This is a genomic window from Pseudomonas sp. Arb-4-2C (genome assembly GCF_055755015.1).
In genome coordinates this window covers 173,015-230,685 of sequence record NZ_CM146899.1, presented here as the reverse complement: position 1 = coordinate 230,685, position 57,671 = coordinate 173,015, and the positions used below count along the sequence as shown (strand labels likewise).

51 protein-coding genes, 2 tRNA genes, 1 pseudogene and 1 riboswitch (2 of these 55 running past the window's edge) are annotated in these 57,671 nt (G+C 61.3%); of the genes and pseudogenes, 18 read left to right on the top strand and 36 right to left on the bottom strand.

Going from position 1 to position 57,671, the window contains the following annotated elements; genetic code table 11:
- The 7 genes from dnaB to rnr form a co-directional block, all read right to left on the bottom strand.
- A protein-coding gene (gene dnaB, locus AC0J41_RS00975; protein ID WP_025111844.1) for a replicative DNA helicase crosses the window boundary here: on the bottom strand, positions 1-1,043 show its 5' portion. The gene continues 355 nt to the left of window position 1, outside the view; only the first 1,043 of its 1,398 coding nucleotides appear in the window; its start codon is at positions 1,041-1,043; the stop codon falls past the left edge of the window.
- A 120-nt stretch (positions 1,044-1,163) separates the two neighbouring features.
- Positions 1,164-1,610, bottom strand: a complete 447-nt coding sequence (gene rplI, locus AC0J41_RS00970; RefSeq protein ID WP_003221136.1) for a 50S ribosomal protein L9 — start codon at positions 1,608-1,610, stop codon at positions 1,164-1,166.
- A gap of 19 nt (positions 1,611-1,629) precedes the next feature.
- Positions 1,630-2,523: a hypothetical protein gene (locus tag AC0J41_RS00965; protein ID WP_025111845.1), complete on the bottom strand. Its 894-nt coding sequence runs from the start codon at positions 2,521-2,523 to the stop codon at positions 1,630-1,632.
- Between the two features lie 36 nt (positions 2,524-2,559).
- Positions 2,560-2,790: a 30S ribosomal protein S18 gene (rpsR, locus tag AC0J41_RS00960; RefSeq protein ID WP_002551829.1), complete on the bottom strand. Its 231-nt coding sequence runs from the start codon at positions 2,788-2,790 to the stop codon at positions 2,560-2,562.
- A gap of 28 nt (positions 2,791-2,818) precedes the next feature.
- Positions 2,819-3,241, bottom strand: a complete 423-nt coding sequence (rpsF, locus tag AC0J41_RS00955; protein WP_025111846.1) for a 30S ribosomal protein S6 — start codon at positions 3,239-3,241, stop codon at positions 2,819-2,821.
- 293 nt (positions 3,242-3,534) lie between these two features.
- Entirely contained in the window at positions 3,535-4,299 is a 765-nt protein-coding gene (gene rlmB, locus AC0J41_RS00950; protein ID WP_025111847.1) for a 23S rRNA (guanosine(2251)-2'-O)-methyltransferase RlmB, read from the bottom strand.
- The gene (gene rnr / locus AC0J41_RS00945; protein WP_473014317.1) at positions 4,296-6,926 is read right to left on the bottom strand and encodes a ribonuclease R; all 2,631 of its coding nucleotides are present in this window, start codon (positions 6,924-6,926) and stop codon (positions 4,296-4,298) included. Before rnr ends, rlmB begins: the two co-directional genes overlap by 4 nt.
- A 226-nt stretch (positions 6,927-7,152) precedes the next feature.
- Between rnr and AC0J41_RS00940 the strand changes: the two genes are divergently transcribed.
- The 6 genes and pseudogenes from AC0J41_RS00940 to AC0J41_RS00915 all read left to right on the top strand — a co-directional run.
- Positions 7,153-7,239 (top strand) — tRNA-Leu (locus AC0J41_RS00940).
- Positions 7,240-7,420: 181 nt separating this feature from the next.
- A tRNA-Leu gene (locus AC0J41_RS00935) sits at positions 7,421-7,507 on the top strand.
- Positions 7,478-7,687, top strand: coding sequence for a hypothetical protein (locus tag AC0J41_RS00930; protein ID WP_157836078.1), 210 nt, complete (start codon positions 7,478-7,480; stop codon positions 7,685-7,687). The genes AC0J41_RS00935 and AC0J41_RS00930 overlap by 30 nt, the downstream gene beginning before the upstream one ends.
- A gap of 12 nt (positions 7,688-7,699) precedes the next feature.
- The gene (locus AC0J41_RS00925; RefSeq protein ID WP_025111849.1) at positions 7,700-8,710 is read left to right on the top strand and encodes an extracellular solute-binding protein; all 1,011 of its coding nucleotides are present in this window, start codon (positions 7,700-7,702) and stop codon (positions 8,708-8,710) included.
- Complete coding sequence (locus AC0J41_RS00920) at positions 8,710-10,275, top strand: ABC transporter permease (RefSeq protein WP_473014316.1); 1,566 nt, start codon at positions 8,710-8,712, stop codon at positions 10,273-10,275. The genes AC0J41_RS00925 and AC0J41_RS00920 overlap by 1 nt, the downstream gene beginning before the upstream one ends.
- A 75-nt stretch (positions 10,276-10,350) precedes the next feature.
- Positions 10,351-10,500, top strand: a pseudogene (locus tag AC0J41_RS00915) (hypothetical protein); the annotation flags it as partial.
- A 109-nt stretch (positions 10,501-10,609) separates the two neighbouring features.
- Here AC0J41_RS00915 and AC0J41_RS00910 read toward each other — a convergent pair.
- The 12 genes from AC0J41_RS00910 to AC0J41_RS00855 form a co-directional block, all read right to left on the bottom strand.
- Entirely contained in the window at positions 10,610-12,544 is a 1,935-nt protein-coding gene (locus AC0J41_RS00910; RefSeq protein ID WP_473014315.1) for a methyl-accepting chemotaxis protein, read from the bottom strand.
- A gap of 139 nt (positions 12,545-12,683) precedes the next feature.
- Positions 12,684-13,973: an adenylosuccinate synthase gene (locus AC0J41_RS00905; RefSeq protein ID WP_003221122.1), complete on the bottom strand. Its 1,290-nt coding sequence runs from the start codon at positions 13,971-13,973 to the stop codon at positions 12,684-12,686.
- A 54-nt stretch (positions 13,974-14,027) separates the two neighbouring features.
- Positions 14,028-15,215: an ATP phosphoribosyltransferase regulatory subunit gene (locus AC0J41_RS00900; RefSeq protein ID WP_102358186.1), complete on the bottom strand. Its 1,188-nt coding sequence runs from the start codon at positions 15,213-15,215 to the stop codon at positions 14,028-14,030.
- A 313-nt stretch (positions 15,216-15,528) separates the two neighbouring features.
- Positions 15,529-16,398, bottom strand: a complete 870-nt coding sequence (gene hflC / locus AC0J41_RS00895; RefSeq protein WP_025110148.1) for a protease modulator HflC — start codon at positions 16,396-16,398, stop codon at positions 15,529-15,531.
- Positions 16,398-17,576, bottom strand: a complete 1,179-nt coding sequence (hflK, locus tag AC0J41_RS00890; RefSeq protein WP_025110149.1) for an FtsH protease activity modulator HflK — start codon at positions 17,574-17,576, stop codon at positions 16,398-16,400. The genes hflC and hflK overlap by 1 nt, the downstream gene beginning before the upstream one ends.
- 96 nt (positions 17,577-17,672) lie before the next feature.
- Positions 17,673-18,974, bottom strand: a complete 1,302-nt coding sequence (hflX, locus tag AC0J41_RS00885) for a ribosome rescue GTPase HflX (RefSeq protein WP_025110150.1) — start codon at positions 18,972-18,974, stop codon at positions 17,673-17,675.
- 12 nt (positions 18,975-18,986) lie between these two features.
- A complete protein-coding gene (gene hfq, locus AC0J41_RS00880; protein WP_003221112.1) occupies positions 18,987-19,247 on the bottom strand; it encodes an RNA chaperone Hfq in 261 nt (86 codons plus the stop codon).
- Between the two features lie 94 nt (positions 19,248-19,341).
- Positions 19,342-20,313, bottom strand: coding sequence for a tRNA (adenosine(37)-N6)-dimethylallyltransferase MiaA (miaA, locus tag AC0J41_RS00875; RefSeq protein ID WP_025110151.1), 972 nt, complete (start codon positions 20,311-20,313; stop codon positions 19,342-19,344).
- Positions 20,313-22,214 carry a DNA mismatch repair endonuclease MutL gene (mutL, locus tag AC0J41_RS00870; protein ID WP_473015961.1) on the bottom strand — a complete coding sequence of 634 codons (1,902 nt, stop codon included), beginning with the start codon at positions 22,212-22,214 and terminating at the stop codon, positions 20,313-20,315. The genes miaA and mutL overlap by 1 nt, the downstream gene beginning before the upstream one ends.
- Before the next feature lie 5 nt (positions 22,215-22,219).
- The gene (locus tag AC0J41_RS00865) at positions 22,220-23,599 is read right to left on the bottom strand and encodes an N-acetylmuramoyl-L-alanine amidase (protein ID WP_473015960.1); all 1,380 of its coding nucleotides are present in this window, start codon (positions 23,597-23,599) and stop codon (positions 22,220-22,222) included.
- 51 nt (positions 23,600-23,650) lie between these two features.
- On the bottom strand, positions 23,651-24,121 hold the full coding sequence (gene tsaE / locus AC0J41_RS00860; RefSeq protein WP_025110154.1) for a tRNA (adenosine(37)-N6)-threonylcarbamoyltransferase complex ATPase subunit type 1 TsaE: 471 nt from the start codon (positions 24,119-24,121) through the stop codon (positions 23,651-23,653).
- Positions 24,109-25,608, bottom strand: a complete 1,500-nt coding sequence (locus AC0J41_RS00855; RefSeq protein ID WP_473014314.1) for an NAD(P)H-hydrate dehydratase — start codon at positions 25,606-25,608, stop codon at positions 24,109-24,111. Before AC0J41_RS00855 ends, tsaE begins: the two co-directional genes overlap by 13 nt.
- A 63-nt stretch (positions 25,609-25,671) precedes the next feature.
- Between AC0J41_RS00855 and queG the strand changes: the two genes are divergently transcribed.
- Positions 25,672-26,751, top strand: coding sequence for a tRNA epoxyqueuosine(34) reductase QueG (gene queG, locus AC0J41_RS00850; protein WP_473014313.1), 1,080 nt, complete (start codon positions 25,672-25,674; stop codon positions 26,749-26,751).
- Here queG and AC0J41_RS00845 read toward each other — a convergent pair.
- Together AC0J41_RS00845 and orn are read right to left on the bottom strand one after the other, a co-directional pair.
- Positions 26,733-27,344, bottom strand: coding sequence for a trimeric intracellular cation channel family protein (locus AC0J41_RS00845; RefSeq protein ID WP_003221099.1), 612 nt, complete (start codon positions 27,342-27,344; stop codon positions 26,733-26,735). The genes queG and AC0J41_RS00845 overlap by 19 nt on opposite strands.
- Positions 27,345-27,549: 205 nt before the next feature.
- On the bottom strand, positions 27,550-28,092 hold the full coding sequence (orn, locus tag AC0J41_RS00840) for an oligoribonuclease (RefSeq protein ID WP_025110157.1): 543 nt from the start codon (positions 28,090-28,092) through the stop codon (positions 27,550-27,552).
- Positions 28,093-28,199: 107 nt separating this feature from the next.
- On the opposite strand from orn, the gene rsgA reads away from it, so the two are divergent.
- The 4 genes from rsgA to AC0J41_RS00820 all read left to right on the top strand — a co-directional run bounded on the left by rsgA (position 28,200) and on the right by AC0J41_RS00820 (position 31,298).
- Positions 28,200-29,231, top strand: a complete 1,032-nt coding sequence (gene rsgA / locus AC0J41_RS00835; protein WP_025110158.1) for a small ribosomal subunit biogenesis GTPase RsgA — start codon at positions 28,200-28,202, stop codon at positions 29,229-29,231.
- 212 nt (positions 29,232-29,443) lie between these two features.
- Positions 29,444-29,851 carry a TIR domain-containing protein gene (locus AC0J41_RS00830; protein ID WP_102358172.1) on the top strand — a complete coding sequence of 136 codons (408 nt, stop codon included), beginning with the start codon at positions 29,444-29,446 and terminating at the stop codon, positions 29,849-29,851.
- A gap of 2 nt (positions 29,852-29,853) precedes the next feature.
- On the top strand, positions 29,854-30,813 hold the full coding sequence (locus tag AC0J41_RS00825; RefSeq protein WP_025110160.1) for a caspase family protein: 960 nt from the start codon (positions 29,854-29,856) through the stop codon (positions 30,811-30,813).
- Positions 30,813-31,298: a toll/interleukin-1 receptor domain-containing protein gene (locus tag AC0J41_RS00820; protein ID WP_473014312.1), complete on the top strand. Its 486-nt coding sequence runs from the start codon at positions 30,813-30,815 to the stop codon at positions 31,296-31,298. The genes AC0J41_RS00825 and AC0J41_RS00820 overlap by 1 nt, the downstream gene beginning before the upstream one ends.
- Positions 31,299-31,350: 52 nt before the next feature.
- Here AC0J41_RS00820 and motB read toward each other — a convergent pair whose 3' ends face one another.
- Together motB and motA are read right to left on the bottom strand one after the other, a co-directional pair.
- Complete coding sequence (gene motB / locus AC0J41_RS00815; protein WP_473014311.1) at positions 31,351-32,427, bottom strand: flagellar motor protein MotB; 1,077 nt, start codon at positions 32,425-32,427, stop codon at positions 31,351-31,353.
- 3 nt (positions 32,428-32,430) lie between these two features.
- A complete protein-coding gene (gene motA, locus AC0J41_RS00810; RefSeq protein ID WP_007952169.1) occupies positions 32,431-33,282 on the bottom strand; it encodes a flagellar motor stator protein MotA in 852 nt (283 codons plus the stop codon).
- A 165-nt stretch (positions 33,283-33,447) separates the two neighbouring features.
- On the opposite strand from motA, the gene AC0J41_RS00805 reads away from it, so the two are divergent.
- From AC0J41_RS00805 to AC0J41_RS00790, 4 genes are all read left to right on the top strand, one after another.
- Positions 33,448-34,986 (top strand): HDOD domain-containing protein, encoded by a 1,539-nt coding sequence (locus AC0J41_RS00805; RefSeq protein WP_473014310.1) that lies wholly within the window; start codon positions 33,448-33,450, stop codon positions 34,984-34,986.
- A 42-nt stretch (positions 34,987-35,028) separates the two neighbouring features.
- Positions 35,029-35,844: a thiosulfate sulfurtransferase gene (gene rhdA / locus AC0J41_RS00800; protein WP_473014309.1), complete on the top strand. Its 816-nt coding sequence runs from the start codon at positions 35,029-35,031 to the stop codon at positions 35,842-35,844.
- Between the two features lie 18 nt (positions 35,845-35,862).
- The gene (asd, locus tag AC0J41_RS00795) at positions 35,863-36,723 is read left to right on the top strand and encodes an archaetidylserine decarboxylase (RefSeq protein ID WP_025110165.1); all 861 of its coding nucleotides are present in this window, start codon (positions 35,863-35,865) and stop codon (positions 36,721-36,723) included.
- 68 nt (positions 36,724-36,791) lie between these two features.
- Positions 36,792-38,546, top strand: a complete 1,755-nt coding sequence (locus AC0J41_RS00790; RefSeq protein ID WP_473014308.1) for a molecular chaperone — start codon at positions 36,792-36,794, stop codon at positions 38,544-38,546.
- Between the two features lie 103 nt (positions 38,547-38,649).
- On the opposite strand, the gene serB is transcribed toward AC0J41_RS00790, so the two are convergent.
- Positions 38,650-39,864: a phosphoserine phosphatase SerB gene (serB, locus tag AC0J41_RS00785; RefSeq protein WP_025110167.1), complete on the bottom strand. Its 1,215-nt coding sequence runs from the start codon at positions 39,862-39,864 to the stop codon at positions 38,650-38,652.
- Positions 39,865-39,998: 134 nt separating this feature from the next.
- Between serB and AC0J41_RS00780 the strand changes: the two genes are divergently transcribed.
- Entirely contained in the window at positions 39,999-41,513 is a 1,515-nt protein-coding gene (locus tag AC0J41_RS00780) for an AhpA/YtjB family protein (RefSeq protein WP_473014307.1), read from the top strand.
- A 235-nt stretch (positions 41,514-41,748) separates the two neighbouring features.
- Here the strand turns inward: AC0J41_RS00780 and AC0J41_RS00775 are convergent, their stop codons facing one another.
- From AC0J41_RS00775 to AC0J41_RS00735, 9 genes are all read right to left on the bottom strand, one after another.
- Positions 41,749-42,459: a PqiC family protein gene (locus AC0J41_RS00775; protein ID WP_025110169.1), complete on the bottom strand. Its 711-nt coding sequence runs from the start codon at positions 42,457-42,459 to the stop codon at positions 41,749-41,751.
- Between the two features lie 177 nt (positions 42,460-42,636).
- On the bottom strand, positions 42,637-44,901 hold the full coding sequence (gene parC, locus AC0J41_RS00770; protein ID WP_473014306.1) for a DNA topoisomerase IV subunit A: 2,265 nt from the start codon (positions 44,899-44,901) through the stop codon (positions 42,637-42,639).
- Between the two features lie 7 nt (positions 44,902-44,908).
- Entirely contained in the window at positions 44,909-45,433 is a 525-nt protein-coding gene (locus AC0J41_RS00765) for a retropepsin-like aspartic protease family protein (RefSeq protein ID WP_025110171.1), read from the bottom strand.
- Positions 45,430-46,419 carry an esterase-like activity of phytase family protein gene (locus AC0J41_RS00760; protein WP_025110172.1) on the bottom strand — a complete coding sequence of 330 codons (990 nt, stop codon included), beginning with the start codon at positions 46,417-46,419 and terminating at the stop codon, positions 45,430-45,432. Before AC0J41_RS00760 ends, AC0J41_RS00765 begins: the two co-directional genes overlap by 4 nt.
- Positions 46,419-48,326, bottom strand: coding sequence for a DNA topoisomerase IV subunit B (parE, locus tag AC0J41_RS00755; RefSeq protein ID WP_025110173.1), 1,908 nt, complete (start codon positions 48,324-48,326; stop codon positions 46,419-46,421). The genes AC0J41_RS00760 and parE overlap by 1 nt, the downstream gene beginning before the upstream one ends.
- A 42-nt stretch (positions 48,327-48,368) precedes the next feature.
- Positions 48,369-48,977 (bottom strand): YqiA/YcfP family alpha/beta fold hydrolase, encoded by a 609-nt coding sequence (locus AC0J41_RS00750; protein WP_473014305.1) that lies wholly within the window; start codon positions 48,975-48,977, stop codon positions 48,369-48,371.
- A gap of 158 nt (positions 48,978-49,135) precedes the next feature.
- Entirely contained in the window at positions 49,136-49,951 is an 816-nt protein-coding gene (cpdA, locus tag AC0J41_RS00745) for a 3',5'-cyclic-AMP phosphodiesterase (RefSeq protein ID WP_025110175.1), read from the bottom strand.
- Between the two features lie 98 nt (positions 49,952-50,049).
- Positions 50,050-50,502 carry a DUF1249 domain-containing protein gene (locus AC0J41_RS00740; RefSeq protein ID WP_007967395.1) on the bottom strand — a complete coding sequence of 151 codons (453 nt, stop codon included), beginning with the start codon at positions 50,500-50,502 and terminating at the stop codon, positions 50,050-50,052.
- Positions 50,493-51,110 carry an NUDIX domain-containing protein gene (locus AC0J41_RS00735; RefSeq protein ID WP_025110176.1) on the bottom strand — a complete coding sequence of 206 codons (618 nt, stop codon included), beginning with the start codon at positions 51,108-51,110 and terminating at the stop codon, positions 50,493-50,495. Before AC0J41_RS00735 ends, AC0J41_RS00740 begins: the two co-directional genes overlap by 10 nt.
- A 227-nt stretch (positions 51,111-51,337) precedes the next feature.
- On the opposite strand from AC0J41_RS00735, the gene AC0J41_RS00730 reads away from it, so the two are divergent.
- A complete protein-coding gene (locus tag AC0J41_RS00730; protein WP_473014304.1) occupies positions 51,338-52,084 on the top strand; it encodes an RsiV family protein in 747 nt (248 codons plus the stop codon).
- Here the strand turns inward: AC0J41_RS00730 and cytX are convergent.
- Both cytX and thiC read right to left on the bottom strand, forming a co-directional pair.
- Complete coding sequence (gene cytX / locus AC0J41_RS00725; protein ID WP_473014303.1) at positions 52,053-53,345, bottom strand: putative hydroxymethylpyrimidine transporter CytX; 1,293 nt, start codon at positions 53,343-53,345, stop codon at positions 52,053-52,055. The two genes, AC0J41_RS00730 and cytX, sit on opposite strands and share 32 nt — an antisense overlap.
- Positions 53,346-53,546: 201 nt before the next feature.
- Positions 53,547-55,436 (bottom strand): phosphomethylpyrimidine synthase ThiC, encoded by a 1,890-nt coding sequence (gene thiC, locus AC0J41_RS00720; RefSeq protein ID WP_473014302.1) that lies wholly within the window; start codon positions 55,434-55,436, stop codon positions 53,547-53,549.
- Positions 55,437-55,582: 146 nt separating this feature from the next.
- A riboswitch (TPP riboswitch) is annotated at positions 55,583-55,688 on the bottom strand.
- A gap of 206 nt (positions 55,689-55,894) precedes the next feature.
- Between thiC and AC0J41_RS00715 the strand changes: the two genes are divergently transcribed.
- The gene (locus AC0J41_RS00715; RefSeq protein ID WP_025110180.1) at positions 55,895-57,328 is read left to right on the top strand and encodes a TolC family outer membrane protein; all 1,434 of its coding nucleotides are present in this window, start codon (positions 55,895-55,897) and stop codon (positions 57,326-57,328) included.
- A 45-nt stretch (positions 57,329-57,373) separates the two neighbouring features.
- On the opposite strand, the gene AC0J41_RS00710 is transcribed toward AC0J41_RS00715, so the two are convergent.
- A protein-coding gene (locus AC0J41_RS00710) for a transposase (protein ID WP_473014301.1) crosses the window boundary here: on the bottom strand, positions 57,374-57,671 show its 3' end. 647 nt of this gene lie beyond the right edge of the window; the window shows 298 of its 945 coding nt (coding positions 648-945); its start codon lies beyond the right edge, outside the window — the gene reads right to left on this strand; the stop codon is at positions 57,374-57,376.

Below are 57,671 nucleotides of genomic sequence, written 5' to 3'. Positions count from 1 at the left end.
CGGTTGTCACCGCTGGAACCAGGGATCTGCATCAGCTGCAGGTAGTCGATCATGATCAGGCCGACATCACCGTGCTCACGCACCAGACGCCGGGTCCGCGCACGCATTTCCGAGGGGCTGATGCCCGCGGTGTCATCGATGAACAGCTTGCGGTCGTTGAGCAGGTTGACCGCCGAGGTCAGGCGCGGCCAGTCGTCGTCTTCCAGCTGGCCGGAACGCACCTTGGTCTGGTCGATACGGCCCAGGGACGAGAGCATACGCATGATCAGCGATTCGCCTGGCATCTCGAGGGAATACACCAGCACCGCCTTCTCGCTACGCAGTACGGCGTTTTCCACCAGGTTCATCGCGAAGGTGGTTTTACCCATCGATGGACGGCCGGCGACGATGATCAGGTCGGACGGTTGCAGGCCGCTGGTCTTCTCGTCGAGGTCGGTGTAGCCGGTGGACAGGCCGGTGATTGCGTCAGCCGTGTTGAACAAGGTGTCGATGCGATCGATGGCCTTGGTCAACAGTTCGTTGACGCCCACCGGGCCGCCAGTTTTTGGCCGCGCCTCGGCGATCTGGAAGATCTGCCGTTCGGCTTCGTCGAGGATCTCTTCGGCGGTACGACCTTCAGGGTTGAAGGCCGCATCGGCGATTTCGGTGCTGATGCCGATCAACTGGCGCAACGTCGCACGCTGGCGGACGATCTGCGCGTAGGCCTTGATGTTGGCGACCGACGGCGTGTTCTTCGCCAGTTCGCCCAGGTAACCGAGGCCGCCGACCTGGGACGTCTGACCTTCCTTGTCCAATTGCTCGGCAAGGGTCACGACGTCGATCGGCATGTTCTGATCGGCCAGTTTGGCGATCGCACGGAAGATCAAACGGTGGTCATGCCGGTAGAAATCGCCGTCGGAGACTTGATCGAGCACGCGCTCCCAGGCGTTGTTGTCCAGCATCAGACCACCGAGTACAGCCTGTTCGGCCTCGATGGAATGCGGCGGCACTTTCAGCGCGGCGGTTTGCAGATCGTATTGCTCGGGAGCGGAGATTTCGTTCATGGCCACTTGGAGTCAGGGTTGAAAACGGGAGTACCAGAAAGACAAAGGGCACGACCTGTAAACAGGATCGTGCCCGATGTTACCGGCAAGCACCCGAGGGTGCCAGCCGACAAGTGTTGCTTAAGCTGCTACCACGACAACGCGTACGGTGGCTTCAACTTCGGCGTGCAGGTGCACAGCCACGTCGAATTCACCCACGTTGCGGATGGTGCCGTTCGGCAGACGAACTTCGCTCTTCTGCACTTCAACGCCGGAAGCGGTCAGTGCGTCAGCGATGTCGTGAGTACCGATCGAACCGAACAGCTTGCCTTCGTCGCCAGCGGTGGCAGTGATGGTCACTTCCAGCTCGGCCAGTTGGGCAGCACGGCTTTCAGCCGATGCTTTACGGTCTGCGGCAGCTTTTTCCAGCTCAGCACGACGCTCTTCGAAAGCAGCCAGGTTGGCAGCGGTCGCAGCGGTAGCTTTGCCGAAAGGCAGCAGGTAGTTACGGCCGTAACCGGCCTTAACGTTTACTTTGTCGCCCAGGTTGCCCAGGTTGGCGATTTTTTCCAGAAGGATCAGTTGCATGTGGAAATCCTCTTAACTTTTAACCTTCACCGTTCGCGTTATCGGTGTCTTTCGACACGTGACGACCGCGAAAATCAATCAGGCTGTCGACAATGGCCAGAACCACGAGCAACGGATAGATCAGCTGCATGAACAGCAACAGCGTGACGTACAACCCCACCAGCCAGAAACCGGCCAGTCGCTTCTGCCCGACCAGCCCGTGAATCAGGGCCAGTCCGGCGAACACCAGCGGTACACTGCACAACGGCGTCAACATGGCCATCTGTGCACCGAGATTCGGGCCCAGAAGCATCAACGCCAGCAGCAACATCGCCGGCCCCAGCGGGATCCGGATGGCGCGAAACTCGCGACCAAAACCACCCGGGTTGTACAACAACGCCTGCCAATGACGCCCGATAATCAGGCTCAGCACGCTGACGATCTGCAACAGGGCCGCAATCAGTCCGGTCAGGACCGGTGCAATCAGGGACGCGAAACGCGCTTGCTCATCCACCGACAATTGCTTGTAGGTTTCACCAAGAAGCGCCGGCATGACCTTTATCAAGGCCTGCGCGAGCATCTCGATCTGGGCCGCAAACGCCGCCCCGAGCACCACTGAAAACACCACTCCGATCACTACGCTGACCAGCAGCGTGCGGACCCAGGATTCGCTTGCGCGCAACACCAACGCAAGCCCCGAAGACCCCAGCAGCACCAGAAGTGCCCGTGGATCATCGGCATACAGCCACCAGATCAAAGCCGGCAGCAGCCCCAGGGACAGGACGCCAAGGGCGTCCGTCAATCCGCGCCGCAGAAGCACCAGGCTCCCGGCGGCAGCACCCAACCAATACAACAACGGCAATGTTGCACATCCAGCCACTACAAGAGTGGCCTGCATGCGGCCGCGCATGATGAACTCAGCTAAGGCACGCATGCATTCAATCCTTTGCTACTTGTCGACTGCCCGGTCTCAGCGGCCGTGGCTGTCGGTGTAGGCCAGCAGGGCCAGGAAGCGGGCGCGCTTGATAGCGGTGGCCAGCTGACGCTGATAACGAGCTTTGGTACCGGTGATGCGGCTTGGAACGATTTTGCCGGTCTCGGATACGTAGGCTTTCAGAGTGTTGAGATCTTTGTAATCGATCTCTTTCACGTCTTCAGCGGTGAAGCGGCAGAATTTACGACGACGGAAGAAACGTGCCATTTGATAGGCTCCTTAAAAGGTCCGTGGATTACTCGTCAGCGTTATCGCTGTTGTCGCTGTCATCACTATCAACGCTATCAGCGCCTTCGTGCTCAGGACGGTCGCGACGCTCACGGCGCTCACTGCGGTTTTCTTCAGCCTTGAGCATCTCGGACTGGCCGGTAACGGCTTCGTCGCGACGGATGACCAGGTTACGGATCACAGCATCGTTGTAGCGGAAGTTGTCTTCCAGCTCGGCCAGGGCCTTGCCAGTGCACTCAACGTTCAGCATCACGTAGTGAGCCTTGTGAACATTGTTGATTGCGTAGGCCAGTTGACGACGGCCCCAATCTTCCAGACGGTGGATTTTGCCGCCGTCTTCTTCGATCAGCTTGGTGTAACGCTCAACCATGCCGCCGACTTGCTCGCTCTGGTCAGGGTGGACCAGAAAGATGATTTCGTAATGACGCATGAATGCTCCTTACGGGTTGTAGCCTGCCGCTCAAAAACGGTCAGACAAGGAGTGAATGACACTTATGGACTTGCTGGCGCGGGGCACATGCGTGCCTGCCGTCACAGCAAGGGGCGCAATTGTAGAGAAGGGACAGAAGAGGTGCAAGGCAATTGGTGATTATTTGAACAATCACCGAAAAGCACTGTGGGAGCGGACTTGCTCGCGAATGCGATACATCAGCCAACATTCAAGTCGACCGACATTGCGCTTTCGCGAGCAAGCCCGCTCCCACAGTTTGATGGCGTACAGCCTTACTTCCTGGCTGCTGCCTTGGCCTTGGCGCCGCGCTGACGCTGCGCTTCGAACAGGCACACGCCGGTCGCCACGGACACGTTGAGACTGCTGACGCTACCGGCCATCGGCAGGTTCACCAGATAGTCGCAGTGTTCGCGGGTCAGGCGACGCATGCCTTTGCCTTCGGCGCCCATGATCAGGATGGTCGGGCCAGTCAGATCCTGGTCGTAAATGCTGACTTCAGCCTCGCCCGCCGTACCGACAACCCACAGACCGCGCTGCTGAAGCTTTTCCAGCGTACGCGCAAGGTTGGTCACCGCCACCAACGGAATCACTTCCGCCGCGCCGCAAGCCACTTTACGCACGACCGGGGTCAAGGTTGCCGACTTGTCTTTCGGCACGATCACCGCCAGCGCGCCGGCAGCATCTGCCGAACGCAGGCAGGCGCCGAGGTTGTGCGGATCGGTCACGCCGTCAAGCACCAGCAACAACGGCGCACCTTCGGTGCGGTCGAGCAACTCGTCGAGCATCGCCTCGCCCCAGACCTGGCTCGGGCTGACGTCCGCGACCACGCCCTGATGCACGCCCTCAACCCAGGCGTCCATTTCGCGACGTTCGGCCTGGCCGACCTGAACGCGATTTTCGTTGGCCAACTCAATCAGAGTCTGCACGCGCGGATCGTTGCGGCTTTCGGCCAGCCAGATCTGCTTGACGCGTTTCGGGTGGTGACGCAACAACGCTTCTACCGCGTGAACGCCGTAGATTTTTTCCAACTGACTCATGACTTCGCCTTCGGTTTACGTGCCCCACCACTTCTGGCTGGAGCCGAACCCGCTTTTGGCGGGCCTTTACGGTGTTTGCTCGGTTTGGCTGGCTTGCCGCCGGCAGCCTTGTCAGGCGCCGACCGTCCGGTCTTTCCCCCAGACGCCGCTTTACCACCGCTTTTGGCTTCGGCCAACAAGGCCTTCTTCAATTCGCGGCTTTTGCGCAGCTCGGCGTTTTTCGCCACGGCATCGCTCGGGCGATAGGCCTCCGCTGCCTTTTCCTTGGCTGGACGACGGCTGGCGGTTTTTGCCGGAGCCTTTTCGTCCGCAACCTTGGCCGCAGGTGCTGCGGTTTCGGCGCCACGTTTCTTGCGGCCGATCGGTGCGCTGATGGTTTTTTCGGCCATCTCGAAATCGATCTTGCGCTCGTCGAGGTCGACGCGCATGACCCGCACCTCAACCGTGTCGCCGAGACGGAAGCTGCGACCGGTGCGCTCGCCCGCCAGGCGGTGATGCACAGGGTCGAAGTGGTAGTAGTCACCCGGCAGCGCGGTGACGTGGACCAGACCCTCGACGTAAATGTCGGTCAGTTCCACGAACAGACCAAAACCGGTCACGGCGGTGATCACGCCCGGGAACGATTCGCCCACGCGATCCTTCATGAACTCGCACTTGAGCCAGTTCACGACGTCGCGGGTCGCTTCGTCGGCGCGGCGTTCGCTCATCGAGCACTGCTCACCGAGTTGCTCCAGCGCCGCTTCGTCGTACGGATAGATACGCGCCTTCGGAATGCTCATCGCACCGGCACGACGAACGTGCGGGGTGTCCTGTTTCGAATGGATCACGCTGCGGATGGCGCGGTGCGTGAGCAGGTCCGGGTAACGACGGATCGGCGAAGTGAAGTGCGTATAGGCTTCGTAGTTCAGGCCGAAGTGGCCTTCGTTCTGGGCGCTGTACACCGCCTGACTCAGCGAACGCAGCATCACGGTCTGGATCAGGTGGAAATCCGGACGGTCCTTGATGCTCGCCAACAGGGCCTGATAGTCCTTCGGCGACGGACCATCCTTGCCTTTGTGCAGGGACAGACCCAGCTCGCCAAGGAAGGCGCGCAGTTTTTCCAGACGCTCCGGTGGCGGGCCGTCGTGGACGCGGTACAGCGCAGGAATTTCGTGCTTCTTGAGGAATTCGGCGGTGGCCACGTTGGCCGCCAGCATGCATTCCTCGATCAGCTTGTGCGCATCGTTGCGGGTGGTCGGACGGATTTCGGCAATCTTGCGCTCGGAACCGAAGATGATCCGGGTTTCCTGCGTTTCGAAATCGATCGCGCCGCGCACGTGGCGAGCAGCCAGCAATACTTTGTACAGCGCATAAAGCTGCTTGAGGTGCGGCACGACGTCGGTGTACTCGCCACGCAGCTTGCGCGCTTCGGCAACCTTCGGCGTTTCCAGCATCGCGCTGACCTTGTTGTAGGTCAGACGAGCGTGGGAATGGATCACCGCTTCATAGAAGCAGTAGTCGGTCATTTCGCCGGACTTGGAGATGGTCATCTCGCAAACCATGGCCAGACGATCAACATGCGGATTCAGCGAGCACAGGCCGTTGGACAGCTGCTCAGGCAGCATCGGCACTACGCGCTCCGGGAAGTACACCGAGTTGCCGCGCACCTGGGCTTCGTTGTCCAGGGCCGATCCGATCTTCACGTAGCTGGAAACGTCGGCAATCGCCACGTACAACTTCCAGCCGCCGGAGAACAGGCGCAGCTTGCCCGGCTTGGCTTCGCAGTAGACCGCGTCGTCGAAGTCGCGAGCGTCTTCACCGTCAATGGTGACGAACGGCAGATGGCGCAGGTCGATGCGCTTCTCTTTGTCCTTCTCTTCGACTTCCGGTTTGAGCTTGGCCGCTTCTTTCAGAACGGCTTCAGGCCAGACGTGCGGAATGTCGTAAGTGCGCAGCGCGACATCGATTTCCATGCCCGGCGCCATGTAGTTGCCGACCACTTCGACCACGTCGCCTTGCGGCTGGAAGCGTGGAGTCGGCCAGTGGGTGATTTTCACCTCGACGAACTGACCGATCTGCGCATTGGCGTTGCGGCCCGGCGTGACCAGCACTTCCTGCTGGATCTTCGGGTTGTCCGCGACGACAAAACCGATGCCGCCTTCTTCAAAGTAGCGACCGACGATGGTTTCGTGAGCACGCGACACCACTTCGACGATCACGCCTTCGCGGCGTCCGCGACGATCGAGACCGGAAACGCGGGCCAGCGCACGGTCACCGTCAAACACCAGGCGCATTTGCGCCGGGCTCATGAACAGGTCATCGCTACCATCGTCCGGCACGAGGAAGCCGAAGCCGTCACGGTGACCGCTGATGCGGCCGAGGATCAGGTCGAGCTTGTCCACCGGCGCGTAAGTGCCGCGGCGGGTGTAGATCAGTTGAGCGTCGCGCTCCATGGCGCGCAGGCGGCGGCGCAGGGCTTCGATCTGGTCTTCTGTGGTCAGACCAAACTCTTCGACCAGTTGCTCGCGGGCAGCCGGCGAACCCCGATCGGCGAGATGCGCCAGGATCAGTTCGCGGCTAGGAATAGGGTTTTCATATTTTTCCGCTTCACGAGCGGCCTCGGGATCGAGGGACTGCCAATCGGCCATTAGAGAGTTTTCACCTTGTCTATATGCGGGTTAGTTTGGCATAGGCGCCATCAAACGGGAAATTTCCGACTCTATAAGGCCCTTCTAAAGCCTTGTATCGACGCCTGAAAGCCCTTTTGAACACCGCCGGTAAAAAAAATCATTTTTTTTGCTGGCAGGGGTTTACAGTTAAAAAGACGCTCCGTATAGTGCGCGCCATCGACAACGCAGACGCGCTGTAGATCATGCCCAGGTGGTGAAATTGGTAGACACGCCAGCTTCAGGTGCTGGTGACCTTACGGTCGTGGAAGTTCGAGTCTTCTCCTGGGCACCAATTTCGAGTTTGAGACTAGATCAGTTTCAAGACTCACACAAAAACCCGCGAAAGCGGGTTTTTTGCATTCTAAGGAACGGATTTGTTAAAACCGATTTATTAAAATCAAATCAGGGGTTTACAGATCAAAAAGCGCTCCGTATAGTGCGCCACATCAACAGCGGCAACGCTCGCGATGAATGCCCAGATGGTGAAATTGGTAGACACGCCAGCTTCAGGTGCTGGTGACCTTACGGTCGTGGAAGTTCGAGTCTTCTTCTGGGCACCAATTCAAATTCAAGGTTACGACCTTGAATTTCACAAAAACCCGCGAAAGCGGGTTTTTGCGTTTCTGGCGATTGAAAAACCAATAGCCACCGGCCCTAACAAACACCTGCCCTCCCCGCAAGGCGCATCTGAGAAACAATATCGTTTATCATTGTTGCAAGTTTTTGCAATGCGACAGTGAGGAACCCTGCGAATGACGTTTCGAAATACCCTGCGCCGAGGCTTGACCTACACCCTGCTCGGCCTGGCACTCGCCACTCCCCTCACCCAGGCAGCCGACACGACTGCCCTGACCCTCTACAACGGTCAACACAAGGAAGTCGGCGATGCGATCGCCAAAGCCTTCGAGGCCAAGACCGGCATTCACGTCAACGTGCGCAAAGGCAGCAGCAACCAGCTCGCCAGCCAGGTGATCGAAGAAGGCGACCGCTCCCCCGCCGACGTGATCTACACCGAAGAATCCCCGCCACTGAACAATCTTGGCGAACAAGGCCTGCTGGCCAAGACCGATGACGCCACGCTGGCCGTGTTGCCGAAAGAATACGTCGCCGGCAATGGCACCTGGATCGGCGTCACTGCGCGGGTTCGCGTGGTGGCGTACAACCCGAAACTGATCGATGAAAAGGATCTGCCGACATCGGTACTCGGTTTCTCCGATCCGAAATGGCAAGGCAAGGTCGGTTTCGTGCCAACCAGCGGCGCGTTCCAGGAACAGGCCGTGGCAATCATCAAGGTGCACGGTCGTGACGCCGCCGAAGAATGGCTGACCGGCCTGCGCGCCTTCGGCAAAACCTACAGCAACAACATGGTCGCGCTTAAAGCTGTGGAGAACGGCGAAGTCGCCACGGTATTGGTGAACAACTATTACTGGTTCGCCCTGCAGCGCGAAAAAGGCAAACTCGACTCGAAACTGCATTACTTCACCGGCGGCGACGTCGGCGGGCTGATCACCGTGTCCAGCGCAGCGGTACTGAAATCCAGCAAGCACCCGAAAGAAGCCCAGCAATTGCTCGCCTACATGGCCAGCGAGGAAGGCCAGCGCGTGATCACCCAGACCACCGCCGAGTATCCGCTGCACAAAGGCATGGAATCGGATCGCGGGCTCAAGCCATTCAGTGAGCTGCAAGCACCGAACGTCACCCCGGCCGACCTCGGCAACGCCGAGGAGGCCTTGGAGCTGGAACGTGAAGTTGGCCTGAACTGATGGCCGCATCGTTATCCGCCCCCGCCGCGCGCGGGGGTTACGTGCCACGGCGCAAGCGGCCGTCAATCTGGTTGGTGCTGCCGGTCTTATTGCTGGTGGTGCTGAGCCTGTTGCCGCTGGCCTACGTCGGTCTGAAAGCCTGGCAGGCCGGCTGGGCCGAGGCGCTGCATTTGCTGTGGCGCCCGTACGTGTTCGGTTTGCTGCGCAATACTCTGGCACTGATGGTTGGCGTGACACTCACCTGCGGCGTGCTTGGCTTGTCGCTGGCCTGGCTGCTGGAGCGCAGCAATCTGCCGGGGCGGCGCCTGTGGGGCGTGATTCTGTGCCTGCCGTTCGCGGTGCCGGCATTTGTCAGCAGCTTCACCTGGGTGTCGTTGAGCGCACAGTTCGAAGGCCTTGGCGGAGCGATCCTGGTGATGAGCCTGTCGAAGTACCCGCTGATCTTTCTGCCGGTAGCGGCGACCTTGCGCAACCTCGATCCGTCCCTTGAAGAATCCGCCCGCACCCTGGGGCAGAACCGCTGGGGGGTGTTTTTCCGTGTCACCCTGCCGCTGCTTTGGCCGTCGCTGCTGGCCGGCTCGCTGCTGATTGCCTTGCACATGCTGGTGGAATTCGGCGCGCTGTCGATCATCGGCCTGCAAACCTTCACTACGGCGATCTATCAGCAATTCGAACTGGAATTCAGCAACGCCAACGCGGCGATGCTCTCGGCGGTATTGCTCGCGCTGTGTCTGGCGCTGCTGTGGCTGGAACTGCGTGTACGCGGCAAAGGCCGGCATGTGCGCACCGGCCAAGGTGCGGCGCGTCAGGCTGAGCAGGTTCGACTGGGGCCATGGGCCGTCGTCGGTCAGTTGTACTGTCTGTTGCTGGCGATTGTCGGCAGCGGGATTCCGCTGGGCATGCTTGCGTATTGGCTGGCGGTCGGCTCATCGGCAGCCTTCCCGGTCGCCGCAATCACTGAGGCCCTGCTGTCGTCGCTGGCACTGTCGCTGGGCGGCGCAGCGCTGTGCCTGATGCTGGCGGTGCCGGTCGGGCTGCTGGTGGTGCGTTACAAGGGCCAACTGGCGATCTGGGCCGAACGCTTGCCGTTTCTGTTGCATGCGCTGCCGGGCCTGGTGATTGCCCTGACGCTGGTGTATTTCGCCCTGCATTACGTGCCGGCGCTGTACCAGACTTCGGCGCTGCTGCTGATCGCTTATGCGCTGCTGTTTTTGCCTCTGGCTCAGGCGCCGATTCGCACGGCGCTGAACAAGGCGGCGCCGCAACTGGAAGAGGCCGCGCGCACACTGGGCGCGTCGTCGTTCACGGCGTTTTGCCGGGTGACCCTGCCGATCATCTTCCCGGCATTGGGCGCGGCGTTTGCGCTGGTGTTTCTGGATGCAATGAAAGAACTGACGGCGACGCTGCTGCTGAGTCCGACCGGGCTCAATACGCTGGCTACCGAGGTGTGGGCGCATACGGCGAATGTCGAGTTTGCGGCGGCAGCGCCTTATGCGGCGTTGTTGATCCTGGTGTCAGGGTTGCCGGTTTATCTGCTCACAACGCGGATGTATCTGAGTCGCTGAAATCGCCTTCGCGAGCAAGCCCGCTCCCACATTCGATCGCGTTCCCAGGCTGGTATGCGATCAAACTGTGGGAGTCCGACCGGGCTCAATACGCTGGCTGCCGAGGTGTGGGCGCATACGGCGAATGTCGAGTTTGCGGCGGCAGCGCCTTATGCGGCGTTGTTGATCCTGGTGTCAGGGTTGCCGGTTTATCTGCTCACAACGCGGATGTATCTGAGTCGCTGAAATCGCTTTCGCGAGCAAGCCCGCTCCCACATTCGATCGCGTTCCCAGGCTGGTATGCGATCAAACTGTGGGAGCGGGCTTGCTCGCGAAGAGGCCCAACCAGACAACATCAAGCCCGGAACTGCCCTAGGCTTGCCTTCAACTGCGCCGCCAACCCATCCAGCACCTTGCCACTGGCCGTGGTCTCCACCACCGCCTGCGCCGCTTTCTCGGCCTGGGCATGAATGGTCTCGACCCGCCCGCGAACCGCTTGTGCGCCCTGCGCCTGATGCGCTGCCGCCTGCGTCGCCAGCCCGATCGCCGCGTGCACCTGCTCGACCGAGGCCTGTACCGACTGCTGCAACCGCGCACTGTCGCGCAACACCAGCAAACCCTCGCTGGCTTGGCGCCCGGCCTGACCGATCGCCTCGACCGCCTCACGCGCGCCCTGCTGCAAGGCGACGATGTGCGCCTGAATGTCGCCAGTCGAGCTTTGCGTCTTGCTCGCCAACGCGCGCACTTCATCCGCCACCACTGCGAATCCACGCCCGGTCTCACCGGCCCGCGCCGCTTCAATAGCCGCATTGAGCGCCAGCAGGTTGGTCTGTTCGGCGATCCCGTGAATCACCGTCAGCACCACTTCAATCTGTTCACTCTGCTGCGCCAGTCGCTCGATCACTTTCGCCCCGGTATCCACCTGCCCGGCCAGCGCCTCGATCAGGCTCCCGACCTTGGCCGAGGTGCGGGTGTTTTCGTCAGTGGCCTGGCGAATATCCACTACCTGCTTTAATGCCGCCTGCATCGCATGGCTTTCCGATTGTGCCTCGTCGGCCATTTGCGACAGCGCGCGCAGGCTTTCCGCAACCTCGTCACGCTGCATCCCGGCGGCCGCATCGGCACCGGCGTTGCGCAGGGTCATGGCGCCGATTTCCACGCCCGTGCGCTGGGCCACGTCGCCCGCTTCGCGCACGATGGGCTGCAACTTATCCACAAAGCGATTGACCGCCGAGGCCATGTCGCCAATCTCGTCCTTGCTGTTGATCTGCACACGCTTGGTCAGGTCGCCCTCGCCTGCCGCGAGGTCATGCATCGCCGCGTTGAGCATCTTCAAGCGATTGACCACCCGATGCCCCAGCACCACCGCCAGCAACAGCAGCACCCCACAGCCGACCAGCGCCAGGCCCATGCCGATCCGCCAACGCAAGGTCGCGGCAGCGTCCTGCACGGTGCTGCGGGTGTTGGCCTTCATCTCGGCAGCGGTGGATTGCGCCGACTGCAGACGCGCCTGCATTGCTGCGGCGCTGTCAGCAGCGGCCCCCTTCAGGCTGTCGCCGACCAATTGATCACTGCTGGCGATCAGCGCCGAGAAGCGCTGGTCGAGTGCTGCCAGATCGGTTTCCACCGAGGCCGTCGAAACGCCCATCAGTACCTTGCCGATTTCCACGCCATTGGGATTGATCGAGGCCTCGAGGTAGTAGACCGACGGATCGTGCTTCGCCGCGTCCAGCACCTTGTCCAGCGCACGCTCGCCCTGACCTTTTTCCAGCAGGGCCTTGTTGATCGGATTTTCGCGGTTGAGGTAGCGCGTCAGATGCTGCCCGGTGGCGTCGTCATAGACCACGAACAGCACGTTGGGATTGCGCTGGGCACGACGGGCGAATTCGGAAAGGGTCGGCACGTCGCTGTCCCACATGGCACGCGGTGCAACCGAGGCGAGCAACTGAGCCATGTCATTGGCCGAGTCCTTCAGGTCCTTTTCCAACGTCGTGCGCAGTTGTGCCTGCTCGTCCTTCAGACGCGAGGACAGGCCGGCAGTCAGGCGCTGACGAGTGTTGGTGGACAAGGTATCGAGGCTCGACGTGACCTCACGCCCGGCCTGCTCCAGCTCACCGGACAGTTTCTGGCTGTCGACGCCCAGGCGAGCGCCAAGATCGGCTTCCAGCGCGGTGACCGTGCTCCGCGTCAGGGCGACTGCCACCAGCACTTGCACCAAAAGGGCGATACCAAGGGTAACGAACACGGGCCGCAACAAACGGCTTTGTAACAGTGAGAGAACGGCCGACACTGTGAATCCCTCTACTTCTGACGCCATTAATTTGATGGCACTCTTGTAGGAAGATTTACAGCAAAGGTCATGCCGTGCAGCCGGCATAAACGACAAAGGCCCCGATTAAGGGGCCTTTGTTTTTTACATCAACAACTTATCAAGCAAACGGATGGCGCAGAACGATGGTTTCGTTGCGATCCGGGCCCGTCGAAATAATGTCGATCGGCGCACCGATCAGCTCTTCAACGCGCTTGATGTACGCACGGGCATTAGCTGGCAACTCTTCCAGGGTCTTGGCACCCACGGTCGATTCGGTCCAGCCCGGCACTTCTTCGTACACAGGCTGCAGGCCTACGTAGCTGTCAGCGTCGGTCGGCGCAACGGCGTTGCCCTGCGCATCTTTGTAGCCAGTGCAGATGTTGATGGTTTCCAGACCATCGAGTACGTCCAGCTTGGTCAGGCAGATGCCCGAGATGCTGTTCACATCGATAGCGCGACGCAGGATAACGGCGTCGAACCAGCCACAACGACGGGCACGGCCGGTGGTCGCGCCGAACTCGTGACCTTGCTTGGCCAGGTGCGCGCCCACGTCATCAAACAGCTCAGTCGGGAATGGGCCCGAACCTACGCGAGTGGTGTAAGCCTTGGTGATGCCCAGGATGTAGTCCAGGAACATCGGGCCAACGCCCGAACCGGTCGCCACGCCACCAGCGGTGGTGTTGGAGCTGGTCACGTACGGGTAAGTACCGTGGTCGATGTCGAGCAACGAACCCTGGGCACCTTCGAACATGATGTCTTTGCCGGCGCGACGCAGGTCGTGCAGCTCGGCCGTCACGTCCAGCATCAGCGGCTTGAGCAGCTCAGCGTATTCCTTGCACTCGGCCAGGGTTTTTTCGAACTCGATGGCCGGCTCTTTGTAGTAACCAACCAGCATGAAGTTGTGGTAATCCACCAGTTCACGCAGCTTGTCTTCAAAGCGCGGCATGTTGAGCAGGTCGCCCACACGCAGGCCACGACGTGCAACCTTGTCTTCGTACGCCGGGCCGATGCCGCGACCGGTGGTACCGATCTTCAGCTCGCCACGGGCCTTTTCACGGGCCTGGTCCAGCGCCACGTGGAAGGACAGGATCAGCGGGCAGGACGGGCTGATACGCAGGCGCTCGCGCACCGGCACGCCTTTCTCTTCCAGCTTGGTGATCTCGCGCAGCAGGGCGTCAGGTGCAACCACCACGCCGTTGCCGATCAGGCACTGCACGCCTTCGCGCAGCACGCCCGACGGGATCAGGTGCAAGACGGTTTTTTCGCCGTCGATCACCAGGGTGTGGCCAGCGTTGTGGCCACCTTGGTAGCGCACTACGGCGGCAGCATGTTCGGTCAGCAGATCAACGATCTTGCCTTTGCCCTCATCACCCCATTGGGTGCCCAGGACTACGACATTCTTACCCATAACACTTGTCCTCATTCGCGCAAACTTGGTGCCGGCGGTGGCCGGCAGGAAAACTCAAGAAGCCAGTGGCGATACTTGCCAAAGCCCGTTCTGCTGAATCAATTGCCGGTCGCAGTCCGCATCACGGGCGGCGGCCAAAGGTTGTCCAGGCAACGCCTGAACGACACGCTGACCCTCACTGCGCAACTGGCAAACCTGCTGCCAGAGTGCCGCATCCGTACTGTCAGGCATCCAGATACCGCCAGACGGTAGCTCGATTTCAGCACGCCCCAGGGTCACCAGGGTTTTCAAATCGGTAGAGAAGCCGGTCGCCGGACGGGCACGACCGAAGTCGGCGCCGATGTCATCGTAACGACCGCCCTGAGCGATGGACTGACCCACGCCCGGTACAAACACCGCGAACACCACACCGGTGTGGTAGTGGTAGCCGCGCAGCTCACCCAGATCGAAGTACAACGGCAGATCCGGGAAGCGCGCCGACAGACGCTCGGCGATCGCCAGCAAGTCTTCCAGCGCGGCCAGCACCGGCGCCGGCGCATTGGCCAGACGCTCACGGGCGGCGGCCAGCACTTCACGCCCGCCACACAGATCGACCAGCGCCCGCAGCATGCCGGACAAGTCCGCCGGCAAGCCTTCGGTCAAGGTAATGACCTCGTCGATGGCCTTGCGTTGCAACGCATCGAACAACTGCTGCTCGACTTCACCCGACAGACCGGCAGCACGTGCCAGTCCACGGTAGATGCCGACATGACCGAGGTCCATGTGTACATCCGGCACATCGGCCAGTTGCAGCATGGCCAGCATCAGGCTGATCACTTCAACGTCACTGCTCGGGCTGGCGTCGCCGTACAACTCGGCGCCCAACTGGATCGGGCTGCGCGAGGACGACAGTGCACGCGGCTGGGCATGCAGCACGCTGCCGGCGTAGCACAGACGGCTCGGGCCTTCGCGACGCAAAGTGTGCGCATCGATGCGCGCCACTTGCGGCGTGATGTCGGCACGGAACCCCATCTGCCGGCCCGATTGCGGGTCGATGACCTTGAAGGTCCGCAGATCCAGGTCCTGGCCCGCACCGGTCAGCAGGGATTCCAGGTACTCGATATGGGGAGTCACGACAAACTCGTAACCCCAGCTCTGGAACAGATCCAACACCTGACGACGCGCGACTTCAATGCGCGCCGCTTCCGGTGGCAGTACTTCTTCGATGCCATCTGGCAGCAGCCAGCGGTCTACCGTTGCCATTACGCCATTCCCCTTTGATCCGGGCGGCCAGCCTGCGGGCGAGCCTTGAGTGAAGCAGAAAATGACCGGCCCGTTCAAAACGCACGCGCATGAACGACGCGGCGAAAGGCCTGTTACCGGCTTCGCCCATCACTTTCCTCGAAAATCTCTCGGGCCATTCAACCCGATGCCTGCAACAAAAAACAGCAATCAAACGTGCAGACGCAAAAAAGCCGGGAATTTCCCGGCTGCCGCATCATACACACGTTTTCCCAAAGGATCACCCCGCCCGAGGTTTTAGCCGCCGGGCGGAGCGATTCAGGTCAACGTCGCATCAAGGCTTGGACTTTTCCAGATAGCGGAAGAAGTCGCTGCTTGGGTCGAGAACCATGACGTCGGATTTGTTCGCGAAGCTTTCACGGTAGGCACGCAGGCTACGGTAGAAACCGTAGAACTCCTGATCCTGACCGTAGGCCTTGGAGTAGATCGCAGCAGCCTGGGCATCACCATCACCGCGAACCTCTTCTGATTCACGATAGGCTTCAGCCAGCAGTACGCGGCGTTGACGATCGGCGTCGGCACGAATGCCCTCGGCCAGTTCGTTACCCTTGGCGCGGTGCTCGCGAGCTTCACGCTCACGCTCGGTGCTCATACGCTCGAACACGCTGCGGTTCACTTCCTTCGGCAGATCGATGGCCTTGACCCGGACATCGACCACTTCGATACCCAGCTCTTTTTCCGCCATCGAGTTCAGCGACGCGGTGATGTCAGCCATCAGCGCATCACGCTCACCCGACACCACTTCGTGCAGGGTGCGCTTGCCGAACTGGTCACGCAGGCCCGACTCCAGACGACGGGACAGACGTTCGTCGGCGATCTGCTTGAGGCCGGAAGTCGCGGTGTAGAAGCGCTCGGCATCTTTCACCCGCCACTTGGCGTAGGCATCGACCATCACGGCTTTCTTTTCCAGGGTCAGGAAACGCTGTGTCGGTGCGTCCAGCGTCATCAGACGTGCGTCAAATTTACGCACCTGGTTAACGTAAGGCACCTTCACATGCAGACCCGGCTGAACATCAGCCTGAACCACACGGCCGAACTGCAGCAACACCGCGCGCTCGGTCTGAGCCACGATGTAGAAGCAGTTCCAGCCAACCAGAACCACAACGACGCCAACAATCAGGGCGATCAGCGATTTATTGCTCATCAGCGGGTCTCCCTTGTGCGTGTCTGCGGCAGGTCAGTGACATGCGGCACGACGTCCGTGTTGTTGCTGGCAGCGGCCGAACCGGTCACTGGTGCATTGCTGCCACCCGAGCTGTTCTGAATCATCTTGTCCAACGGCAGGTAAAGCAGGTTGCTCTGGCCGTTCTTGTTGCCGGTCACGAGTACCTTGCTGGTATTGCTGAAGACTTCCTGCATGGTGTCCAGGTACAGACGCTGGCGGGTGACTTCAGGTGCCTTGCGATACTCGGCCACCAGTTTGGTGAAGCGGTCAGCCTCACCCTTGGCGCGCGAGATCGTCTCGTCACGGTAACCATTGGCATCTTCGAGGATGCGCTGGGCCTGACCACGGGCTTCCGGCACGACGCCGTTGGCATAGGTTTCAGCCTGGTTGCGCGAACGCTGCTCGTCTTCACGGGCGCGGATCACGTCGTCGAAGGCTTCCTGCACTTCACGCGGGGCTGCCGCGTTCTGCACGTTGACCTGAGTGACGGTGATGCCGGTGCGATAGGTATCGAGGAAGCGTTGCAGACGCTCCTTGATTTCGCTGGCCATCAGTTCACGACCTTCGGTCAGCACCTGGTCCATGGCGGTCGAACCCACCACGTGGCGCAGGGCGCTGTCGGTCGCATGCTGCAGGCTGATTTCCGGCTGATCGACGTTCAGCACGAAGTCCTGCAGGTTGGTGATCTTGTACTGCACGGTCAGCGGCACTTCGACGATGTTTTCGTCTTCGGTCAGCATCTGGCCCTGCTTGGTGTACGCACGCTCACGCGTGACGTTTTCCATGTACTTCTTGTCGATCGGCGGGAAATAGATGTTCAGGCCCGGGCCGACAGTCTCGTAGTACTTGCCGAAGCGCAGCACCACGGCTTGCTCCTGCTCGTCGACTACATAGACCGCGCTGTACAGCCAGACAGCCGCCAGCACCACGAGGCCGATGCCGAGCAGACCGCCGAAGCCGCCACCACTCCTGCCCGAACCACCGCCGTCATCACCACCGCGTTTCTTACCACCACCGAACAACCCGTTCAGGCTTTCCTGCAGCTTTCGGAAGGCCTCGTCGAGATCCGGTGGCCCCTTGCGGTCGCCGTTATTGCGGCGCTTGCCACCCCAGGGATCCTGATTATTCGAGTTGCCACCCGGCTCATTCCAAGCCATAGCGCTCTCCATCTGATAAAGCAAAGACGCACCCACGGCGCGCCGACCAATGCTACAGAATGCCTGCCGTTGCGGCACAACCGCTTTGCCAGGCTTTTATTGCAAAGTGTGTTGCTCGATGAATTCCATCGGCTGCAATCCTTCGCGGCTTACCAGTCGATTCAACTCGACCCGGGGCAAACGAACGGCCAGCAGGCAGATGCCTTCCTCGTCGTGCTCTTCTTTCTGCACCGCACCGAGTTCGAAGAACTGCGCACGCAGTCGAGCGAACCGTTGCGGCAAGCGCAATGTCCCCACGAACAAATCACTGCCCAGCAACTCGGCAATGGCTTGTTCCAGCAATTCCAGACCCGTGCCATCGCGCGCCGACAGCCAGACCCGTTGCGGCTTGCCATCGGCATCGCGCTGGATCTGTGGCTCAACGCCTTCAAGCAAATCGAGTTTGTTGTATACCTCAAGGATCGGCAAGTCCTGAGCCCCGATCTCCCCCAGCACCACCATCACCTGCTCGATCTGCAACATGCGATCCGGTTCAGCCGCATCGATCACGTGCAACAACAGGTCGGAGTTACTCGACTCTTCGAGCGTAGACCGAAATGCCTCGACCAGCTTGTGCGGCAAGTGGCGAATGAAACCCACGGTGTCCGCGAGAACAATCGGCCCCAGGTCGTCCAGTTCCAGACGGCGCAAGGTCGGGTCGAGGGTGGCGAACAGCTGGTCAGCCGCGTACACCTCGGACTTGGTCACGTTATTGAACAGCGTGGACTTGCCGGCGTTGGTATAGCCCACCAGGGACACGGTCGGAATATCCGCACGCGAACGGCCGCGTCGCGATTGCTCGCGCTGGCTGCGTACTTTTTCCAGTCGACCCTTGATCTGGCGCAGGCGCACCCGCAGCAGACGGCGGTCGGTTTCGAGTTGGGTTTCACCCGGGCCACGCATGCCAATACCGCCACCCTGACGCTCAAGGTGAGTCCAGCCGCGAACCAGGCGGGTGCTCATGTGATCAAGCTGGGCCAGTTCTACCTGGAGCTTGCCTTCATGGGTACGGGCGCGCTGGGCGAAAATATCGAGAATCAGGCCGGTACGGTCGATCACGCGACACTCGAAAACACGTTCGAGGTTACGTTCCTGACTGGGCGTGAGAATGTGATTGAAAATCACCAGATCGGCTTCTTCAGCCTTGACCAGGTCGCGCAGTTCCTCGACCTTGCCGCTGCCGATCAGGAATTTGGCGGTTGGCCGATGACGCGGTACGTTAAAAAACGCAACGGTCTCGGCGCCCGCCGAATTAGCCAATTCCTGAAACTCCTGCGGATCTTCGCGCGCCTCAGGGTCCTGACCATCCAAGTGAACGAGGATCACTCGCTCACCACCACCGTGGCGCTCAAAGAACAAAGGAGACTCCTATCAGGCGTTACCTGGCTCAGCGTCACCTGCATCGGATTCGGTTGCGCTAGGCAGACGAATTGGACGTACTGGCACGACTGTCGAGATAGCGTGTTTGTAAACCATCTGGCTTACGGTGTTTTTCAGCAGGATAACGAACTGGTCGAACGACTCGATCGTGCCCTGCAGTTTGATACCGTTGACCAGGTAGATGGAAACCCCAACTTTCTCTTTACGTAAAGTATTCAAGTAAGGGTCTTGTAGCGAATGCCCTTTTGACATGTGCCGCACTCCTTTAAGGATTCAATAATAAAAATAGGTAATTCAGATGGCTTTGGCCGCCACACCCCCAAGGATAGACGGCAATTGCAAGGACTCAGCTCAATATGGAGATGGTCCCAAGGTATTTCAAGGCGCGTGGCAGATTGTCGCAATCAAGACTGTCCAGCCAGTGCAGATCATCCCAGCTGCGCAGCCAGGTGAACTGGCGCTTGGCCAATTGACGCGTGGCAATGATGCCGCGTTCCTGCATTTCGGCTAACGACAGCTTGCCGTCCAGATAGTCCCAGACTTGGCGGTAGCCTACCGCACGTATAGACGGCAACCCCGAATGCAGGTCACTTCTTTTACGCAGGGCTACGACCTCGTCGATGAACCCCTGTTCCAGCATATTTGTGAATCTTTGTTTAATGCGCTCGTGCAGTACCTGACGATTTGCCGGAGCAATGGCCAAGTTCGCGACAGTATAGGGCAATTGTTGCCGTCCCGAAGCGGCTGCTTCAGTACTTTGCGCAGATTGTTGCTGACGCAGGGCGGTCATGCTCTGGCCGCTGACCCGATAGACCTCCAGCGCACGACTCAGGCGCTGTGGATCATTGGGGTGAATGCGCGCCGCCGACTCCGGGTCGATCACCGCCAACTGCTCGTGCAGGGCTTGCCAGCCAAGGCGTGCAGCCTCTGCTTCGATCTGCGCGCGGACCTCCGGGTCCGCGGCCGGCATGTCCGCCAGACCATCGACCAACGCCTTGTAATAAAGCATCGTGCCGCCCACCAGCAGCGGAATTTTCCCGCGTGCGGTGATTTCAGCCATGGCCTGCAGGGCATCGCGGCGGAAATCGGCGGCGGAATAGGCCTCTGCCGGGTCGAGAATGTCGATCAGGCGATGCGGGAACTCGGCCAGCAGTTCTTTCGAAGGCTTGGCGGTGCCGATGTCCATGCCACGATAGACCAACGCCGAATCGACGCTGATCAGCTCGCACGGCAGCACCTTGGTCAGCTCGATGGCGAGGTCGGTCTTGCCCGCAGCGGTCGGGCCCATCAGGAAAATCGCTGGAGGAAGCTGGCTCATCAACGACCGCGCAGGAACAGTTTGTCCAGATCGTCCAGGCCCAATTGGGTCCAGGTCGGTCGGCCATGGTTGCATTGACCGCTGCGCTCGGTGTTTTCCATGTCACGCAGCAGGCCGTTCATTTCCGGCAGGGCCAGGCGCCGGTTGGCGCGGATCGCGCCGTGGCAGGCCATGGTGCCGAGCAGTTCGTTCAGGTGGGCCTGAATCCGGTCGCTGGTGCCGTATTCCATCAGGTCCGACAGCACATCGCCTACCAACCGGTTAGCCTCGGCCTGTTTGAGCAGCGCCGGAATCTGTCGGATCGCCAGGGTTTCCGGCCCCAGACGCTGCAGCTCGAAGCCCAGTCGCTGGAACCACGCAGCGTGTTCTTCGGCGCAATCGGCTTCACGCTGACTGACCGCCAGCGATTCCGGCACCAGCAATGGCTGGCCGCTCAGGCCTTCACTGGCCATGGCGATCTTCAGGCGTTCATACATGATCCGCTCGTGAGCGGCGTGCATGTCCACCAGCACCAGCCCCTGAGCGTTCTCGGACAAAATATAGATGCCCTTGAGCTGTGCCAGTGCGTAACCGAGCGGCGGAATGTCTTCCTGACCGGCCGGCAGCGCGTTGGCATTGGCCTCAGGCAGCGGCGCGAAAAACTCGCGGTAGGCAGCCTGCGCCTCGCCGGCTGGCGGCACCGCAGATTGCGGCCGCGGCGTGTACTGATACTGATAAGCGCCGCCAGCACTGCCCCCGGACGAGGTATTGAACGCCGGTTGCGCCTGCGGCTGCTCCAGCAGCGCGTTGGCCGCCAGACGCATTTCGCCCTGCGGGCCGAACTCACCGGCCTCGATGCCGGTTGGGCGGACGACGGCAGTGGTGACAGAACCGGCAAGCTGATCTTCCGGACGCACATCACCCAGCGCGCGGTGCAACGTGCCATAAAGGAAGTCATGCACCATGCGTCCGTCACGGAAGCGCACTTCGTGCTTGGTCGGGTGCACGTTGACGTCGACCGCTGCCGGATCGACCTCGAAAAACAGCGCGAAGGTCGGATGACGACCATTGAACAACACGTCGCGGTAGGCCTGGCGCACCGCGTGGGCCACCAGTTTGTCGCGCACCGCGCGGCCATTCACAAAGAAATACTGCAAATCCGCCTGACTGCGGTTGAACGTCGGCAAGCCGACCCAGCCCCAGAGGTGCAGGCCATTGCGCTCGATCTCGATCGGCAGCGCCTGCTCAAGAAAGCCCGAGCCGCAAATCGCCGCCACACGCCGGGCGCGGGCCGCGTCATCATGGGCTTCGTGCAGGCTGAGGATGGTCTTGCCGTTGTGGCGCAGATGGAACGCCACGTCGAAACGCGCCAGCGCCAAACGCTTGATCACTTCTTGCAGATGATCGAATTCGGTTTTTTCGGTCTTGAGAAACTTGCGCCGCGCAGGCGTGTTGAAGAACAGGTCGCGCACTTCCACCGATGTACCCACCGGATGCGCCGCCGGCTGAACACGAGGCGCCATGTCGCGGCCCTCGGTCTCCACCTGCCAGGCCTGATCGGCATCGCGGGTGCGCGAGGTCAGGGTCAGGCGCGCCACGGAGCTGATCGACGCCAGTGCTTCACCGCGAAAACCGAGGCTCATCACCTGTTCGAGGTCTTCGAGGTTGCGAATCTTGCTGGTGGCGTGACGGGCCAGCGCCAGCGGCAGGTCGTCGGCGGAAATACCGCTACCGTCGTCACGCACCCGCAGCAGCTTGACGCCACCCTGTTCAACATCGACATCGATGCGCTTGGCACCGGAGTCGAGGCTGTTTTCCAGCAGTTCCTTGATCACCGAAGCCGGGCGTTCAACTACCTCACCGGCGGCGATCTGGTTCGCCAGCCGTGGGCTGAGCAGTTCGATGCGTGCGGCGTTCAGCAGCTGATTCATTCTTTGGACGCCAGTTCGGTGCCAGGAATGGTCAGGTGCTGACCGATTTTCAGCTCATCGCTGCTGAGATTGTTGGCACTGCGCAGGGTCGCTGGCGACACCTGGTAACGCACCGCAATCATCGCCAGCGTCTCGCCCGGACTCACGCGGTGATCACGCGGGCCCTGGGCGATCTTGCCGGAGTCACGCAGCCAGGCAATGTAAGTGCCTGGCGGCGGGTTTTGCTGGAAGAACTGGCGCACGCCGCTGCTGATCGAACGGGCCAGCGCCTGCTGGTGGCTCGACGCCGAGAGCTTGTTCGCTTCGTTGGCGTTGGAGATAAATCCGGTTTCGACGAGGATCGACGGGATGTCAGGCGATTTCAGCACCATGAACCCGGCCTGTTCCACGCGCTGCTTGTGCAGTGGCGTCACGCGACCGATGTTGGTCAGGACTTTCTGGCCGACGTTGAGGCTAGACGTCAGCGACGCGGTCATCGACAGGTCGAGCAGCACACCGGCGAGCATGCGGTCCTTGTCGTCGAGGCTGACGTTGCCGGCACCGCCGATCAGGTCGGAACGGTTTTCGCTGTCGGCCAGCCAACGGGCGGTCTCCGACGTTGCGCCGCGATCAGACAGGGCAAACACCGAGGCGCCGAAAGCTGCCGCAGACGGCGCGGCGTCGGCGTGGATCGAGACGAACAGGTCTGCGCCCTTCTTGCGCGCAATTTCAGTACGCCCGCGCAACGGGATGAAGTAGTCGCCGGTACGGGTCAGCTCGGCGCGAAAGCCTTTCATGCCGTTGACCTGACGCTGCAGTTCGCGGGCAATCTGCAACACCACGTCTTTCTCACGCTGGCCGCGCGAGCCGGACGCACCCGGGTCTTCGCCGCCGTGGCCGGCGTCGATCACCACAATGATGTCGCGTTTTCCGGCCGGGGCCGGCGGCAACTTGATGGCAGGCTCCGAAGGCGTGACCGGCACGGCGGGTACCGTCGCCACTTGTGGCGTCGGCGCAGGCGGCGGCGCGGCATCGGCCGGGTTGTCGAACAGGTCGACCACCAGACGGTTGCCGTATTGCGCGTTCGGCGCCAGCGAGAAGCTTTTCGGAGTGACGGCCTTTTTCAGATCGATGACCACCCGCAGGTCGGTCGGCGTGCGCTGGGCCGAACGCATTGCGGTGATCGGCGTGTTGGCGGTCGAGACTTTCAACGGTGCACCGAGGGTGGCGCCATTGATGTCGATCACCAGCCGATCCGGTGCGGTCAGGGTGAAGACGCTGTGCTGCACCGGGCCGCTCAGGTCAAAGACCAGTCGCGTGTTGTCCGGCGCCCGCCACAGGCGCACGCTGTTGACCTTTGTGTCGGCCACAGCGTTGACGGCCACTGCCATCAACATCAGTCCTGCGGCAGCCACCAACGCGCGAAAGCGCATACCTAACCCCATCATTTAATTGGATTCCAATGCCAAAGCGGCACACCAGGTCTCACCACGCGAGCCCTGGGATAAAATTTTCAGCGAACGCCCGCTGTCTTGCGGGCTAATGGTAATGGTCAGGTCAGGCTTTGGCAAAAAGCCTGCACCTTTATCGGGCCACTCGATCAGGCACAGGGCATCGTCTTCGAAATAGTCGCGGATGCCAAGAAACTCCAGCTCCTCCGGATCGACCAGGCGATACAGGTCGAAGTGAAAGGCGCGCACATCACCAATCTCGTAGGGCTCGACCAGGGTGAAGGTCGGACTTTTTACCGCGCCGACGTGCCCCAGTCCACGAATAATGCCCCGCGACAGCGTGGTCTTGCCCATGCCCAGGTTGCCTTCGAGAAAAATCAGGCCATGGCCTTGGGTAACGCGGGCGATCCGTGCGCCAAAGTCGCTCATGGCCTGTTCATCGGCCAGGTACAGGGTTACTTCAGACACGGTGCATGCTCCTCCAACAACTGACGAATGGCTGGAATCAGATCACTGGCCGCCAGCCCACGGCCGAATTTACCTTGTTGCGCGCCGGCACTGGCGTGCAGCCAGACCGCCAGGCACGCCGCCTCAAAGCCGTCCATGCCTTGCGCCAGCAGCGCGCCGGTCAGACCAGCGAGTACATCGCCAAGACCGGCAGTGGCCATGGCAGGATGGCCCTGATGACACAGCGCCAGACGCCCATCGGGATGGGCGATCAAGCTGCCTGCGCCTTTGAGCACGACCACGGCCGAATATTTCTTGCTCAGCGCATGCGCCGCGGCCGGACGATCGGCCTGCACGTCGGCGGTACTGATGCCCAACAGGCGCGCTGCCTCACCCGGATGCGGGGTGATCACGCAATCCTTGGGCAGACGAACAAAACCGCTGGCCAGCAGATTCAATGCATCGGCGTCCCACACCTGTGGCAGCGCCGCGTTCGCCGCAGCCGACAACAGCGCCCGCCCCCAACTCGCTTGCCCCAATCCCGGCCCGACGACCAGCACTGAGACTTTCTCCAGCAAGCCCATCAATTGATTGGCCGATGAAGCACCCAGCGCCATGGCCTCCGGCACGCGGCTCAGCGCTGCCGGGACATGCTCCGGGCGCGTCGCCAGTGAGACCATGCCCGCGCCGCTGCGCAAGGCAGCTTCAGTACTCAGCAGGATCGCCCCGCCAAAGCCATGATCGCCGCCGATCAACAGCACATGACCAAAGCGGCCTTTATGGGACGTCGGGGCACGCGCAGCCAGACGCGGCAGATTAGCGGCGTTGAGCCGGCGCGCGGTGACAGGAATGTCAGCATAGGTTTCAGGTGCCGCTTGCAGATCGTTGAACACCAGTTCGCCGACACAGTCTGCCGCGTCACCGGTGAACAGCCCCAGCTTCAAGCCGATGAAAGTGACCGTGAGATCCGCGCGCACGGCGAGGCCCAGCACTCGCCCGGTGTCGGCCGACAATCCGGACGGCATATCGACCGCCACCACCGGCAGGCCGCTGGCGTTGATTGCGGCAATAGCCTCGGCGTAGGGCTCACGCACCTCGCCACTCAAACCAGTGCCGAGCAGCGCATCGAGGACCACACCGCGCAATTCGACCTGAGCGTTCCAGCCCTGCACCGCGACACCTTCGGCCAGTGCCTCGGCATGCGCCAGCGCTGCGTCGCCCTGCAAACGCTGCGGTTCACCGACCGTCAGCACCCGCACCGCCCAACCGGCACGCTGCGCCAGCACGGCCAGCAAATAGCCGTCGCCGGCGTTGTTGCCACGGCCGGCCAGCACGGTCAGTTCAGTCGCTGCAGGCCAGCGCCGCACCAGCGCGCGCCAGCACGCATACGCGGCGCGCTGCATCAATTCGAAGCCCGGCGTGCCGGCGGCGATCAGCCGGGCGTCGAGTGCCCGCACCTGGGCGGCAGCGTACAGCGCGTCGGGTAATTCATCTTTCGTGTGCGGCATGCGTCTTCGGGCTCCGATGTCTGGCAGAATTATACGCACCTCAGCTCCGGTTTCTCTCGCCTCATGTCCGCCATCACCACAGATCTGCCCACCCTCGCCCAATCGATCAAGGATTGGGGCCGCGAGCTGGGCTTCCAGCAAGTCGGCATCAGCGGTCTGGACCTGGCCGAGCATGAGCAGCACCTTGAGCGCTGGCTCGCCGCCGGCTACCACGGCGAAATGGACTATATGGGCGCCCATGGCAGCAAACGCTCGCACCCCGAAGAGCTGGTGCCAGGCACGTTGCGCGTGGTTTCGCTGCGCATGGATTACCTGCCCGGTGACACGCAAATGGCGCAAATGCTCGCGCAACCGGAAAAAGCCTACGTCTCGCGTTATGCCTTGGGCCGCGATTACCACAAATTGATCCGTAAACGCGTACAACAATTGGCCGACAAGATTCAGGCCGAGATCGGCCCGTTCGGTTTCCGCGCCTTCGTCGACAGCGCTCCGGTGCTGGAAAAGGCCATCGCCGAGCAGGCCGGACTGGGCTGGATCGGCAAAAACACCCTGGTGCTGAACCGCAAGGCCGGCAGCTATTTCTTCCTGAGCGAACTGTTCGTCGATCTGCCACTGCCGGTGGACGAACCGCACAACACCGAACATTGCGGGCGCTGCACTGCGTGTCTGGACATCTGCCCGACCAACGCTTTCGTCGGCCCGTATGTGCTGGACGCGCGCCGCTGCATCTCTTACCTGACCATCGAACTGAAAAACGCCATCCCCGAAGATCTGCGTCCACTGATCGGCAACCGGGTGTTCGGCTGCGACGACTGCCAGATCGTCTGCCCGTGGAACCGCTTCGCCCGACCGTCTGGAGAAAGCGACTTCAAGCCACGGCACAACCTCGACAACGCCGAACTGGCCGAACTGTTCCTGTGGGACGAGGACAAATTCCTCAGCAGCACCGAAGGCTCGCCGCTGCGCCGCGCCGGCTACGAGCGCTGGTTGCGCAACCTGGCCGTGGGCCTCGGTAATGCGCCGTCGAGCATTCCGGTGCTGGAAGCGCTGAAGGCGCGCCGCGACTACCCTTCAGAGCTGGTGCGTGAACACGTCGAGTGGGCGCTGAAACAGCACGCCGAGCGTCAAGGTGCGTCGTTGTAGACGAACTTGGGCATTTCCCAGTGGAACCGGATCGCCAGCAGCCGCAGCAGAAAGCCGCCGAACAAGGTGATCAGGATTGCCTGCTCGCTCGGCACATTCAGATACAGACAGAGCATGTAGCACCACGCGGCCGCGAATGACACGCTGGCGTACAGCTCACGGCGGAAGATCAGCGGGATGTCATTGCAGAAGATGTCGCGCAGGATGCCGCCGAACACCCCGGTGATCACGCCGCTGACCGAAGCCACCAGCATGCCGTGGCCCATTTCCAGTGCCGTCATGCAGCCGATCAACGTGAACGCCACCAGGCCGACCGCATCGAGCACCAGAAACAGCGAGCGCAGGTGGCGCATCCAGCGGGCGGTGAACACGGTGAGCATCGCTGCCGCCGAGGTCAGCACCAGGTATTCCGGGTGTTTGACCCAGGTCAGCGGGTAATGCCCGAGCAACACGTCGCGCACCGAGCCGCCACCCAGCGCGGTGACGCAGGCGATCAGCACCACACCGAACCAGTCCATGCCGCGCCGTCCGGCAGACAGCGCGCCGGTCATGGCTTCAGCGGTAATGGCGATCAGATAGAGCATCAGCAACATGGCAGCGGTCCTGGCAGGAAGGCGCGCAGTCTAGCCATTTCAGCGCCGCACCAGAAGGGGGCGCGCTCGGGGATGCATGTCTGACTTGAATCTTCCGGTGACCCTGACGCCCTCTTCGCGAGCAAGCCCGCTCCCACAGGGGGAACGCATTCCAGATTGTGGGAGCGGGCTTGCTCGCGAAGATGTCAGTGCAGACACCGCTCAATCAGAACTTGATGAAGTGCTTGCGGTAGTGCTGCAGCTCGGCGATGGATTCGCGGATGTCGTCCAGTGCCAAATGCGTGCTGCCCTTCTTGAAGCTGTCGCGTACGTCCGGCGCCCAGCGCGCGGCCAGCTCCTTGAGCGTGGACACGTCGAGGTTGCGGTAGTGGAAGTAGCTTTCCAGCCCTTTCATGTGCGTATAAAGGAAGCGGCGGTCCTGGCAGATGCTGTTGCCGCAGATCGGCGACTTGCCCTTCGGTACCCACTTCTCAAGGAACGCGATGGTCTCGGCCTCGGCTTCGGCCATGCTGATGCGGCTGTCGCGCACGCGCTGGGTCAGGCCCGAGTTGCCGTGGGTGCGGGTGTTCCACTCGTCCATGCGGGCGAGCACTTCGTCACTGTGGTGAATGGCGATCACCGGGCCTTCGGCCAGGGTGTTCAGGTCACTGTCGGTGACGATGGTGGCCATTTCGATGATGACGTCGTTTTCCGGATCCAGACCGGTCATTTCCAGGTCGATCCAGATCAGGTTCTGCGGGTTTTGCATATTCGGGCTCCTAGGCAATGCTGCGCAGTTTAGCCTAGGCCGGTGCCCGGGCGTGCTAAACTCGCGGCCGTTTTACCTAATCGCTGCATTCTTCAGACGGAACACCCATGGCCAAACGCCAACTCAATCGTCGTCAAAACTGGCGCATCGAAAAGATTCAGGGCGAACGCGCTGCCCGCGCCGCCAAACGCGAGTCCTCGGCGGTCGAAGCGCTCGAGGGTGGCGACCTGGGCCCGGAACAAACAGGTCTGGTGATCGCCCACTTCGGTGTGCAGGTCGAGGTCGAAGCTGTTGACGGCGATCAGGCCGGCCAGGTGTTCCGCTGCCACTTGCGCGCCAACCTGCCAGCACTGGTGACCGGCGACACCGTCGTCTGGCGCGCCGGCAACCAGGGCATCGGGGTGATCGTCGCGCAACTGCCGCGCACCACCGAACTGTGCCGCCCGGACAGCCGTGGTCAGCTCAAACCCGTCGCGGCCAACGTCGACATGATCGTCATCGTCTTCGCGCCACTGCCTGAGCCTCACGCCAACCTGATCGACCGTTATCTGGTCGCCGCTGAACACGCCGGCATCCGCCCGTTGCTGCTGCTGAACAAGTTCGACCTGATCGACGAGCAGAACGCCCCGGCGCTCAATGCGCTGCTGGCGGTGTATCGCACGCTGGGTTATCCGGTGCTGGAAGTCTCGGCGCATCACGGCAACGGCATGGAGCAGTTGCAGAAGCAGCTCGACGGGCGCATCAGCGTGTTCGTCGGCCAGTCCGGTGTCGGCAAGTCGTCGCTGGTCAACAGCCTGCTGCCGGAAGTCGAAACCCGCGTCGGACCGTTGTCCGAGCTGTCCGGCCAGGGCACGCACACCACGACCACCGCGCGCCTGTTCCACTTCCCCGGTGGCGGTGAGTTGATCGACTCCCCGGGTATCCGTGAATTCGGTCTCGGCCACGTCAGCCGCGCCGACGTCGAAGCCGGCTTCATCGAGTTCGATGATCTGCTCGGCACCTGCCGCTTCCGCGACTGCAAGCATGATCGCGAGCCGGGCTGTGCACTGCTCAAGGCCCTGGAAGATGGCCGCGTGCAGCAGCAGCGAATGAACAGCTATCGCTCGATCATCGCCAGCCTGCCGGAAAACGGCTACTAAACATCTGCACCGGCAGCACCTCGCCCGAGGGCTGCCGGATGTCGGATCGCGTCTGACACCTCCCCGATTCAATTAAACGTCAGACCTTTCTGACAGACCCGCCCACGCCTGCTTGCAGGACATTTCTCTTTCGCCGCCCAGCCCTTGTAGGCTCGCGCCAGATGCCTAGATTGGGGTCCTCCTTCGCACTTTCGCGACTTCCGAGGAAGCCCATGCAAACCTATCACCTGTTCATCAGCCATTCGTGGAACTACGCCCACGCTCACGACAATCTGGTACGCCTGCTCGGCGCCAAACCGGATTTCAGTTTCAAGAATTTTTCCGTGCCGCCGCACAATCCGATCCTGGGCGCGCAGACCGACAAGCAGCTCGAAGAAGCCATCGAAAACAAGATTCGTCCTTGCTCGGCGGTGCTGATCATGGCCGGGATGTATTCGACCTACAGCAAGTGGATCAACAAGGAAATCGAGATCGCCAAACGCATGGGCAAGGTGATCATCGCGATCAAGCCGTTCGGCGCCGAGCGTATTTCCGCCGTGGTGCGTGAAGCGGCGCACGCCGAATGCGCGTGGAACACCAACAGCATCATCGGTGCAATCCGTCAGCACACGGCGGTGTAACCATGCGCAAGGGACTGTTTATCGGGATTAACCATTACGACTACGTCTCACCCTTGAGCGGCTGTAACAACGACGCAATGGCCATGGCTTCGGTGCTGGAGCGTCACGCTAACGGGCGACCGAACTTCAGCAGCAAAGTGCTGACCTCAGCCGAAGAAAAACTCACGCTCAACCACATGAAACAGCAGATTCAGAGCTTGTTCTCAGGCGACTGTGACGTGGCACTGCTGTACTTCGCCGGTCACGGGCAGTTCGACACCAGCATTGACGAAGGGCTACTGATTCCCCAGGACTATCAACCTGGGGGGGACGGTATCCGCATCAGCGACGTCCTGGAATGGGCGGACAAGGCCCCGCACATCAAGAACAAAATCATCATTCTCGATTGCTGCCAGGCCGGCGCAGCAGGGGCCATGCGCAATCTGCGCGGCGGCAGCAGTGTGATCGGCGAAGGCGTGACCATTCTCACCGCCTGCAAAAAAGAACAGTACGCCCTGGAAAGTCGCGGTCATGGCGTATTCACCGACCTGCTTCTGCAAGCGCTGCACGGTGGCGCTGCCAACGTACTCGGCAAGGTCACCCCCGGGAGCGTTTACTCGTTTGTCGACAATGCGCTGGGGGCCTGGGAGCAGCGTCCGGTATTCAAGACCAATGTCTCGCAGTTCGTGCCGTTACGTGAGGTCGCCCCGCTGATTGCCGAGGAAACTCTGCGCAAACTCAAGGACTGGTTCCCCGAGCCAAGTTTCGTCTTCAGACTCGACCCCAGCTACGAGCCCACCGAAGCGCTGTTCGACCCCGAGCACGGCGACATCTTCAAGCAACTGCAAATGTGCAACCGCCACAGCCTGATCGAGCCCGTGGATGCCGAACACATGTACTACGCCGCCATGAACTCCACCGGCTGCCGCCTCACCGCCCTCGGCGCCTACTACCGCGAACTCGCCCTCAAAGGACATTTCTGATGCCCGTATTCATCAGCTACCGCCACATGGATCGCGCCCACGCCATCGCCATCAACAGCCGCCTGATCCAGGCCAACATCAAAACTTACCTCGACGTGCTCGACCCGGAATCGCAGACCACCGACGACATCACCGGCGTGATTACACGCAACATCACTGAATGCACGCACTTGCTGGCGGTGGTGTCGGAAAAGACTGCGTTGTCGTGGTGGGTGCCGTTTGAAATTGGCGAAGCGACGATCAGCAATCGCAGGATCTGCTCGTTCAAGACCGGGCCGACGGAGTTGCCGTTGTATCTGGATAAATGGCCAAAGTTGAGCACGACCAGTGATCTGGATTTCTTCATTGATGCCTATCGTGAGGAAGTGTCGAGCCAGCGTTCGATGACGCTGGATTCGAGCAACGAATCGTTCAGCGGCACCTATAAACGCAACGCCGAGATTTTCCATGAACAACTGAAAAACCGGATTCGGCGTGGTTTCTAACGCCAATCGACAGGCACAAAAAAGCCGACATCACTGTCGGCTTTTTTGTCGGTCACTGTTTCGGCGCAGGGGCCGGTGCAGCGGCTGGCGGAGCAGCGGGCGCGGGCGCCGCAACCCCCGGCTCGGCCGGTTTCGGCGCGGCGTCGTCGAACAGGTTGAGTCGTTCACGCAACTCATGTGCCGGCACTGGTTGCTGGTCCGCCGGCAGCGCATTCGGATCAACGGGCGTCGCCGGAGCAGCGCCGTTTTCTCCTTCGATAGCAGGCTTGGCCGGGTCGGCACCTTGTGAGCCTTCGATGGCCGCTTGCGCCTTCTTGGTCAGCACCACGATGTCGATCCGACGGTTGACCGGGTTGAACGGGTTTTCCTTGTCGAACAGCGCCGACGAGGCATAACCGACCACCCGCGCCACTTGCCCGTCCGGATAGCTGCCCGCCACCAGTGCACGCCGTGCGGCGTTGGCGCGGTTGGCCGAGAGCTCCCAGTTACCGAAATCGCCGGTGCCGGTGTACGGTTTGGCGTCGGTGTGGCCGCTGATGCTGATCTTGTTCGGCACCGCTTTGATGGTGTCGGCCATGGCCAGCAGGATGTCTTCGAAGTACGGTTTCAGACGTGCAGAGCCCGAGTCGAACATCGGCCGGTTCTCGGCGTCCATGATCTGGATGCGCAAGCCGTTCGGGGTGATCTCGAACAGGATCTGATCCTTGAACTTCTGCAGTTGCGGGTTCTCGTTGACCTTGTTCTGCAGTTCCTGCAGCAACAGTTCCAGGCGTTCCTTCTCGACCTGTTCGGCCATGCCTTCGACCTGCTCAGTGTCGACCGTGACCTTGTCCGGTTGCGGCTGCGACTTCACCTCAGGGTTGAGGGTGTTTTCCGGCGCCAGGGTCGGTGTACCGCCCAGGTCGATGATGTACGGCGTGCCGCTTTCAGAGAAGCCGACCGGATCCTTGAAGTAACCGGCGATGGCGATCTTCTGTTCCGGCGTTGCGGTGGACAGCAGCCACAACACCAGGAAGAACGCCATCATCGCCGTGGCGAAGTCGGCGAAGGCGATTTTCCACGCTCCGCCGTGATGCCCGCCGGCTATGCGCTTGACGCGCTTGATGATAATCGGCTGATTATTTTCCATGGCTTAGCGACCGCGAACGGCTTGTTCCAGCTCGGCAAAGCTTGGACGGTGGGCCGGGTACAGCACCTTGCGCCCGAACTCGACTGCCAGCGATGGCGGCATGCCGGAAGCCGACGCCACCAGGGAAGCCTTGATCGCCTCGTAGACGTTCAGTTCTTCCTTGGCATCGTGGGCCAGGGAATGCGCCAACGGGCCGAAGAAACCGTACGCCGCGAGAATACCGAAGAAGGTACCGACCAGTGCCGCACCGACGTGCAGACCGATGGATTTCTGATCGCCCTCACCCAACGACGCCATGGTCACCACGATACCCAGTACCGCCGCGACGATACCGAAACCCGGCATGGCGTCGGCAATGCCGTTCACCGCGTGGGATGGATGCTCGAGGTCTTCCTTGAGGCTGTAGAGTTCCATGTCGAACAGGCCTTCCAGCTCATGCGGAGCCATGTTGCCGGAGGACATGATGCGCAGGTAATCGCAGATGAACGCGGTCATGCGCTCGTCTTTGAGCACGGCCGGGTACTTGGCGAAGATCGGGCTCGCGGCGGCGTCTTCGATGTCGCCTTCGATGGCCATCATGCCTTCGCGGCGGCTCTTGTTGAGGATCTCGTAGATCAGGCCCAGCACTTCGAGATAGAAGGTGTGGCTGAAACGCGAACTGAACATGCTCAGGGATTTCTTGAGCACGTGCATCGTCATGTAACCGGGGTTGGCCTGCAGGAATGCACCGAGGGCCGCACCACCGATGATCATCACCTCGAAGGGCTGGATCAGGGCGGCAATTTTGCCGTGGGAGAGCACGTATCCGCCGAGCACGCTCGCGAATACGACGATGATGCCGATAATTTTAGCCATAGGTAGAAAGTACTTACTGAGTCGGGTTCAAGGTCATATTCGGAAGTTAAAAAATCTCTTCTTCTACTTATCGGCAAAACTGCGCCAGACTATAGCCAGTTCAGGCGAAAAGCCAATTTAGCCCATGCCGGGCGCGTCTACAGTCAGTGAAGATCTCGTCCAGACATGGCTAATGAAACGAACGTCCCACACGCAAAACCGACCACACTCGAAGGCTGGGTAAAGCTGCTCGATAGCGTGCGCCTGCCGGTTCCGCAAGAAGCTCACGACAAGGTTTGCCGGGCGATTCGCGATAACCGCAGCTCGCTGCGCGACATCGCCGACCTGATGCAGGACAGTCCGGCACTGGCCTTGAGCATCATTCGTGAGGCCAATCGTCACACCCACGGCACCATGGCCGCACCGGCGGAAAATCTCGAGGTGGCGATCAACCGCCTGGGCCTGGCGCGTACCGAGGAATTGCTCGCGCGCCTGCCCGTCGAACCGCAGATGCAGATTCCCCAGGCCTTGCGCCAACTGCAAATGATCAGCCAGCACGCCACGCAACAGGCCAACGGTTTTTTCGCCAGTCGCCTGGCGCGGCTGTGGCAGGACATCCATTGGGGCAGCCTGTTGTTTCTCTCGCCGTTATGGCCGCTGGCGCTGACGTTTCCACAGTTGCTCGAAGAGTGGGAGCTGCGGGTCATCCACAAGGGCGAGTCGGCCCCGGTGGTCGAGAAGCAACTGTTTGGCGTGCGCCTGCTGAGAATCGCCGAGGCGCTGGTGCAAGTCTGGCACCTGCCGATCTGGGTGCAGCAAGGCTATAAGCTGCTGCTCAGCGAACAACGCGAACTGGTCAAAGTGCTGCGCATCGCCCGCGACAGCGAACACCCGCTGCGCCAGCAGAACCGCCTCGATGACGATCCGACCCTGCGTCGCTGGCTCAATCAGCCAGCCAACACCGTGCTGCTGGCCAACGGCCTGGCGCTGTCGGCGCAACAGGCCTGGGACAGTCCGCACAGCGAACGCTGGCAATATCTGACCAGCCTTTATCTGCAGATTTCGATGGACGAGGTGCAACAACAATTGCACCAGCAAGCTGCCAACAGTGCGCGTCAGCATGCAATGCCCGATCTGTGGCACCCGGCCGTTTCATTATTATGGCCGTGGGGCACCCATCGTTTGCCGGCCGGAATGCTGCCGGCGGCCGCACCGAGTACCGAGGATCTGGCGAATTGGCGCCGGCAATGCGCCGAACTGCTGGCCGAGCCGAGCCGCTTCACCAATGCCATGAGCCTGACCGTCGCGGCGCGCGATGCCCTGGTTGCCAGCGGTATGCGCCGGGTGATGATTCTGATGGCCGATCGCACACAGTCCAATCTGCGTGTGCACCAGACCTTCAGCCTGCCGAAAGAAGCCGCCGCGCTGAATTTTGTCGTCAGTCAGAGCAAAGTCCTGCAACGATTGCTCGCGCAGCAGGCACAAGTGCGGATCAACCCCGAAAACAACGCACAATTCTCCGCCCTGCTGCCGCCGGGCCTGCGTTCGCTGTTTCGTGGCGAACACCTGTTCCTGCGCTCGCTGGTCAATAATGGGCGGGTAATCATGATCGTCGTGGCTGATCAGGGCGGCGGGCCATTCGCCGACATCACGGTGCAGGCTTTCGGCAAAACCGCGCAGTGCATCGAAAAAGCCCTGCACAGCTTTAGCAGCCGTGGCCGATGAGGCTGCGCTACAATCCCCCCCTTTGTGCTCTGGAGACCTCACATGTCTGACTTCTCTGGCTTGCCGCTCGTCATCGAGCCGAGCGACCTGCTCCCGCGTCTCGATTCCCCTGAACTGATTCTGGTGGATCTGACCAGCCCTGCCCGGTATGCCGAAGGTCACCTTCCCGGCGCACGCTTTGTCGACCCGAAACGCACCCAGCTCGGCCAGCCGCCGGCGCCGGGACTGCTGCCGGCCAAGGCCGATCTGGAAGCCTTGTTCGGTGAACTGGGCCATCGTCAGGACGCGGTCTACGTGGTTTATGACGACGAGGGCGGCGGCTGGGCCGGGCGCTTCATCTGGCTGCTCGACGTGATCGGTCACGACCGGTACCACTACGTCGATGGTGGTCTGCCGGCGTGGCTGGAGGCTGGCATGCCGATGTCGATCCAGGTGCCGCCTGCGGCGGGCGGCCCGATAGCGCTGAGCATTCACGAAGAGCCAACCGCCACTCGCGAATACCTGCAAAGCCGTCTCGGCGCCGCCGATCTGGCGATCTGGGATGCCCGCGGGCCATTGGAGTACTCCGGCGAGAAGGTGTTGGCCGCCAAGGGTGGGCACATCCCCGGCGCGGTCAATTTCGAGTGGACCGCCGGCATGGACAAGGCCCGTCAGTTGCGCATTCGCGCAGACATGCCGCAGATCCTCGAAGACCTCGGGATCACCAAGGACAAAGAAATCATTACCCACTGCCAGACCCATCACCGGTCGGGCTTCACTTATCTGGTGGCCAAGTCCCTCGGTTATCCGCGGGTCAAGGGCTACGCCGGTTCCTGGGGCGAGTGGGGCAACCACCCTGATACGCCTGTCGAGATTTAAGGTTTTTAAGGACAACTAATGAAAGAGCGTCTGTTTATCCTCAGCCAGTACCTGCTGCCTCATCATCTGCTGTCGCGCCTGGCCGGCTGCATTGCCGAGTGCCGCGTGCGCTGGTTCAAAAATGCCTTCACCCAGTGGTTCGCCAAGCGTTACCAGGTGGACATGTCGCAAGCGCTGGTCGAAGACCTGACCGCTTACGAGCACTTCAACGCCTTCTTCACCCGTGCCCTGAAAGACGGCGCGCGTCCACTGGACGAAACGCCGGGTGCGATCCTCAGCCCGGCCGACGGTGCAGTCAGCCAGCTCGGCCCGATCGAACACGGTCGTGTGTTCCAGGCCAAGGGCCACAGCTTCAGCGTGCTGGAACTGCTGGGCGGTGACGCGGCCAATGCAGCACCGTTCATGGGCGGCGACTTCGCCACCATCTACCTGTCGCCGAAGGACTACCACCGCGTGCACATGCCGCTGGCCGGCACCCTGCGCGAGATGGTCTACATCCCGGGCCGGATCTTCTCGGTCAACCAGACCACCGCCGAAAACGTTCCGGAACTGTTCGCCCGCAACGAGCGTGTGGCGTGCATTTTCGACACCGAGCGCGGCCCGATGGCGGTTGTACTGGTGGGCGCAATGATCGTTGCTTCGATCGAAACCGTGTGGGCCGGCCTGGTCACGCCGCCAAAGCGTGAACTGAAAACCTTCCGCTACGACGAAGCCGCCCGTGCGCCGATCCATCTGGAAAAAGGCGCTGAACTGGGCCGCTTCAAGCTGGGTTCGACCGCGATCGTGCTGTTCGGGCCAGATCAGGTGAAATGGGCTGAAGAACTCGCCGCTGGTTCGCCAGTGCAGATGGGCCAAGGCCTGGCACTGCCACAAGCCTGATTCGTCTTCGGTGAGAGCGGCTTCGGCCGCTCCCACCGATTGCTGTAATTGCTGCTATGGTTTTTGGCATGAGCCAGACCATCTCCCCTCCGCTGCTAAACGCCCCGACTCCAACGCAGTCACGCCTGTCGTTCTGCGAAGCCACCCCGCGCGACCTCAAACGCTGGATCGCCGGCCTGCCCAAGGCCAACATCGGTGAAACCGCCCGCCAGTTGTACCAAGGCCTGGGCGAACTCAACCTATTGCTCACCCCCAGCGACAATCGCCTGCAGTTGCTGGAGCTGCTGCGTCCCGAGGTGTATTTCGTCTGCCAGCATCTGGAGCGGCACTTCCTGCATCAGGCGATCATGCTCGATGATCGTTCGCGCAAGATCAGCAACCTGTGCCAGGCGCTGCAAAGTCAGTTGGCCATCGGCTACAAACAGATCGTTCTGCGCATTGCCCCCAAGTACCACAAGGATCGCGCGACGCTGGTCAGTCAGGCCCTGCAACGGGCCGCCCATGCACTCAAGAGGCAACTGCTGCGGGCCGCGCAGCTGTATAGCCCGGCGCCGGAGCAGCTTTGGTTCGAGCTGCATCAGTTGTATCGCTGCGCCTGCGGATTGCAGCTGCAACAACGCCGGGTGCATGACGACCTGGCGAGCCTGAGCACCGAACTGAGTCTGGAGCAGACCTACATTGCCGCCCTGCTGCTGGGCAGCGCCCGCTGCAATCAACTGCGGCAGAACCAGATCGCCCGGCTGGGCGAAGTGCTGGAACCGTGGAGCGCCCTGCTCAAGCTGCACCCTGGCAGCCCGGACGATGGCCTGTTCGCCATCAGCGCCGAACTGGACGCCGGCCCGCGCTACCGCAGCATGTTCCGCAAAGAACAGCAGGGCGCCCTGCTCGGTTTCAATCCGCAGCCGCTGGTGAATGTCATCGAAGCGCATTTGCTGCATCAGGAAACGTCGACGCCACTGCCCATCCCGTCGGGACTGAGCCTCGACACCCTGCAGCATCTGCACGCCAGTTGGGGCCAGGCCGCCGAGCGCAGTTTTCAGCGCACTGTCGGCCAGGGCAACCTGACCGTGTGCGTGGGCATGAGCGCCCTGCACTTCTATCTGGGCGGCGAGCGCACCTTCAGCGAACTGCTCAAACACCCCGGTGCCCGCGCGGCAAACTTCAGCAGCGCCGTGGCCCAAGGTGAAAAAGACAGCTGGAGCCAGGCCTTCGACGCCGCCCCGCAGAGCAAGGCGGATGAGTTTCTGCCCTATGAAGAAATCCAGTACGACCATCTCGGCGAGGACGAAAGCCAGACCGACCACACACCGCACTACCCGACCTACACGTTACCGGTGATCAACCACAGCCCCGGCGGTTATTGCCTGGGGTGGCCGAGTGAAGTGCCCGCCGAGTTGCAGGCCGGGGAGATGGTCGGGATTCAGGACAGTTCGAATCAGGGCTGGAGCATTGCGGTAGTCCGCTGGATTCGTCAGGTACGCGGCAGCGGGCCGCAAATGGGCATTGAACTGGTGGCACCGCACGCCGAACCCTGCGGCTTGCAACTGGTGCGCTCGCAGGACGATCACAGTCACTATTTACGCGGCCTGTTGCTGCCAGAGATCAGCGCCATCGACTTGCCCGCAACCTTGCTGGCCCCACGCTTGCCGTTTCAGGAAGGCAATAAAGTGCTGATCAACACCCACGGCGAAGAACACCGCGCCGGACTGGATCGACGGGTGGCGAGTACGCACAGCTTCAATCAGTTTGCCTATCGCTCGCTGGAGGCCGCGCGCAATGGCGGGAGCGAGGAGGATTTCGATTCGTTGTGGAAGTCGCTTTAGATCGAGTTGAGCCCTTCGCGAGCAAGCCCGCTCCCACAGGAGACCGAATTCCAATGTGGGAGCGGGCTTGCTCGCGAAGAGGCCCGTTCAGACAGCAGAGACTTCAGAGTTCCCCGTCACGGTCGCGAAAGCCCAGCAGGTACAACACACCATCCAGCCCAAGCGTGGAGATCGCCTGCTTGGCCGACTGCTTGACCAACGGCTTGGCCCGGAACGCCACACCCAGACCGGCAATCGCCAGCATCGGCAGGTCATTCGCGCCATCGCCCACCGCAATGGTCTGCTCCAGACGCAAGCCTTCCTTGTGCGCCAGCTCCTTCAGCAGATCAGCCTTGCGCTGCGCGTCGACAATCGGCTCGATCGCCACGCCGGTGCACTTGCCGTCGACCACTTCCAGTTCGTTGGCGAACACGTAGTCGATGCCGAGCCTGGCCTGCAGTTGCTTGGCGAAGTAGGTGAAGCCGCCAGACAGGATCGCCGTCTTGTAACCCAGACGCTTGAGTTCGGCGAACAGGGTTTCGGCGCCTTCGGTCAACCGCAGCGACGCGCCGATCGAGTCCAGCACGCTGACGTCCAGGCCCTTGAGCAGCGCCAGACGTTCCTTGAAGCTGGCGCGAAAATCCAGCTCGCCGGCCATGGCGCGCTCGGTGATGGCCGAGACTTGCTCGCCCACGCCGGCCGCCTTGGCCAGTTCATCGATGACTTCGGCTTCGATCAGCGTCGAGTCCATGTCGAACACCGCCAGACGCCGGTTGCGGCGGAACAGCGAATCTTCCTGAAAGGCGATATCGACGTTCAGCTCTTGGGCGACGCTGAGGAATTCAGCGCGCAGGGCCTGCGGGTCAGCCGCTTCGCCCCGCACGGAGAACTCGATGCAGCCCTTGCCCTTGTCCTCCGGCGTGTCCAGCGGCATGCGACCCGACAGACGGTCGATATGATCGATGTTCAGGCCATATTTGGCAGTGATCGAGCTGACCGCCTGCAATTGGCCGGCGGTCACCTTGCGGGTCAACAGGGTGACGATGTGGCGTTTCTTGCCCTGATTGCCCACCCACTGCTGGTAATCCTCTTCGGACACCGGGGTGAAGCGCACCTGCTGATCGAGCTCGTAACCCTTGAACAGGATGTCCTTGAGCACGGCCTTGGCCTGCTCGGAGTCGGGGATCTCGACCAGGATGCCGAACGACAGGGTGTCGTGGATCACCGCCTGACCGATGTCGAGGATGTTCACACCACCCTGGGCCAGAACGCCGGTAATGGCCGCAGTCAGACCCGGACGGTCGACTCCCGTGATGTTAATCAGGACGATTTCGCGCAACGCGCACCCCCGCAGCTGGAAAAAAATCGCATTCTACCCACTTTCAGTGACCATCGGGCACCGCGAGCGCTTTGCCGGCCTAGGGCCTGTCGCTATACTGCGCGTCAACTTCACGGACAAAAGAGCCGAGCTCAGTGAACCGGCCCACGCCAGTTAAAACCGATAACTTCTTCCTGCTGATCTTCCGTGCACTGCGTCATCGCCGTGTGCCGATTGCATTGCGCATTGCCAGCCATAACGTGATCCTGGTCGCTCTGGCCCTGGTGATCTATGCCGGGGTGATGGGCTTGCAGTTCAAGCAGGCCATGCACGAGCAGGCCGATGCGCTGGGCGAAAGCCTGACCACGCAGACCGCCACCTCCGCCACTGAACTGTTGGTGTCCAACGACATCCTCAGCCTCAACGTGCTGCTCAACAACCTGACCAAGAACAAACTGGTGGCCCATGCGGCTATCTATAGCGTGGACAACCGCATCCTCGCCGAATCCGGTCAGCGCCCCAAGCACAGCCTGCTGGGCGAAGCCGAAGGCATGTACGAGAGCAAGATCACCTTCCAGGACGTGACCGCCGGGCAACTGCGCATCAGCCTGGACATGGATCAGTTTCAGCAGCCGATGACCATCAGCCTGCAGAGCATGGGCATTCTCAGTGCAATCCTGTTGGCGCTGTCGCTGGCCTTGAGCCTGCGCATGGGCCGCTATCTGTCCACGCCGCTGCTGCAATTGCGCGTGTGGCTGCGCAACATCGATGAATACACCCCGGGCACCGACCGTCAGGACGAGATCGGCGACCTGGCGCGTCAGCTGCACGCCAACTTCGCTCCGGAACCAGCGCCGAAACCCGAGCCCGAGCCGGAACCCGAGTTCGAAGAAGAGGATGAGCCGGAGTTCGAAGTGCGCAACCTGCGTGACCCGAGCTTTGACGAAACCCGTCCGTTGGCTGCGCAAAAGCCTGCACCACGCCACGTTGTCAGCACTGTCGAAGACGATGAAGACGACGACGCGTTTGCCGATCTGCGCGACGAATCACTGGATCAAGCGCCACAACCGGTCGCGCGCAAGGCCACGCCGAGCGTGCCGCAACACAGTGCGGTGCTTGCCGTGCAACTGGGGTCGCAGGAACAACTGCGTCGCCTGCCGCGTGCACGCCTGGAAGAATTGCTTGAGCGCTATCGCGATTGCCTCGATCAGGCGGCTTCGCTGTATCAGGGCGAAATCGAAACCCTGAACGATGGCAGCACGCTGATGCTGTTCCACACCGAAGACAGCGGCGACGACTACCTGACCAACGCGATCTGCTGCGGCGAGTTGCTGCGGGCACTGGGCCATCAACTGCAGATCGAAGTCGCCGACAGCGGCATCACCCTGCAATTGCAGCTGGGCCTGACCTTGGGCGATGAGCTGTTCGGTCTGAGCCAGATCGACCTGCTGCTGACCGACTCGGCTCAGGATGCCCTGGCCCTGTCGCAGCACAGCCGCAACCTGCTGCTGGTCGAGCGCAAGATTGGTGACGATGCGCTGATTCGCCAGCGTGCACGGATCCGCCCGATCGCCAGCCCTGAAGGGGCTTGCTGCGTGGAGCGTTTGATGGAGCCTTATCCCTCGATGCTCGAACGGCAACTGGCGCGGATGCATGAACGCCGGGCGTAAGCCTTAAGCCAGATGCAAAAAAGCCCGCAGACAAGTGATTGTCTGCGGGCTTTTTTGTTGCCTGTCAGGACCTCATCGCGAGCAGGCTCACTCCTACAGGGGATTTGTGTGCAACCAGAACCCCTGTAGGAGTGAGCCTGCTCGCGATAGGGCCAGCACTGACGACGAAAGATCTCCAGCCCCCAGACACAACAAAGCCCGCACAAGGCGGGCTCTGTTCTGTCTCGTTCCTGCGTTAGAAGCGGAACACTTCCATATCAGTACGAATCGGCGAGGCCATCGGAATCTTCGGCTGCTTCTCGGATTCCGCTGCCGGCGCTGCCGGTTTTGGTGCCGCTTTACGTGGAGCTTCAGCCACCGGAGGCTGGTTGGACAATGGTTTAAGCGCCACCGACAACTGCTCGGCCAGACGCTGCAGCAAAATGCCTTGTGCCTGAACCTGCGAAGCCGTCGTGCCCGCGTGCAGCTCTTGCAGATGGACGATACGGTTATCGCGCACCTGACCACGGCGGTCGATCAGGCGCCATTGTGCATCGAGAATCGCCGGTTGCTTCTCACCGGAGTCCAGGCGCGTGATGGTCAGCAACACCTGCACATCCGGGGTAAAACCCAGGGTGGCCGGTGCCAGCACCACACGTTGGCTGTCGAGATGACCGGCAACCTGACGCATTAGCAATTGATCGATATCCGACGAAAGGCTGCCCGCCCAGCGACCGTCGGTCGAGGCTTGCAGGCTGCCGTCCGGTTGACGTTGCAGCAGGGTTTCACGTTGCAGGTAATCAGCGATGACTACCGGGCCCAACAAAACCGCCATGCCTGTGCTTTGCGCAGGCTGAGCCGGACTTCCGCTGTCCAGCTGATACAGCGACACCGGCTGGTGAACGCTGCAACCCGCCAGGCCAAGAACGCCGGCGAGCAGGAAAATAAGGGGGCGCAGAGAGGTCATCATCCCGTCCAGGTGGCCGCCACAAGGCTGACCACAGTGAAAATACTCAATAAATATGAAGAACGCTCGGCCACGCCGGCGCTTGGAAAGGCCATATCATCCGTGAATATGCGTTCCGACTCCAGCGCCAAAGCGTCGATCTACGCGTTAAATCGTAGATCGAACGCTCTAGGGCGCCTAATTGAGGTTTTCGACGAGCAGCGCATCCACCCTCTGGAAGCCCCTTGGCAGCTTATTGCCACGCCGGCCACGTTCACCTTTGTAGTGTTCGAGGTCGTCGGCCTTCAGCGACAGGGTCCGTTTTCCGGCCTGCAGCATCAAGGTGGCGCCTTCCGGAATGACGGCGATGTCCGTGACATATTCTTCGCGACTGGCCACGCGTTCACCGGAAATCCCGATGATCTTGTTGCCCTTGCCCTTACCCAATTGTGGCAGATCGCTGATCTTGAAGATCAGCAGGCGACCTTCGGTCGTGACCGAGGCCAGCCAGTTCTGCTCACGATCGGCCACCGGGCGCGGCGCGATGACCTTGGCATTGTTCGGCAGGCTCAACAGGGCCTTGCCGGCCTTGTTCTTGGCTTGCAGGTCTTCGCCTTTGACCACGAAACCGTAACCGGCGTCGGAGGCGATCACGTACAACGCATCGTCTTCCGGCATCAGCACGCACTCGAACGTGGCGCCGGGCGGAGGCGTCAGGCGGCCGGTCAACGGCTCGCCCTGGCCGCGGGCCGATGGCAAGGTGTGCGCGGCCACCGAGTAGCTGCGGCCAGTGGAGTCGATAAACACCGCAAACTGGTTGGAACGCCCCGCTGCCGAAGTCTTGAAGCCGTCGCCAGCCTTGTACGACAGGCCGGTGGCATCGATGTCGTGGCCCTTGGCCGAGCGGATCCAGCCTTTCTCGGACAGGACGACGGTGACTTTCTCGTTCGGCAGCAGATCATGCTCGGTCAGCGCCTTGGCTTCAGCACGCTCGACGATTGGCGAGCGACGGTCATCACCGTAGGTTTCGGCGTCTTTCAACAGCTCGGTGCGCACCAGCTTCTTCAGCTTGGCTTCGCTGCCCAGCAGCGCTTGCAGCTTGGCTTGTTCCTTGAGCAGTTCGTCCTGCTCGTCACGCAGCTTCATCTCTTCCAGGCGCGCCAATTGACGCAGGCGGGTGTCGAGGATGTAGTCGGCCTGGATTTCGCTGAGGGCAAAGCGCTCGATCAGCTTGGCTTTCGGATGCTCCTCGGTACGGATGATGTGGATCACTTCATCCAGGTTGAGGTAGGCGATCAGCAAACCGTCCAACAGGTGCAGGCGACGCTCGACCTTGTCGAGGCGGAATTGCAGGCGGCGACGCACGGTCAGCACGCGGAACTCCAGCCATTCGACCAGCAAGGCACGCAGGTTTTTCAGCTGCGGCTTGCCGTCCAGACCGATGATGTTGACGTTGACCCGGTAGGTCGACTCCAGCTCGGTGCTGGCGAACAGGTGCTGCATCAACGCTTCGTGATCGACGCGGCTGTTGACCGGGATGATCACGATGCGGCACGGGTTTTCGTGGTCGGACTCATCGCGCAGGTCAGCGATCTGCGGTGCTTTCGACGGTTTGGCCTGCATCAGTGCAGCGATCTGCTCCAGCACCTTGGCCCCGGAAACCTGATGCGGCAGCGCGGTGACGATGATGTCGCCATCCTCGACGTGGTACACGGCGCGCATGCGCACCGAGCCCTTGCCGGTTTCGTACATTTTCAGCAGGTCGGCGCGCGGTGTGATGATTTCCGCTTCGGTCGGATAGTCCGGGCCTTGAATATGCTCGCAGAGCTGCTCGACCGTGGCTTTCGGCTCATCGAGCAGGCGCACGCAGGCAGTGGCGACTTCGCGCAGGTTGTGCGGCGGTACGTCGGTGGCCATGCCCACGGCGATACCGGTGGTGCCGTTGAGCAGGATGTTCGGCAAACGTGCCGGCAACACCAGCGGCTCCTGGAGGGTGCCGTCGAAGTTCGGCCCCCAGTCAGCGGTGCCCTGGCCCAGTTCGCTGAGCAGCACTTCGGAATAACGCGACAGCCGCGCTTCGGTGTAACGCATGGCGGCGAAGGACTTCGGATCGTCCGGCGCCCCCCAGTTGCCCTGGCCGTCGACCAGCGTGTAGCGATAGCTGAATGGCTGGGCCATCAGCACCATCGCTTCGTAGCACGCCGAGTCGCCGTGCGGGTGGAACTTGCCGAGCACGTCGCCGACGGTACGCGCCGATTTCTTGTGCTTGGAGTCGGCGTCCAGCCCCAGCTCGCTCATGGCGTAGACGATACGCCGCTGTACCGGTTTCAGGCCGTCGCCGATATGCGGCAGAGCACGGTCCATGATCACGTACATGGAGTAGTTGAGGTAGGCATTTTCGGTGAAGTCAGCCAGCGAGCGGCGTTCTACACCGTCCAGGCTGAGATCAAGGGAGTCGCTCATGCGGGCCTCATCGGTTCGTTGTCTGGCGCAGCAGCATGGTGCCACCGCGCTGGGTAAATTCAAGTTTGTTCAGGGCGCTCATGCCGAGCAGCACCTGATCGCCATGCAGCCCCGGCGCCACCAGTGCGCGAACGTCGCGCAGCACAATGTCGCCCAACTGCAGGCGGTCGATCTTTGTCCGGTAGCCCTGGCTCAGGCCGTTGGCCGTGCTCAGGGTCACGCCGAAGCCTTCTTCCAGCTTCAACCGTTTGGCCAGATCCGCCGGGATCGCCACATCGGTGGCACCGGTGTCGAGCATGAACTCCACCGGCTCACCGTTGATCTGTCCACTGGCGACAAAATGCCCTTGGGCATTGCCGGCCAGCTTCACTTCGATCACGCCGTCATGCTGCTCGGACGTGACCACCACGTTCGGATTCTGCTGGCGCGCTTCCCACTGGCCGAAAAACCGCGTGGCCAGAAACAGCGCCGCGCACCAGGCCAGAATCATCAGCACCCGGCCGGCGCGTTTGCCCGGCAGGGGCTGGCTCAAGGTTTGGCGCTCCATCCACCTTCAGGCGCGGCGAAACGCCAGACGATCGGACGTTTTTCGCCGTCGGCACGGGCACCGTCATTGTTGTCGAGGCCGATCCAGGCGCCGTCGGCGTCCACCACCAGCGCTTCTGCCAGACCGAAGGCCTGTGAGTAGCGTCGCTGGGGCTGCAAGGCCTCCTCGGCGAACGACCAGCAACGCTCGACCTTGGCCGTCACCGCATCGCGGCGGCAGATCTGGTACGCATTACGCTCCAGCGTGAACAGCTTGCCGTTGAACAACGACAGGTCGGCGAAGTCGCGTGTCACCAGCCGGGCATTGGGAAACTGCGGCGGCTGCATCTCGACCCCGTCTTCGCTGAACAGCACGCAGCCGCCGTCGCAATCCCAGACCGTTTGCTGACGCTTGATCTTCAACAGACCACGGCGCTCGCGCTCGGCGGCCAGCCATATTTCATCGCCGGCAGGGTTGACCGTCAGGCCTTCGAACAAGGCGTTGAAGTGCAGCAACATGCCACTGGCTCGCGCTTCACGGACCAGCATTGGCGAGATTTTCAGCCATGACGCCGTGCCTTGCGGCGATACCTGCAACACGGCTGCATGCGCTTCACTGACGATGTAGCGATTGCCCGCGTTGTCGCATGTGATGCCTTCGAAATCCAGATCACCGCCACGCACGAACTGCGCGGCCCACGTCCGCACTCGCAAGCCCCAAGGCAATCCGCTGTCTGGCAATGACGGCACGTCGAGACGCACCGTTTCGGCCTGCCAGACCTGATCGCGGGTGTCCAGACGATAGATCTGATCATCGTCGCGGTCAGAGACCGTCCACAGATCTTTACCGCACACCGCCAGCCCCGACAGGTTGCCGCCACGCATGCCGTCAACCGGGTGTTCGGACAGCAACTTCAACTCGGGTGCAGGCTGCGCCGACACCGTCATCGCACTCAGTAACAACGCACTTGCCAATACTCGACCGAACCGCATCAAACCAGCACCTCGGCGAGGTTGCCTTTGGATTCGAGCCAGGTCTTGCGGTCGCCGGCGCGCTTCTTCGCCAGCAGCATGTCCATCATTTCCGAGGTTTCGGCGAAGTCCTCGCCCAGCGTCAGTTGCACCAGACGCCGGGTATTCGGGTCCATCGTGGTTTCACGCAGCTGCGGCGGGTTCATTTCACCCAGGCCTTTGAATCGGGTGACCTGTGGTTTGCCGCGTTTCTTCTCGGCCACCAGACGGTCGAGAATCCCGTCGCGCTCGGCTTCGTCGAGGGCGTAGTAAATCTCTTTGCCAAGGTCGATGCGATACAGCGGCGGCATCGCCACGTAGACGTGACCGGCATCCACCAGTGGGCGGAAATGCTGAACGAACAAGGCGCACAGCAGCGTGGCAATGTGCAGACCGTCAGAGTCGGCGTCGGCGAGGATGCAGATCTTGCCGTAGCGCAACTGGCTCATGTCCGCCGCGCCCGGATCGACACCGATGGCCACGGCAATGTTGTGCACTTCCTGGCTGGCCAACACTTCGCTGCCGTCGACTTCCCAGGTGTTGAGGATCTTGCCGCGCAACGGCAGGATCGCCTGGAACTCCTTGTCCCGCGCTTGCTTGGCGGAACCGCCGGCGGAATCACCTTCGACCAGGAACAGCTCGGAACGCATCGGGTCCTGCCCGGCGCAATCAGCCAGTTTGCCTGGCAACGCCGGGCCTTGGGTGACACGCTTGCGCTCGACCTTTTTGCTGGCCTTGAGACGACGGCCGGCGTTGTTGATCGCCAGTTCGGCCAGCGCCAGGCCGGTTTCCGGGTTGGCGTTGAGCCACAGGCTGAAAGCGTCCTTGACCACACCGGAAACGAACGCCGCCGCTTCACGGGACGACAGTCGCTCTTTGGTCTGGCCGGAGAATTGCGGCTCCTGCATCTTCATCGACAGCACGAAAGCGATGCGCTCCCAGACGTCTTCCGGCGCCAGCTTCACGCCGCGCGGCAGCAGGCTGCGGAATTCGCAGAACTCGCGCATCGCATCGAGCAGGCCCTGACGCAGACCGTTGACATGGGTACCGCCCTGCTGCGTCGGGATCAGGTTGACGTAGCTTTCCTGCACCGCATCACCACCTTCCGGCAGCCACAGCAGTGCCCAGTCGACCGCTTCTTTATTACCAGCCAGGCTGCCGCAGAACGGTTCGTCCGGCAGGCGTTCGAATTCGCTGACCGCGTCCACCAGATAGGAGCGCAGGCCGTCTTCGTAATGCCACTCGACTTTCTCGCCGGTGCCTTTGTCTTCGAAGCTGACCAGCAGCCCCGGGCACAGCACAGCCTTGGCCTTGAGCACGTGCTTGAGACGGCTGATGGAGAATTTTGGTGAATCGAAGTATTTCGGATCCGGCGCGAAATACACGCTGGTGCCGGTGTTGCGCTTGCCGACGGTGCCGACGATTTCCAGCTCGGTGGCCTTGAAGCCATCGTTGAAAGTCATCTGGTATTCGTTGCCGTCACGTTTTACACGCACCCGGACTTCGGTCGACAAGGCGTTGACGACGGAAATACCCACCCCGTGCAGACCGCCGGAGAACTGGTAGTTCTTGTTGGAAAACTTGCCGCCCGCATGGAGCTTGGTAAGGATCAGTTCAACGCCCGACACGCCCTCTTCCGGGTGAATGTCGACCGGCATGCCGCGACCATCGTCGCTGACTTCCAGCGAGTGGTCGGCGTGCAAGATGACCTGCACCGATTTGGCGTGGCCGGCCAGGGCTTCGTCGACGCTGTTGTCGATGACTTCCTGGGCGAGGTGGTTCGGCCGGCTGGTGTCGGTGTACATGCCGGGGCGTTTGCGCACCGGGTCGAGGCCCGAGAGGACTTCGATGGCGTCGGCGTTATAAGAGCTAGCGCTGGGAGTGGCCATAGGGTCTCGTCGTCAGTGATTCAATGAAAAAGGGGCAAGACATCACAATGCAGTGAAATCGATTGCCTGATACAAATCGGCGCCAATGCCGGCAAAACTCAGCAACGCCGGCAATTGCCCGGCAAAACCCTGGAAACCATGGTCGCCGCCGGCTTGAATGCGCAAGGCACAGGCCCGGTAATACTGCTGGGCGTGGCGATAATCCAGTGTTTCATCGCCGGTCTGCAACCACACCTGATAGCGCTGCGCATCCGCGGGGGCCGGCACTTCCAGCTCGGCCAGGGCCGTCACGTGGTCGTGGGTCAGTTCCCAGGTCTCATCGGTATACAGGTTTTTCTGCGTGCCCAGGTATCCGTCGAACATCCGGTGCGGGCTGACCGCCGGGTTGACCAGCAGGGCTTTCAAGCCATGGCGCTCGGCCAGGTGAGTCGCATAGTAGCCGCCGAGTGAGCTTCCCACCAGCAACGGCCGGCCCAGCTCGGCAATCGCCTGCTGCAACTGACCGATGGCTTCACGTGGGTGGTGATGCAGCGCCGGCACACACAATTGGTCGCTCAAACCCATTCGCTCCATTACCTCGACCAGCTGACAGGCCTTTTTTGAGGCCGGGGCGCTGTTGAAACCGTGGATATAGAGGATCGAACCGGACATTTGAGCTCCCTGGGTGTCGGTTTAGGAAAGCGGAGTTTACAGGGAGTCAGGGAGATCGTGGGTGTTTGTGCGGACGTCTTCGCGAGCAAGCCCGCTCCCACATTGGAAACCATTGCCCCTGTGGGAGCGGGCTTGCTCGCGAAGAGGCCCTATGGAGCTCAGTAACCGTTCGAGCCGTAATCGACAATGAAGTGGAATCCAGTGACACGCTCCACCCCAGTGTCGAGCCGCCCATCCGGCAACAGCCGCAACCAGCGATAACCCGGTGACTGCTCGCCGACCTTGAAATCTTCACTGCCAGGTTCGAACTGAATGCACGTCGAAGGCGAGGCCAGCAGGCGCACGCCATTGCGTTCGCGGTCAATCTCCTGATGCACATGCCCCCACAACACCGCGCGGGCTTGCGGAAAACGGTCCAGCACGTCGAAGAAAGCTTCAGGGTTGCGCAAGCCGATGGGTTCCATCCAGGGGCAATCGATGGACACCGGATGATGGTGGAAACACACCAGATGATGGCGCTCCGGCGCTTCGCTCAACGAGCGGGCCAGCAACTGCAACTGATCGTCCTGAAGATAACCCGGCACTGAACCCGGCACTGCCGAATCCAGCAGCGTCACGCGCCAGTTGCCGATATCGACCACTGACTCCAGCAACGCGCTCTGCACGGCCGCTTGCGCCATGATCTGCGGCTCGTCGTGATTGCCGGGAATCCAGCGTGCTGGCGCTTCGATCTGCGCGCTCATCTGACGAAACTGCTGATACGACTCCAGCGTGCCGTCCTGGGAAATATCGCCGGTGGCCAGCACCAGATCGATCTGCGGCTGCTGCCCCAGCACCAGCTCAATGACCTTTTGCAGGCTCTCGCGGGTGTTCATGCCCAGCAGCGTTCCGTCCGCTTCAGCGAACAGATGGCTGTCGGACAACTGCACCAGCAACGCCGGATCGGCGGTGGTCAATGTGGATACGCTCGGCAAGGCGTTCTCCCAGGGCAAAGGCACGGAATCGGTTGAGTGCCGCAATTATGCTGGGGGATGCGCAAAGAGGAAACCGGCGAACCGGACCCAGTTCACAACTAGCGTACGACTTCGTACTCGTGCCCCAAGGCCAGACAATGGCTCAGCCATTCCCCCAGGAACAGATTGAGCTGGGCCTTTTCATCCGGCTGATGCATCGCGGCGTTCGGGTAAGGATAGATGCCGCGAAAGCGTCGTGCATGCTCGGCGCTGATCACCTCGGCCATGCGCGCGTCGTGATAGACCTGCACTTCCAGTTGCGGCACCGGCAGCCATGGCAGGCTGTGCTCCTGACGCACCTGCAAGGTGGTGGTGTATGGGCAGGTCTGCAGCACTTCAAGGGCCAACACGCCGAGCATCTGTTCGCCCTGGGTCACGGCAATGCGCCGCGCCTCGGGGTCGTTGCGCATGTCCGGGACCAGTCGCATCAGGCGCGCGTAGTTGGCCTCGCAGGCGGCTTGCAGCCCCGCAAGGTCAACTCGATAACGATCGCGCAGCTTGTTTACGACCATAACCCCCTCACTTCGGCGCGGTTGAGCGCCAGCCATTGCAAGGCGATGATGCTCGCCGCGTTGGCAATGCGTCCGTCACGGACGGCCTGCAAGGCATCTTCGAAGGCCCAGACCGTGACGCGGATATCTTCTGCTTCTTCCTCCAGCCCATGCAGGCCGCCTACGCCTTCGGTGCTGCAACGCCCCAGAAACAAATGCACGAACTCGTTGCTGCCGCCCGGCGACGGGAAATATCGGGTCATCGGCCACAGGGCCTTGATGTCCAGTCCAGCTTCCTCCTGCGCCTCGCGGTGAGCAACCTCTTCCGGCACTTCTTCCTTGTCGATCAGACCGGCGACCAGCTCTACCAGCCAGGGGTTGTCGGTCTTGCCCATGGCGCCGACGCGAAACTGCTCGATCAGCACCACTTCGTCACGCTGCGGATCGTAAGGCAGCATGCACACCGCATCGTGACGCACGAACACTTCACGGTTGATCTCGCGACTCATGCCGCCGGCGAACAGTTCATGGCGCAAGTGCAGGCGGTCGAGTTTGTAGAAGCCCTCGTAGCAGCGCTCGCGCTTTACGACATCGACGGTGGCCGGAGTGGCGCTGGCAAAATCAGTCATGAGCATCCTCTTTACTGCAAATCCGATACGAGGTTCCTTTTTGTGGCTTGCAACCTCAACTTCGCGCCATCCTAACGCGCCGGTGGTGATTGATGCAGCCCCTTTACCGTCAGCGGGATGGACGGTGGAGGCGAAACCCACTCTAATTAGCTTAGTGGCGAACTGACGGCTTCGGCGAGAGTCGAAGCGGATACTTTTTGCCTTCCCCTGTTTCAGAAAGGACGCCCATGTCGCTTTTCAAAATTGCCTCCGTGGCCGCCATCGCCCTGACCCTGGGCGCCTGCGCCAACCTGTTCCAGCCCAACTACCGCACGCCGCTGGAAACCACCCGCGACGCGTCGGAAACCCTGAAACCCGGCTGCTCCAACCCTGACTGTCCGCTGGTGAATATCGATACCGTGCACTTCGCGGGCGAACCTGCGCTGGACGGCATCATCGAAAAGCGCCTGCTGCAAATGACCCGCACCGAGGCGAACGCGCCGGTGGCACCGACGCTGGCGGCCTATCGTGAGCAGTTCCTGCAAACGGCCGGCCCGCGCAACAGCAGCTATCTGCAGGCCAAGGTACGCGAGCAGCATGACGGCTTGGTGATTATCGAGCTGTCGAGCTACTTCGACACCGGCGGCGCACATGGCACCCCGGGGCGCGGTTTCATCAACTACTCGCGCCAGCAGCAAAAAGTGCTGAACCTGTCGGACATGTTGCTGCCGGGTCAGGAAGAGGCGTTCTGGAAAGCCGCGCAAGTGGCACACAACAGTTGGCTGATCAGCACCAAGCTTGATCAGGAAGCCGAGTTCGTGAAGAACTGGCCGTTCGTGAAAACCCCGAACGTGGCGCTGACCTACGGTGGCGTGATCCTCAAGTACGACGTGAGCACCATCGCGCCTTACGCGCTGGGCCACGTCGAACTGAAGATTCCTTACCCGCGCCTGAACGGCATCGTCAAACCCGAGCTGTTTCCGGGCCGTAACTGAACGCCCGCCCCAGCACCAGTTGCAACAGCCCTGCCAGCACCAGTGCCGGCAGGGTTGCGCCGACATCCGGATACAGATTGGCCAGCAAGTGGTAGGTACTGATCCCGCCCAGCCACGCCAACAGCGCCGGCCAGCGCAAGGCGGCTGACGCTACCTGCGCGCTGCGCTTGCGCAGGATGAAGTGATCCACCAGCACCACGCCGAACAGCGGCGCGAACACCGAGCCGATCAACAGCAGGAAGTTCTGGTACTGCGCCAGTGGCGCCAACAGCGCGATCAGGGTGCAGAGCACACCGATCGCCAGCGCCAGATGTTCGACTTTCAAGCGCAACAGAATCCCGCTGGATACCGCCGCCGAGTGAATGTCGGCGAAGGCGTTTTCCGATTCGTCCAAGAGAATCAGCAACAGCGGAATCCCCAGGCCGGCACCGGCCAGGGCCAACAGCAGCGCGTTGACTTCACCGCTCGGCGCGAACGCCAGGGTGTAGGCCACGCCGAGGCTCATCAGCCAGAAGTTGCCGATGAAGAAACCGATGGCGGTGCCACCGAAGACGTTCTTCGCGCGCTTGCCGAACCGCGAGTAGTCAGCGATCAGCGGCAACCACGACAGCGGCATCGCGATGGCAATGTCAAAACCCACGGCGAACGGCATCGAACCGTCACCCGTACGCGCCCACAGTGCCGCCAGATCGGCCTTGACGAACAGGTTCCAGGTCAGCCAGATGCACGCGGCCAGAATCAGCCAGATGCCCCATTTGCGCAGGATCTTGCGCACGAACGTCAGCGGCCCGCTGACCGCGAGCAAGGTCGCCAATGCACCGAAGCACAAGGTCCACAGCATCGGACTGGCCCACAGCGAACCTTCGCTGAACGCACGGGTGCCGAGCAGACTGGCCGCATCGCGCATGACGATGATTTCGAATGAGCCCCAACCGATCAGTTGCAGCAGGTTGAGCAGCGCCGGCAGGCTCGCGCCTTTGCTGCCCAGGCTCAACTTGAGGGCCGCCATCGATGACAGGCCGGTATCGCTGCCAATCACGCCAACGGCGGCCAACAGCAGAACGCCCACCAGCGTGCCGAGAAAAATCGCCAGCAACGAACCGGACAGACCAAGACCGGGGGCGAGCAACGCACCGGTCTGCAGAACCATCAGGCCGATGCCAAGGGAAAACCACAGGGAAAACAGATCGCGACCGCCGAACACACGCTTGTCGGCGGGTACGGCGAGGTCGGGGGAATAGGTGCCGGGTTGAATGCTCAAGGGTGTTATCTCGGAGGAATATTTTTGTCATTGAGATCTTTGGCGCCTGTTCTGCCGCCTTCGTCGGATCGCCGCCCGGAGCAAGCCCGCTCCCACATTTGAATCCAGTTGTTCACAAAGTTTGTGTTCACAGGAGATCCAGTGTGGGAGCGGGCTTGCTCGCGAAGAGGCCAGCACAGACACCGCAGACTTCAGGTCAGATCAAACCTTCTTGTACAGCTGACTGCCTTCCTTCTTGAACCGCTCGGCCTGTTCCGCCAGGCCTTGGGCGACGTTCACGTCGACCGCGTCGATCCGCTGGTTGGCCGCGTATTCGCGGACTTCCTGAGTGATCTTCATCGAGCAGAATTTCGGCCCGCACATCGAACAGAAGTGCGCGACCTTGGCCGAGTCCTTCGGCAGGGTTTCATCGTGATACGAACGCGCAGTGTCCGGGTCCAGACCAAGGTTGAACTGGTCTTCCCAACGGAATTCGAACCGCGCCTTGCTCAAGGCGTTGTCGCGAATCTGCGCACCCGGATGGCCCTTGGCAAGGTCAGCAGCGTGCGCAGCGATCTTGTAAGTAATGATCCCGGTCTTCACGTCATCCTTGTTCGGCAGGCCCAAGTGCTCCTTCGGCGTCACGTAGCAAAGCATCGCGCAACCGAACCAGCCGATCATCGCCGCACCGATACCCGAGGTGATGTGGTCATAGCCCGGCGCAATGTCGGTGGTCAGCGGGCCGAGGGTGTAGAACGGCGCCTCGTCGCAGCACTCCAGCTGCTTGTCCATGTTCTCTTTGATCAACTGCATCGGCACGTGGCCCGGGCCTTCGATCATGCACTGCACGTCGTGCTTCCAGGCGATCTTGGTCAGCTCGCCGAGGGTTTCCAGTTCGCCGAACTGCGCTTCGTCGTTGGCGTCGGCAATCGAGCCCGGACGCAGGCCATCGCCCAGCGAGAAGCTGACGTCGTAGGCCTTCATGATTTCGCAGATTTCATCGAAGTGGGTGTAGAGGAAGTTCTCTTTGTGGTGCGCCAGGCACCACTTGGCCATGATCGAGCCGCCACGGGAGACGATGCCGGTCACGCGTTTGGCGGTCAGTGGCACGTAACGCAGCAGGACGCCGGCGTGGATGGTGAAGTAGTCGACGCCCTGCTCGGCCTGCTCGATCAGCGTGTCGCGGAACAGCTCCCAGGTCAGGTCTTCAGCCACGCCGTTGACCTTCTCCAGCGCCTGATAGATCGGCACAGTACCGATCGGCACCGGCGAGTTGCGGATGATCCACTCGCGGGTTTCGTGAATGTGTTTGCCGGTGGACAAGTCCATCACGGTGTCCGAACCCCAGCGAATGCCCCAGGTCAGTTTTGCCACTTCTTCTTCGATCGAAGAACCCAGGGCGCTGTTGCCGATGTTGCCGTTGATCTTCACCAGGAAGTTACGGCCGATGATCATCGGTTCCAATTCGACGTGGTTGATGTTGGCCGGGATGATCGCGCGGCCGCGGGCGATTTCTTCACGGACGAATTCAGCGGTGATTTCTTTCGGGATGCTTGCGCCAAAACTGTGGCCGGCGTGTTGCTGGTTCAACAGGCCGGCAGCGCGGGCCTCTTGCAGCTTCATGTTTTCGCGGATGGCGACGTATTCCATCTCGGCGGTAATGATGCCTTGGCGCGCGTAGTGCATCTGGCTGACGTTGGCCCCGGCCTTGGCGCGGCGCGGGTTGTTGACGTGGGCGAAACGCAGCTTGGTCAGTTCGGCGTCGGCAAGGCGTTGCTGGCCGAAGTTCGAACTCAGGCCTGGCAGACGCTCGGTGTCGCCACGGTCGTCGATCCACGCCGAACGCACATCGCCCAGCCCTTTGCGCACATCGATGACCACGTTCGGATCGGTGTACGGGCCGGAGGTATCGTAGACGGTGACCGGCGCGTTGATTTCGCCGCCGAAGTCGGTCGGGGTCACATCCAGGGTGATTTCGCGCATCGGCACGCGGATGTCCGGGCGCGAGCCCTGAACGTAGACTTTTTGCGAACGGGTGAACGGCTTGACCGATTGCTCGTTGACCTTGGCCGAGTCACTCAGGTTGATCGCGTTTTTTGATTTTGTCGTCATCACGGGCTCTCCAGACAGCATCCAGGCAGTGGATTGTCGGAGCAGAACCTGAAAGGCACGGACGCACCAGGACTGGTGCTGTGCATCGTCGTCGAGCGTTCGATTGTCGAACAATATCCCGGACGAAGCACAAGAGGACTCGCCGGGTGACGAGAAATCTTGTTCCCTACGCAGGCGCTAACCTGATCAGGTTCAACGGGATCCGAAATTATTCGATCTCAGCCTCATAGCAAGGCACCCCGACAAGAACCCGGCCAGTCTAGACACAACCGGCAAAGAACGCCAACACCGCAGCAAACACCATGATGAATGGCGCAAATACACAGGTCGGGTGGATTGTTGCGGTGCGAATGCGCAACTACACTCGCTTTGCCCTGTAACGCCTTGACGCTAAACGGGACGCGCCGTAGCCTTGGCGCGCAGATTATTTTCATAATATTAATGCTAGGGATCGCCTCATGCTGCGCAAACTTTCACTGGCTGTTGCCGTGTCTTGTGCGTCCACCGCAATGGCCTGGGCAGCAGAAGCGCCCTTGTCGACCAAGACCGATCTGGTCAGCGTCTATCAGGAAGCCGTCGACAACAACGCCGATCTGGCCGCCGCCCGCGCCCAGTACGGTGCACAGAAAGAGGTCGTGCCACAGGCCCGTGCCGGGCTGCTGCCCAACCTCTCCGGCGGCGCTGAAGTCGCGGATGTGCGCACCTCGATCGACCAGCCTTCAGCCATTGCCAATCGCAGCGCGCATTCCTATCAGGCGACCCTGGCCCAGCCATTGTTCCGTGCTGATCGCTGGTTCCAGTACCAGGCCGCCAAGGACGTCAACGAACAAGCCGCGCTGCAACTGTCGGCCACCGAACAGAACCTGATCCTGCAATCGGCGCAAGACTACTTCAACGTGCTGCGCAGCCAGGACAACCTGGCCTCGACCAAGGCCGAAGAGGCTGCATTCAAACGTCAGCTCGACCAATCCAACGAACGCTTCGACGTGGGCCTGTCGGACAAGACCGACGTGCTGCAATCGCAAGCCAGTTATGACACCGCACGCGCCAACCGGATCGTTGCCCAGCGTCAGGTCGACGATGCCTTCGAAGCGCTGATCACCCTGACCAACCGTCAGTACAACTCGATTCAGGGCATCGTGCACACTCTGCCGATCCTGCCGCCAACGCCGAATGATGCCAAGGCCTGGGTCGACACCGCCGCGAAACAGAACCTCAATCTGCTGGCGAGCAACTATGCGGTCAGCTCCGCCGAACAGACCCTGAAGCAGCGCAAGGCCGGCCACTTGCCGACCCTCGACGCCGTGGCCAAATACGAAAAGGGCGACAACGATGCCCTCGGCTTCGCCAACCCGAATGCATTCGGTACCCCGTACGGTGGCAACGTCGAACAACGCACGCTGGCCCTGCAACTGAGCATTCCGATCTACAGCGGCGGACTGACCAGTTCGCAAGTGCGTCAGTCGTATGCGCAACTGGATCAGAGCGAGCAACAGCGCGAATCCCTGCGCCGGCAAGTGGTGGAAAACACCCGCAATCTGCACCGTGCGGTCAACACCGATGTCGAGCAGGTGCAGGCGCGCCGCCAGTCGATCATCTCCAACCAAAGCGCGGTGGAAGCCACGGAAATCGGCTATCAGGTCGGTACGCGCAACATCGTCGATGTGCTCGACGCCCAGCGCCAGCTGTACACCTCGGTGCGCAACTACAACAACACCCGCTACGACTACATTCTCGACAACCTGCGTCTGAAGCAGGCGGCGGGAACGCTGAACCCGGGTGACTTGCAGGACCTGACGCGCTATCTGAAAGCCGACTACAACCCGGACAAGGACTTCCTGCCGCCGGACCTGGCCCAGGCAGCGGAAGCGCAGCTCAAGGCGCGGCCCTGACTCAAAAACCCGCAGAGATGCGGGTTTTTATTTGACTGTTCTTTGTCAAACAAATCCGCCCTTGCGCTTCCCTTGCGGATAGATGGAGCGCTGCGCCTTGTCCAGATAACCACCGCGGCGCACGAAACTGACTGCTTCATTATTTCGCCGACTACGCATCCAGGTGATCCATCCCAGTAACTCAGCGTGCCCCAAAGCTTCGATCAATAACAAAAACTGCCCCCGCCAGCGTGTACTGGCCCCCATGCCCAGCCCGGAACTGCGTTTGAGATCCGGGATGCTTTGCCCATCCATCACGCCTTTCACGAAGTCGAGCCAGAGGTCAGGCCGGATCATCCCTTCC

Bases quoted from the DNA above. Each gene is read 5' to 3' on its own strand.
- rplI (WP_003221136.1), bottom strand. From the start codon at position 1,610: ATGCAACTGATCCTTCTGGAAAAAATCGCCAACCTGGGCAACCTGGGC.
- AC0J41_RS00965 (WP_025111845.1), bottom strand. From the start codon at position 2,523: ATGCGTGCCTTAGCTGAGTTCATCATGCGCGGCCGCATGCAGGCCACT.
- rpsR (WP_002551829.1), bottom strand. From the start codon at position 2,790: ATGGCACGTTTCTTCCGTCGTCGTAAATTCTGCCGCTTCACCGCTGAA.
- rpsF (WP_025111846.1), bottom strand. From the start codon at position 3,241: ATGCGTCATTACGAAATCATCTTTCTGGTCCACCCTGACCAGAGCGAG.
- rlmB (WP_025111847.1), bottom strand. From the start codon at position 4,299: ATGAGTCAGTTGGAAAAAATCTACGGCGTTCACGCGGTAGAAGCGTTG.
- rnr (WP_473014317.1), bottom strand. From the start codon at position 6,926: ATGGCCGATTGGCAGTCCCTCGATCCCGAGGCCGCTCGTGAAGCGGAA.
- AC0J41_RS00925 (WP_025111849.1), top strand. From the start codon at position 7,700: ATGACGTTTCGAAATACCCTGCGCCGAGGCTTGACCTACACCCTGCTC.
- AC0J41_RS00920 (WP_473014316.1), top strand. From the start codon at position 8,710: ATGGCCGCATCGTTATCCGCCCCCGCCGCGCGCGGGGGTTACGTGCCA.
- AC0J41_RS00905 (WP_003221122.1), bottom strand. From the start codon at position 13,973: ATGGGTAAGAATGTCGTAGTCCTGGGCACCCAATGGGGTGATGAGGGC.
- AC0J41_RS00900 (WP_102358186.1), bottom strand. From the start codon at position 15,215: ATGGCAACGGTAGACCGCTGGCTGCTGCCAGATGGCATCGAAGAAGTA.
- hflC (WP_025110148.1), bottom strand. From the start codon at position 16,398: ATGAGCAATAAATCGCTGATCGCCCTGATTGTTGGCGTCGTTGTGGTT.
- hflK (WP_025110149.1), bottom strand. From the start codon at position 17,576: ATGGCTTGGAATGAGCCGGGTGGCAACTCGAATAATCAGGATCCCTGG.
- hfq (WP_003221112.1), bottom strand. From the start codon at position 19,247: ATGTCAAAAGGGCATTCGCTACAAGACCCTTACTTGAATACTTTACGT.
- miaA (WP_025110151.1), bottom strand. From the start codon at position 20,313: ATGAGCCAGCTTCCTCCAGCGATTTTCCTGATGGGCCCGACCGCTGCG.
- AC0J41_RS00865 (WP_473015960.1), bottom strand. From the start codon at position 23,599: ATGTTGATGGCAGTGGCCGTCAACGCTGTGGCCGACACAAAGGTCAAC.
- AC0J41_RS00855 (WP_473014314.1), bottom strand. From the start codon at position 25,608: ATGCCGCACACGAAAGATGAATTACCCGACGCGCTGTACGCTGCCGCC.
- queG (WP_473014313.1), top strand. From the start codon at position 25,672: ATGTCCGCCATCACCACAGATCTGCCCACCCTCGCCCAATCGATCAAG.
- AC0J41_RS00845 (WP_003221099.1), bottom strand. From the start codon at position 27,344: ATGTTGCTGATGCTCTATCTGATCGCCATTACCGCTGAAGCCATGACC.
- orn (WP_025110157.1), bottom strand. From the start codon at position 28,092: ATGCAAAACCCGCAGAACCTGATCTGGATCGACCTGGAAATGACCGGT.
- rsgA (WP_025110158.1), top strand. From the start codon at position 28,200: ATGGCCAAACGCCAACTCAATCGTCGTCAAAACTGGCGCATCGAAAAG.
- AC0J41_RS00830 (WP_102358172.1), top strand. From the start codon at position 29,444: ATGCAAACCTATCACCTGTTCATCAGCCATTCGTGGAACTACGCCCAC.
- AC0J41_RS00825 (WP_025110160.1), top strand. From the start codon at position 29,854: ATGCGCAAGGGACTGTTTATCGGGATTAACCATTACGACTACGTCTCA.
- AC0J41_RS00820 (WP_473014312.1), top strand. From the start codon at position 30,813: ATGCCCGTATTCATCAGCTACCGCCACATGGATCGCGCCCACGCCATC.
- motB (WP_473014311.1), bottom strand. From the start codon at position 32,427: ATGGAAAATAATCAGCCGATTATCATCAAGCGCGTCAAGCGCATAGCC.
- motA (WP_007952169.1), bottom strand. From the start codon at position 33,282: ATGGCTAAAATTATCGGCATCATCGTCGTATTCGCGAGCGTGCTCGGC.
- AC0J41_RS00805 (WP_473014310.1), top strand. From the start codon at position 33,448: ATGGCTAATGAAACGAACGTCCCACACGCAAAACCGACCACACTCGAA.
- rhdA (WP_473014309.1), top strand. From the start codon at position 35,029: ATGTCTGACTTCTCTGGCTTGCCGCTCGTCATCGAGCCGAGCGACCTG.
- asd (WP_025110165.1), top strand. From the start codon at position 35,863: ATGAAAGAGCGTCTGTTTATCCTCAGCCAGTACCTGCTGCCTCATCAT.
- AC0J41_RS00790 (WP_473014308.1), top strand. From the start codon at position 36,792: ATGAGCCAGACCATCTCCCCTCCGCTGCTAAACGCCCCGACTCCAACG.
- AC0J41_RS00775 (WP_025110169.1), bottom strand. From the start codon at position 42,459: ATGACCTCTCTGCGCCCCCTTATTTTCCTGCTCGCCGGCGTTCTTGGC.
- parC (WP_473014306.1), bottom strand. From the start codon at position 44,901: ATGAGCGACTCCCTTGATCTCAGCCTGGACGGTGTAGAACGCCGCTCG.
- AC0J41_RS00760 (WP_025110172.1), bottom strand. From the start codon at position 46,419: ATGCGGTTCGGTCGAGTATTGGCAAGTGCGTTGTTACTGAGTGCGATG.
- parE (WP_025110173.1), bottom strand. From the start codon at position 48,326: ATGGCCACTCCCAGCGCTAGCTCTTATAACGCCGACGCCATCGAAGTC.
- AC0J41_RS00750 (WP_473014305.1), bottom strand. From the start codon at position 48,977: ATGTCCGGTTCGATCCTCTATATCCACGGTTTCAACAGCGCCCCGGCC.
- AC0J41_RS00740 (WP_007967395.1), bottom strand. From the start codon at position 50,502: ATGGTCGTAAACAAGCTGCGCGATCGTTATCGAGTTGACCTTGCGGGG.
- AC0J41_RS00735 (WP_025110176.1), bottom strand. From the start codon at position 51,110: ATGACTGATTTTGCCAGCGCCACTCCGGCCACCGTCGATGTCGTAAAG.
- AC0J41_RS00730 (WP_473014304.1), top strand. From the start codon at position 51,338: ATGTCGCTTTTCAAAATTGCCTCCGTGGCCGCCATCGCCCTGACCCTG.
- thiC (WP_473014302.1), bottom strand. From the start codon at position 55,436: ATGACGACAAAATCAAAAAACGCGATCAACCTGAGTGACTCGGCCAAG.
- AC0J41_RS00715 (WP_025110180.1), top strand. From the start codon at position 55,895: ATGCTGCGCAAACTTTCACTGGCTGTTGCCGTGTCTTGTGCGTCCACC.